We start from the raw sequence: 53088 nt of genomic DNA on the forward strand, positions 1-53088 counted from the left end.
ATGTCCACTGCTGCCTTGGCACTTGAATTCCGAATGAGTAAAGATTGTAAATGTTGAAAGAGATTCTCATAGTTTAAAAGATTATTTCCTACGATTGCGGGTTTAATTACTTGTTGGATGCAATGGTCAATGCTGGATAAACTCTCTCCCGTTATCACCACAGTCGGGGGTGCCTCTCCCCAGCCGACAATCCCGTTATCGCAAGTCAATTTGACAAAGATAGCTTCTGCCACCTCTACCGTTCGTAAAGCGGTCTTAAAAGGGGTATGTAAAGGGACGGATGCCCTGAATGTTTCAAGTTGATGGATTTTCACCTATTCTCAACCTCGCTTATACCGGATTCAATCTTTAATGTATGTTCAAACGTATCCATTATTCCGAGGCTGCCCACCGGGATTGCAATACTCGGGGAAGAATGACCGATTTTAAACCCTTTTATTACAGGCTTACCTGCACTAGCGATATGTGCTGTGAGAACTTCGTCAAGAGTTAAGGAACGTTCGCGTTTTTTAGGTACACAGTTTTTGAAGTCTCCAATGATAATGCCAGATGCTTCATTGAATTTATTGGCCATTTTCAACTGATTCACCATACGATCTACTTTATAAGGCTCTTCATCAATATCTTCTATAAAAAGGAGTTTCCCCTTCGTATCCACTTCATATGGAGTACCTAGTGTGCTGACCAACAAGGTGAGGTTCCCGCCGATTACTTGCCCCCCCGCCACTCCTTCCACCACCGTCTCAAGTTTCGATTTGTCATAGGTATACTCAATGTCCCCAGAATGAAACAATTGTTGAAACGATTCTTTTGTCGCTTCATGAACGTCATCAAGCCCGATATCTGAACTTAACATTGGCCCATGGAAGGTTACGAGACCTGTTTGTTGATGAATAGCAGTATGCAAAAAGGTAATATCACTATATCCCCAAAAGATTTTCGGGTTTTGGCGGATCAGTTCGAAATCCAACCTGGATACAATCCGCCCAGTTCCAAAACCTCCACACGCACAAAAAATAGCTTTCACATTCCTGTCTTTAAACATCTCATGGATATCTTCTATTCGTTCTTTGTCCTCACCTGCCAAGTAGCCATATTTCTTATGTACTGATTTTCCAACTTTAACGTTTAATCCTAATTCCTCAAGAAAACGTATCGCTTTTTGCAATGGTTCAGTCTTTGGAGGGCTTGCAGGAGCTATGACTCCTACAATATCCCCTTTTTTGAGTTTTGAAGGTTTCATCATCACACGGACCATACCCCTTTCGTAGAAAAAGAGGGAGTAGACGCATGGCCAAAAAAGTGCCTCTTTGCGCCTCTCCACTCATCCTGTTTTCAAATCATTATTTTTTATCAGCCCATTTTAATTCCATGTAACCAACCGGATGACGAACGATACCTGTCACATCTTCATTTTGCAGATATACATGATTATAGAAGTGAATTGGAATAATCGGCATCTCCTCCATTAAAATTTTCTCGGCTTGATACATTAAATCAAAACGTTTCGCTTCATCTGCTTCGTTCATTGCTTGTTTGATCAAACTATCATACTCTTCATTACTCCATCCTGTACGGTTCATGGAGTGTCCTGTTTGGAAGTTTTCCAGGAAGTTGATCGGATCTGCATAGTCTGCTAAGAATGAACTACGGGATAATTGGAATTTCAAAGCTTTTTGTTCGTCCTGGAATACATTCCACTCCATATTGGCTAATTTCACGTCGACATCCAGGTTTTCTTTGAACATTTGTTGAAGTGCCTCAGCAATTTTTTGGTGAGTATCACTTGTGCTGTATGTTAAAGTGACTTCAGGAAGTTTGTCGTATCCTTCTTCATCCATCCCCTTCTTCAAGAGTGCTTTTGCTTCCTCAACGTCTGTTTCCACCAAGTCTCCGTTTGCTTCACGGAAGTCTTTGCCAGAAGGATCTTTAAATCCTTTTGAAACGAATCCATAAGCTGCTTTTTCTTTGTTCTTTGTAACAAAGTCAACCATTTGCTGTTGATCAACTGCCATTGCGAATGCTTTACGAATGTTTTGATTTTGGAAAGGCTCTTTTTCTAGATTGAAACGATAGAAGTATGTTCCAGCCTGGTCTTCAACATTCACTTTTCCTTCTTCGAATAACTGTTTACTTAAATCAGCCGGTACATCAGCTGTATCCAGTTCACCTGTTTTGTATAATTGATAATCCGTATTTGTATCATTTACCATTGCCCAGTGAACTTTATCTAATTTCACTGAATCCTTATCCCAATATTGATCATTCTTTTCCATGACGAAATGGCTGTCATGCTCCCACTCCGTTAGTTTGAAAGGACCATTTGCAACAAAACTGTCCGCTTCTGCAAACCATTCAGGGTTTTCAGTAGCGACCTTTTCATTGATCGGGAAGAATGCAGGGTTAGCAATGACGCTCAAGAAGTAGGCCTGGGGACTAGTTAGTGTGACCTCGAATGTTTTCTCATCCTTCGCCTCCACTTTCACATCGTCTGCTGAACCCTTTCCAGTATTGTAGTCCTCTCCACCTTCAATGAAGTATCCCAGAAAAGCAGCCGGTGATCCTGTGTCCGGATTTAAAAGGCGTTTCCATGCGAATACGAAATCTCCGGCTGTGACATCATCCCCATTTGACCATTTGGCATTGTCCCTAATATGGAATGTATATACTTTGCCATCTTCAGAGACGTCCCACTTTTCGGCCATGGCGGCTTCTGGTTCATGATTGGCATTTAAGCGGGTCATCCCTTCCATTAAGTTATTCAATGCAGTCCAGGAGTAAGAATCAAATCCGATAGGTGGATCGAAGGATGTTGGTTCAGCGCCATTGTTCAAATGAAGGACCTTACCTTCATCTTTTTTCTTATCGTCCCCACTGCCTGATTCACTGCCTGCATCCTTCGTGGCCGTGCAAGCTGCGAGCACGAATAGAAGCATTCCCACTAGAAGAACGGATACTATTTTTTTCATGATTTTCCCCCTCTTATACTATTTATCTATCAAACGATCAGCTTATCGAATGGTTAAGCTGACCGGTGAAAGCGTGTCTCTGGCTCTTTTATCCTGAAGCCAGCAGTCGACATGGTGTTCGTTCGATAATTGTGTCTTTACAGGATACACACGGTCGCATACTTCCATTGCTTTTTCACAACGTGGAACAAATGGACATGCAACAGGAGGTGAAAATAGGTCAGGAGGTGAACCTGGAATCGGAATGAGGTCTTCACCATCAAGATCAAGCCTTGGTACCGATTTCAGTAACCCTTGAGTGTAGGGATGTTGTGAGTGATAAAAAATTTCTCGTCTGTTCCCTTCCTCTACGATTTTTCCGGCATACATGACCGCAATTCGATCAGCCACTTGAGCTACGACTCCTAAATCATGTGTGATTAAAATAATGGAGACTCCTGTCTTCTTCTGGATTTCTTTGAACAATTCCAGGATTTGAGCTTGTATAGTAACATCAAGGGCTGTTGTCGGCTCATCAGCAATTAAGACATCCGGTTCGCAAACGAGAGACATAGCTATCACAATTCTTTGCCGCATCCCTCCACTAAATTGATGAGGATACTGCTTCAGCCTCTCTTCCGGATTTGGAATACTTACGAGTTTCAGTATGTCAATCGCTTTTTGTTTCGCTTGCTTTTTGGAAACATCGTTGTGCTGCATTATCCCCTCCATGATTTGATCGCCAATGGTCAGAGTGGGATTGAGTGCCGTCATGGGATCCTGAAAGATCATGGAAATATCGGCTCCACGTACCTTTCTCATTTGGGGTTCGGATATCTTTAATAGATCTTCTCCCTTAAACAAGATCCTCCCGCCAGTTACTTTTCCCGGGGGATGAGGTATGAGTCTCATGATGCTCTGAGAAGTCACACTCTTCCCGCATCCGGACTCTCCTACAATCGCCAGAGTCTCTCCTTTATGTAGATCAAAGCTTACGCCCCTGACAGCCTTGACCTCTCCACCATATGTTGTAAATGAGACGTGGAGATCTTTTACAGATAAAACTTCGCTCATGATGATTACCTCCTTAGTTTCGGATCAAGTGCATCCTGTAATCCGTCTCCCAACACATTGAATGAAAACATCGTCAATGAAATGAATAATGCCGGGAAGAATAAACGCCACCAGTAGCCTGATAAAATTGTAGATAATCCGTCATTTGCCATCACACCCCAGCTCGCATAGGGGGCCTGAATTCCAAGTCCAAGGAAACTTAAGAAAGCTTCGGCAAAAATGGCACTCGGGACAGTCAGTGTCATCTGTACGATTATCGGTCCCATTGTATTGGGAAGGAGATTCTTTCGAATGATCCTTGCCGTTTTCGTTCCGAACGTTTTAGAAGCTAAAATAAATTCGTAGTTCTTAATTTGGAGCACCTGTCCCCGTACTATTCTCGCCATACCGATCCATCCGGTTACCGTTAAGGCAACGATGATGGTGAGCAGTCCTGGTCCCATAACCACCATTAACAAAATGACGACAAGCAGATAAGGCAATCCGTATAAAATTTCCACAATGCGCATCATGACATTATCCGTTTTACCACCTTTATAACCCGCAATGCCACCATATACAATCCCAATCACAAAATCGATAAGCGCTGCCATGAAACCAACGAACAGGGATATCCGTGCGCCATACCAAGTTCGGGTAAACACATCTCTCCCCATATCATCCGTGCCAAACCAGTGTTCACCAGAAGGAGCCAGGTTTTGGTTAGAAAGTGTTTGCTTTGTTACATCGTGAGGAGAAATGATCGGGCCGATGACAGCCATCACAACCAATCCAGTCAAGAATACTAACCCAAGCATAGCGAGCTTATTTTTCAGGAGACGTTTCCACGCATCCTGCCAATAGGATAGACTCGGTCTCACCACCGCTTCAGCATCAGTTTTATTCCTCTTCTTCGGTGCGAACCATTCATCCTGGACGTCTGAAGTCACGAGTGGCTCTTGTTGTTTTGGAACACCCATTATTTCGCCTCCTTCTTATGTAACTTAATCCGTCGATCAAGGAAACCATATGCCAAATCGACTAAAAATAGCATGATAATGAGAAAGGCACTATAAAATACCGTCGTCCCCATGATAACTGGATAATCACGCTGATTGATGCTTTCAACAAAGTATTTCCCCATACCCGGGATGGCAAAGATTTGTTCAATGACGAAGGTTCCCGTCAAAATCCCTGCGGCAAGAGTTCCAAGCACAGTCACAACCGGTAACAATGCATTTCTCAAGGCATGCTTAACGACAATCTTGATGGGTGACAACCCTTTAGCGCGTGCTGTGCGTATATAATCCTGAGTCAGTACTTCAAGCATACTTGAGCGGGTGAGCCGGGCAATGATCGCCATTGGTCCCGTAGCTAATGCCAAAGTAGGGAGAACCATATGTCTCCAGCTTGTCCAGGTTGCAACAGGAAAGATGCCTCTGTTTACCGCCAATTCCTGTATAAGCAAAGTCGCCATAACAAAGTTCGGGATTGAAATTCCCAGTACGGCAAATGTCATCGCCATATAGTCAATGATTCCGTTGTGTCTAAGGGCTGCCAATACCCCCAGGAGGATGCCGGAAAGCACAGCTATTATAAGAGTTGTCATACCCAGTTCAAAGGAAATCGGGAATCCCCTTCCAAGCAAATCGTTCACTGTTTGAGATGGCTGTGTGATAGAAGGGCCAAAATCCAATGAAATAAGCGACTTTAAATAAAGAAAATATTGCACCATCAATGGTTCATCTAAATGGTAATGAGCTTCTAAATTTTGCTGTACCATTTCACTTGTGTTTCGCTCTTCATTAAATGGAGAGCCCGGTATGGCATGCATCAGGAAGAACGTTAACGTTACAATCAGCCAAAGAGTAATCACCATGGCCAATAGTCGTTTCAACAAATATGTACTCATTATTCTCACACTTTCTAACAGAATGTTGTTCTCATCGCAAGTTCAGTCATAACAAGCATGGCTCTATATGCTTCAAGGATATCCTTTGCCTTAAATCTCACGGTCGTTGTTCCTTCTTCATGAATCGTTCCCGGCATGAGACTTGCCCACTCCGCTTGTCCGTAATTTGCAAACTCAATGCGTAACAGTGGTTGTTCAGGGGGGATAAGTGGTTCTACTTTTTTCATATTATGTATTGCTTCTTCTGTTTTTCTCTTTAATAACAGTGCTGATTTCTCCGGTGTGAGGCTTTTCGCAACAGAACGGGATATGGTTTCCTTTACCACAGCTGTCGTCACATTGGGAATCAAAGCTTCTGCCTCTAGTGCGGCCTGGTCGTCCCCGGCAATCATTAAGACAGGAACTCCATAGTACCCTGCTACATATGCATTAAATCCCAGTTCGCCAATTGCTACATCATTGATATACATGTTTCGAACTCCGAAGATCATGCTGTGGGACATCACGCCCTTCATGGAAGCCCTGGCATGATAACCCACAAAAAAAGCCCCATCAAACGTCTCATCCAGTCCTTGAACCATTGAAAATGGTTTTACTCCACCAGATATCAGCTTCGTTTCAGGGTGCAGCTTCTCTATTAACAGATTATTCATTTGTGAATGACTATCATTCACTACCACCTCTTTACACCCTAATTCAAAAGCTGACGTCACCACGGCATTCGCCTCATCGGTCATAATGATTCTTCCCCGTTCATAATTATGCTTATTCGATGATACATGTGTGTGATCCACAAGACCTGTAATACCTTCCATATCAACTGACATATATACGTTCATTAATAGGTCCTCCCTTCTTAGGTAATATTTATTAAATTTTCTTAATATTATAATAATTAATTCGCCTAATTACAACAATTTTTTGAATAAAAAGGAATATATTCCTATTTTCATGAAATAGGGAAAATCGAACTATATTATTTTATTTCATGAAGATTTTTCTCCTTGCGAAAGAATAAATAGTTAAATAGAATCATCAAATCTGATCAAAACTAAAAATGCGTTGGGTTATATAATGTAAATCACACCCCTCTCTTTTGTTAGTGGACAGCAATTTGATTGAATTTGAGGATAGGACATACGACTTATAGATATTATATTGGAATATTCTAATGGGAATTGTCGTTGTAATGATAATGAAAATCTCAAAGTGATTTTTTATTGGGTGACAAAGAGGATTCTGATTAGGGTTCGCTGATATATTCTGAATTCCGCTGATAAAAAAATTTTCCTTCTTCTAAAAATCACCTCTTCACCCGAATTGACCCTTCCATAAGAAAAAGACCTGGAGAAATGATCTCTCCAGGTCTTAAACTCGGTAAATGTATGTTAGCTTATTTTATTCAACAGTTTTTCTGAGTGCTGAGAGCCCATCTCTGCCACCAAATCAAGTAGTTCTGCTTTCGTCGTCTCATCTAGGCCTTTATAAATAAGGAAAGCTTGCGTTGCATCAGAAGTAATTAACTTTCTGTATAACTTTGATATTCTTTTACTCCTGTGGGTGTCCATTAGATCCTCCTCTATAAATCCTTTCTGTTATTATAATAAATATAGGCTTATTTTTTCAATATATTCTTCAAAAATTAATTATGTAACTAAAATGAATCATTCATTTTTCGAAATCGAGTGTCTAAAAAACAATACCTGAGAGAACCCATATAGTGGGCATGTATTTAAACCGGGTAGGCTGTACTCTTACTACATAAGAGAATACAAAATCATGGATGATCTGTGATGAATATTGATTATCAAACGTCACACCGGGTCAGGGGTAACGTTAATTCCTATATACCCGAAGATTTTTTTGAAAACGCGTCTGCGCCATTGCATTTTAAGTTTTTCTTTGTTTCTGATCATCTTTTTAACGTAAATTCGTAATGTTTATATTCGCCATTATTGGAGGAGAAGTTTAAAATATTTTGATCATTAGGAATTCCGTTAAAAAATGCCCCGATTGCACCTGTTGTACATCTGTGCCCTGAAATGAAAATATTTTTATTTTCATTTCCATGAAGTCTATGTAGCTCTTCCATGAAGTGTAGAATTCTTTTCATATACTGCTCAGTGTCCTCCACCCCATTATAGTAAGATGGATCAGGAAGTGGTCCATCCATTTTCACCTCCCCTTTCAACAATCCATCTGCCTCGCCTATATCAAATACATCCAATCTCGAATCGATCATACACGACATCCCCGTAGCAATTTCAGCTGTTTGGACGGCTCTTTCCTGTGGAGAAGAAATGACGTGATCGAATCTGATGTGACTTAGTTGCTGTTTTAAATCTTTGGCTTGTCTGATTCCTTCTTCATTTAATGTAACTCCTTTCCTTCCTTGCATTCTTCCTTGTTTGTTCATATCCGTTTGACCGTGTCTGATAACGTATATCATGGGGTAGTCCTTTCTTTTGTGAATCGATTATTTAGTACTGTCACGAAAAACCACTTAAATAGGGATCTTGGAACTGCGTGGACTCCCTCGTTCCAGTACTCCTGAAGCGAAGCAGCTACGGTCCCCATCCATGTACACACCTTTTTGACATTAGCCCGGGTGGACCGTATGTTTAAAAACATCGTGTATACCCAGCGCCAATGGTTACTGAATTATCTATCCTTCTTCCGCTTCTGCACCTCCAAATGGATGGCCAAATATGTAACACCCAAAAATCCTACTATTCCAAATATGCCGGCGATAATACCTTGAACCGAAGATGTAAAGAGTGTAAATCCCATCATGGTACTCAATCCTACGATAAGAAGAAGCATCCAGTGGGCGTATCGATTGATGAACTCCGTAATCATAATCCCCTCCATAAGCTATTGTTACATTCATTTTAACATAATATTCCAACCGATTATCAATAAAATAAGCCATCCTGAAGGATAGCTTATTTCGTTTCTATATATTTTCAAGAAATAATCTTACAACGTCTGCTCCTCCAATGAACGTTCCCAGTGTACTTCCTAAATTGGCAAGCACAACAATGAGCAGGATGCGGGTTACTTTGTTTCTCCAGAATCCTTTTATGCTTAGAACATCGTCGGGGAGAGAGTCGAAGTCACCTACATTGGGCCTGCGGAAATAGGCTTGGACGAAACCTGCAAACCAACCAGCTGCCAGGAGAGGATTCAATGAAGTGATAGGTGCCGCTACGAATGCTGTTAATATAGCTAACGGATGTCCCAAGCCAATGGCTACACCAAGGGCTGAGAAACCGCCGTTCCATAAGATCCAGCTGATCCCCTGCTGTATGCCTGCATCCGGGTTTGAAATGAATGTATAGGCAATGACTGCCAGGATCATGACAGGAATGGCCCAACCTATGATTTTTGGCCATTTTGATTTAGCCGGTCTTTCATTAAGCTTGTCTAAGTTATGTTCGTTATGGATTTCTTCCGTGATTCCAGGAACATGTGCCGCACCAAGAACAGCAACGATTTTCTTACCTGGTGCGTCTTTTATTTTTTGTGCCAGGTATTGGTCGCGTTCATCGATCAAGGGTGTTTTCAGTTTAGGAAACACCTGGGTGAATTCATTCAGCATTGAATCCAACATATCCTGTGATTTTATTTTTTCGAGTTCTTCCTCTGTAATTGTATCATTGCTGAAAATACTGTATACGATCTGGGTCAGGAGCTTGGCTTTCCCGCTGAAACCGACAGTATTCCAAATTCTTGAAAATGTCACCTGGATGTTTCGGTCAGCCAGAACGAGTTCCGCTTGAATTTCTTTTGCAGATTCAATGCCTTGAATCATTTCCTGTCCTGGTTTGATACCGAATTGTTTGGCCATTCGTCGCTGGAATGATCCAATGGCAAGGTTCATGAGCAGCAATGTGGCCTTCTTATCCTTAATGACTTGGAAGATGTCGGTGTCTCTCCATTTATCTCCTTCGACGATGGATTGATACCTAGGCTCGTCCAGCTCTACACACACCGTGTCGGGTTGTTCGGCTTTTATCACTTCTTTTACTTGCTCTGCACTCTGACGAGACACATGAGCCGTGCCGATGAGAATATATTCCTTCCCATCCATATGTATTCTCGTAATATTCTTTTCATTTTCTGTCATCATAGTTTACCTTCCTTTAATTCCACTGACTTTTGCATAAATTGAAACTACCTCATTATGATAAACTAGTTTTGGCAAAATTTAAATAAATTCTATTCATAATCATGAAAGATCTTGATTCTGAAGTAAGTTAATCTATATTGGCTTGGATATGCTTGGATTTTTGGTTCCCCGAATATTTCTATCTGACCTAACAGATGCCCTCCCAGTTTCACCGAAATATAAAGAAAAAATCCCATCCAATAGATGAGATCCCCGAACATATTAATATCTTTTTCTTTTATCAATCACTGCTTCACTCACCACATCATACATATCTTCAACCCCTTTGGATGAAGCTTCAAATTGATACGAATTCCCGATATCGATGCCAATATTCATTGCTTCTTCAGCAGCATTGATATTCGCCCCCAGAAAAATGAAATCCCAATTGTACCGCTCCTGTTGATGACTGATCAGATCCTTCACCAGGCTTGCTGAATAATCAACGCTCGAGTTTTCCATACCATCTGTAGTGATCACGAAGATGACTTTTTTTGGTCGCTCCACTTTTTCAATACCTGATAAGCGATGACCCACTTTGTGAATCGTTTTGCCGATAGCATCCAATAGAGCAGTGCTACCTCTTACATAATACTCCTCCTGCGTAAGTCTTACCTTATTCGCCTCTATTCCACTCCATAACTGCTCGACTGTATCATCAAAAAGAACCGTAGTAACAAGTGTTCTACCAGGTAATTGACTCTGATTTTCAATAAAAGAGTTATAACCTTCAATTGTTTCATGTTCAAGTCCACCCATTGAACCGCTTCTATCTAACAGGAATATGATTTCGGTTAGATCAGTATTCATTTTTTTCATCCTCTCTTTATCGTTTCTGATATAATCATAACCATGAAGAGTAAGATATGGGTCGCCCCGTAAGCGACATTTTGGAGGTGATGATATGCTTAGTGAAAAGACTTTGCAGGAACTTCATGATTTTGTGAAAACAACTAGAACAATACGGATATATGATATACATAAAGAAGAACCCTTTTTAAGTGATACCATTTACTCCAGTGAACTGTAAGAATTTATTGAGCGGCATCAATCAGCATCTTTTTCAGAGAGGTTGTTTCAGCATATCGATGACAAGGGTGAGACAGATGCTGCCATCTATAAAAAAGCAGGGGTTGACCGAAAGCACTTTTCCAAAATTAGATCGATTTCTGATTACAAGCCTGGCAAACGGACAGTGATAGCCCTGTGTCTTTCTCTGGAACTCTCTGAGGAAGAAACCGGAGATATGTTGAATGTAGCCGGTTTCTCCCTTTCAGACAGTGACCGATTCGATCTCGTGATACGGTTTTGTTTAGAAAAGAAAATTTATGATATCGATGACGTGAATCAAGCACTCTATTCACTTAAGGTAAAACCATTATAAAAAGGAGAGTGCCTGAAACACCACTCTCCTTCTACTAATATTTCTTTTCGATTTTCTCTTGTAAGGTTTCGATTTTCTCTGGAAGTACATACAGGTATTCAATCAAACCTTCCAATAATTCCATCAGTAGCCCGGCTGTTTCATCGTCTATTTCCCGTTCCAGTTCGAGCATTTCGTAAAATGCAGAGTTGGGATGAACAAGATGACTGAGAGCTTGGATTGGCTTGGATAGGTCGACATTCTTAGGCAACTGATCGAATTGTTCCGACAATGATTGCCCGGACGATTTATCCCCATTGAAATTCTTTAGAACACTCTCAAGTACTCGCTTGGACATCACGGCAGTTGCAGAATTATCCTTTGACTGGCTTACATTTAATGCAGAACGGAATGAACGGACAAGGTCCTGTGGGATCCTTTTATTCCCCTGAATCTGATCCAATGGACCGTTCGTAGCTAAAGGGTCGTAAATATAAAGAACGGATTCCTCGCTTCGATTAACAGAATCATTATTTAACATTACAATGAAAACAGCCGGATTCCTACACTCCGAGCAATTAGCCTCAGCGAATAACCCCTTCTTATTCACTTGATAGAAATTGGCTTTTAACAGAAACTCACTGGTCTTAGAGCAGTTTGGACATTGACTTTTAACCTTCTTAGGAACTTTTTGATAACCATACTGCACGTGTGACAGCACGGACCCCGGTAAAATTTCTCTCATGTGTACCTCCTAGAAAATGCACCTTGACGAAATGATTTTAATTATTATGAAAATTTATTTTAAATAAAAAAGCCCTTTCCTCATATCAAAATTATACCTTTGCTAGAAAGTATTACAAGGTCAAAAAATTGGAAAATAAGATTTGTGATAATGGGACTAAAGATGATTATGAAAGGATGAAATCAACGGAAAAATGTCTATCTTGTTAATTTATGTAATCCTTCTTCTACTTCCTTTACTATGGAATCGATCAGCTCATGTGCATAAACATCTTTACTGAGCCGTGGGCTTTGGCCGGCCCATAAAGACATACATTCTTTGTTATTTTGATTACCGGCTACCTTTCTTATTTCTTTAGTCAATTCGTTTTGAATGGGATAAGGAAGTAATTGATTCTCATACTTTTTCATCACGTTTGTGAATGTGTTTGAAAGCCCCCTCGCCGGTTTACCGCTGAAAACAGATGTGAGGGTTGTACTTGTCTCTTCAGCTTGTAAAATGGCTCTCTTGTGCAGGTCTTTTGCTCCACTTTCTTTCATTGTTAGAAATGCGGTACCCATTTGAACCCCTTTTGCACCAAGGGCTAGAGCGGCTATCATGCCCCTTCCATCCATAATTCCGCCTGCTGCAATAACCGGGATTTTCACAGCATCCACTGCCTGTGGAATAAGAGAGAACGTTCCGATCATCGAATCTTCGTAAGTTCCATTAAATGTACCTCGGTGCCCACCGGCTTCGCTTCCCTGTGCGACCACCATATCCACCCCACATTCTTGATTGATTAATGCCTCTTCCACTGTTGTAGCAGTTCCGATCACTTTGATTCCTTCTCTTTTCAACTCTTTCATTATCTCTTTAGGTGGAGATCCAAACGTAAAGCTGCACACCGGCACTTCTTCCTCTATGAGGGTTTCAATCTGTTTTTCAAAATCTATTTCGTTTTTTATGCCTTGACTATCGTTCAATACATTCAATTCTTTCTTGAAGGGTTCAAGTAATTTTCCCATAAGGTTCACTTGTTCTTCATTATACTGCGGTGCTTCGGGTATGAAAATATTCACTCCAAATGGAAGGTCTGTCTGTTTCTTTACTTGTTTGATCGCTTCCTGCAGACCGGTGACAGACATATATCCCGCTCCAAGCGTTCCCAGGCCACCTGAGTTAGATACTGAGGCAACCAGTTGAGGTGTAGTGACTCCTCCGGCCATTCCTGCTTGGATGATGGGATATTGTATCCCCAAACTCTTCGATACTTCGTTTTTATACCACATCTTCTCCCCTCCACCTTTCTAAACAATAACAATTATTCTTAAATAAATTATGTCAAATGAAAGCCTTTTGCACAACTGATTTGTGTTCTTAGATACTCTTCTCTATAAAAAAACGTTCAAAGCAATGAGTACTCTGAACGATTTCTTTCTTATTTAAATGAGGTAAACTTTGATACTTTTTTCATAAATTCCTCGTACGAGCCAAAATGCTTATTCCAAGAGTTATACCATTTTCGAATGGTTTCCAATAACCAAAAAGGTACAGCTCTCCCTTCTATAAGGTCATAATGATCATCATAGGCTTTCTTCAAGTGTTCCCATCTGAAATCATTTCCTGGCAGAACATATTCTGATACATCAATGATTTTCGCTCTCCCATTTTGCAATAAAATGTTTTTTAAATGGATATCACGGGGGTTCATTCCTTGTTCCCGAACATATTGTCTTGCCTTCTCGACGTCTTGTACCACTTGATGAGGAATTGGTATCCCCTGCAGCAAGCAGTCAAAGAGTGTCGGCCCTTCTTCAAAACTTAATACCAGTAATGTATCGTAAGCCGCATAGCAGGTAGAGAAATAAGGAGAATCCCCGATGGAATGATAGACTTTTTTTTCAATCTTTATTTTAGATCTTTTATCATCAGCATACAGTTTGAAAGCAAAGTCAGGTGCATAAATAGATTGAAAGACAGCCGCATCTGTCCCGACACCAATGCATCGCAAAGTTTCATTAGCACCATGGATCGTGACAGGTTCATTATTTGCATTTGAAGACACGGTCATTTGAGATAAAGATGGTAGAGCGACTTCCCATTTATTATCCATAGGCTCTCCCTTCGTCCAATTGAACTCTATTAAAGGTATGACTTGGTTTCGTACCTTATTCAGGATAATATAGCATCCGCTTATTTCAAATTTCAAGCTACAGCCTTCTAATCTTCTTAGCAATTTTAAACAATCTTTACAAAAACACACTTATCAAGAACCAGATCTACTCCTAATCCATCTGCAGATATAAATAAGTTTTTTACTATCCTGCATTGACTGTGCTACTATTTTGCTTCAGCCCGACTCCCTCTTTTCGCATTTCCAGGTCTGGAGAAATCATTTTTAGAATAAATGTACAAGCAAGTCCGATGGCAAGGATGATCACTGCCATCACCCCTGATGGAAGAAGAGCCCCGACTGTCACTGTGATAGAAGCAATCAGCATAGATATGTTGAATTTCAGTCCATTAAATGCCATATATGAACTGCGGGCATTGTCATGGGAGAGGCTCCCATATAGGATTGCTCAACGGGTACACGGAACACTTCACTGATAGTCAGTATCCCCATCATGAGGAGTAGGATAAATAAGTTATTAGAAAAAGCAAGTGCCGCATTGCTGGCTAAAAAGAAAAAACAACTCCAAACTAATACAGTTTGGTCTTTTAATGAATGAGGACTCCTTGTGACAATTAACATGAGGATCACAACCAGAATCGTATATTAGGCGTATACCAATGAAGTTTGTAAGTTGAACTTCCATCGACAGAATGAGTACACCAGCAACGGTAAAAGGACAAACAGCTTGTCCTTTATAACTTTTCCGTAATTTAAAATTAGTTTCCTTACATGTTGAGGTGGTTTCATATCCGTTTTCACCGTTGCGTAGCTCTCATCAATGAAGAATGCCACCAATAATGCTGTTCCCATCCCAATAAAGACATTGATCAAAAGTAATAGCCCTGCCACCCTTGCTCCAAAATGGAAGTCTAGGTAGATGGGCATAAATGGAAAAAATACACTTCCAATAAAACGGCTCATAAATGTTTCAATGATACGTATTTTTATATTTTTGTTATTCCTTCTCTCTATCTATTAGACGAGCCTATTTGGTCACTCGTCTAGAAGCTTTGTCAGTCGAATAATATTTACTCCTAATGCTTCAAATATTACTCGACAAGTGATGTCACTCACCCTTTCCCTGCCACCTTCAAGTCTCTTGATAGTCTGAGTGCAGACATTTGCTTTCACAGCTAACTCTTCTTGAGTCAGTTGAGACTTTACCCTCAGCAAGTATACAATCTCTCCCATATGTAGTTCTTGAGTAGTCGACTTCTCTCTTGTTAGACAAGTATTAATGGAGTTACAAAGTTTCTTCATGTCATTCATAGGTAGCTGCCTCCAACATTTGGTAAAATGGTATTTACTAAATATAAAGAAATTTCTCCAAATTTTCAAGGGAATCCGTAATAGTTTTCTATTTATACATTATGTTTGGCAGCCTATCATCGTATGAATGAGATTTGACAATTGGATGAAGGTCGAAACCGTCGGACTCATTTCCTTTAAAATGAAAAAAAGCATCGCTTAGGATGCTTTTTTAGTGTAATTTAAGTGCTTATAATGCGAGAAACAAATCCCACCTAAGTGAATAATAAACTGTGCCTATTCCTACGAATACGACGATCAGGCCAATAATATTTTCTAAAAACTTTTCTGGTAACTTAATAAATTTTAGGACCGAATATATTAATGTGGTCAACGAGATTGTAACTAAAGAAACAATGGCTATATTAATGGCAACTGTTTTTACTGGTTCTGTAATTAATTTACTGAATTCTAACAAAATAGACCCTCCTGATTTGATTCAAAACAGCGTGTTCCGCTGAATATGTAGTATCAAGAAGACTATTATACTAGAAATTACACAATTTTAATAGTGGTAGCTTAGAGTAATTCACCCTTTTAGAGGTAAGGAGTTTCCCTTAACCGCCAAACGTAATTTGTATTTAATAGAAATTTAGAAAGGTATATACTATACATACAACTACAAAAGATGGTATATGTACGTAGCAATGAAATTCAGCTCCAATAAGGAGGTACATTCACGGATGAAGAAATGGCTGATGATGAAGATAGATCAACAGTATAAAACACCTAAAGGACTGGTCGGGATATACTTTGGAGAAAAAATGGCCCTCCAACATAAAATTGAAACGATGTGGACATTGAAACTGCTCGACCTGAAGGAAAACGATCTTGCTCTGGAACTTGGATGCGGAGCCGGTTATGCCATAAAAAAGGCTATATGTGATTCAGCTGTTCAAAAAGTAGTAGGGCTGGATTTATCGAAGACTGCTCTAATCTCTGCACGCAATCGAAATAGATCAAATATCAAGAGTGGCCGTGCCGAATTTGTTCAGGGAAATGTAGTCAATCTGCCCTTTCAAGACAACATGTTTTCAAAAGTATTCAGCATCCAGTCAATTTATTTTTGGGACACTTTGCAAGAAACGGTTATGGAAATTTATCGTGTCTTAAAGGAGAAGGGCTCAATCGTGATCACTCTAAGCGATGGGAAAGACGGAAACTCATGGACCGGTATACAGGCCATGTTATCTGAAGAACTGATTCCTATAATGAAGTGCATTGGATTTTTAAACATTGAAATGAAACAAGGGCCCTCATCGAGAGGCTATCATACTGTGGTGGTGATGGGAGACAAATAATTGGGAGGACTCTCCGGCTAAAGGGAGCTTCTTATTTTATTGGGACATGTGGATGATAAATCAAACGGTTGGAAATGTGCCGGATCTCAAACATCAGTACCTTTCCCACCATGGGACCGTAAATATTCTTAATCATTATTGTTATTTTTAAAGACTCTTTTCGCAAAGTTTGTGGTTATGATTACATATACAGTATTTTGCACATGCTCTGACATTGGGTATGTGCTGCAGGGTGAGTGGGACCTGCTCCGCTTTCCACGGAAGGACGGTCGGCCGAGCCTCCTCAGCTTCGCTTCCGGGGTAAGCCCGAAAAGCGGAAGCTGCTTGCTCAGCCCCGACAAGCATAAGATGAAGGGGCTAAGAAGGCGTTCTTCGCCTTCTTGGACCATTTAGCTTATGACCTCGAGGGGCTAAGGCGCTGGAGCTGGACAGTCCGAAAAGCGGAAGCGGCTTGCTCAAGCCCCGCCAAACATAAGATGAAGGGGCCTAAGAAGGCTCTCTTTTCCCTTCTTGGAGCATTTGGCTTATAACCTCAAGGGGCCGGGGCACAGGGAAAGCGAGGATCTCTCGCTGTAATCAACCACTACACGCTTCTTCAAAAGCAACAGTATATACGAAAACAGCCATTTTAATAGATTTGTAAAACGCACATTCTCCATTCTTACTCTGGTTGTTTGTGTGTCCTAATAAACCGTGTTAAATCAGCCAAATCATCAATCACAGCATCTGCATGCTTTGCATCTCTCCATTGAGGATCTCTTTTCCAAACCCCCTTCATCCCTATCTTTTGGGCACCGTACACATCATACTCAGGGTGATCCCCAACAAAGATGCACTCTTGAGGTTCTACATCTAATCTTTTTGTCGCACGCCCGAATATTTCAGGGTCAGGCTTTTTCAGTCCTTCCCACTCAGAAATTAGAATTTCATGAAAGTAATGTTCAATTTCAAGTGCCAGGATATTGTCCATTTGAAATCGGCCAAAACCGTTCGTAATCATACCCAATTTTAACCCTGCCACCTTTAATTCACCCAGCATATTATGTAAATGGAGAAAAGGTACACAACTGTGTTTAAATTGACTAACATAATCCTCAAGCAGTTCTTTCCAAGTTAATTCAGAAATCATAAATTCTTCAATCAGTTGCTTGTAAACTCTGTCTTTCCACACGGAACCCCTCTGATCTAATTCAATGAATCTCGAAATGTATAAATCTTTAGGAATATGGTGCAGCGAAGGGTAGAGTCGTTCATATTGGTTGGTAATGAATGCATGGACAGATGCATCCCTGTTTAATAGGGTTCCATCAAGGTCGAATAGCGCAGCTTTGATCATAAAATGCACTCTCCTATTTTACTGAGTTTTTCACTTTCGACATTTCACAATCAGAGTCGTAGGTATATAACTCGCTTTTTCAAAGGAATACCACCTTTTAGAGTGCCTATTGACATCCTCTTCAGTTAATCGCACCTCTTCGACCACCTGTTCAATCAAGAAACCATTTTTGATGAGCGTATTCAAATAGGTGCTGACTTTGAACTGCTGCATGATGGCAGGTTGATTCCACGCCTCATGATGATACGGTCCTTCTTTATGATAGGGTTTGTCGAGAATGAGGGTTTCACCGGTTTGTTGTATCCGATTGTAGAACGGGTGCTCCCAGCTGAATACGAAGATCCCCCCAGGTTTAAGGTATGAAAATATATTGGCAAGCGTTTGATCGAGGTTGGTCGTCCAACCCAGGGCATAAATCGAATAGACGATATCAAAAAAATTCTTTGGTATTCCCGGATTCTCTTCCATAGGTGCTTCAAATAATATGACATCATCGTTAGAAAGTAATTGCCCAGAAGCCTGGATTTGACTGTGGGAAAGATCTAATCCCCATAGCTCGCTTGCCTGATTATTTTTCATATATTTGAGTGAATGACCACTTCCACAGCCGATGTCTAATACTTTTTTACCCCTAACTTCTCCCAGAAGCTGTAATTCGTCTTCGGTAGGGGCAAGCGGCCCATATTCAGGGAGAGGGTTTCTACCGTAGAAACGGGGTGCAGCATCATCCCAGCTTTGTTTATTGGTTGATAGTGACGCATTATTCAATCTGCCTTCCTCCTATTAACATAAATTTGTTAATCAACGAAAATCTGATTTTATCAACGGAAACTATATCACGATTCCCCTTCACCACCAATGTATATAAATCACTTATGTATGCACTGTTCGAGCAACAGAAAGAATCTCCTCGTACACACCATTCCATTCAAGATAATAATCTGCCACATAAACTGGATCGATCCAGCATCGTTCCACGGATTCATAATCTGCTCCGAATGTATATACTTCTTCAACGTTCATTGCATAAAAAAGCTGAAAACCTACTTTCGGATAGGGGCTTTGTTCGTTCCAATGGGGATTACTCTGGTGATCTACGACCAGGTAACCTAAAAGGTGGGAAGAGCCGGAAACATACGCCTCCTCCATTACTTCCCTCTTCAAGCATTCTTGGGGGGACTCACCTTCTTCCAAGTGGCCTCCCGGAAAATCCCAGCCTCTTTTAAGGAGATTCACCAAAAGCAGTTTTCCCTCTTTAAAACAGAAACCATGCACACTGGTGACTCGAGATGTGTCAGGGAGTACAGAATCCGGCCTCCATGTCAATTTCACTTTGGATTTCCCCCATAATACATATGTAGAATTCATCATTTCCCTCCAATAATTTACACTATTCCATATATTCACTATCTTATCGTATCTTAGAATAAAATGGAAAGAGTGAAACTGTTGAGCCCAGTATGTGTGGGAACCTTGTACATTTGAGGATATGAATGGATATTTTGGGACGAGAGAATTGCTAAAAATTATTTAGGATAAAGTCATTGCAGGGGAACGGGTCGAAAGTGAATAATACCTTTTAGCAGAGAGAGATAACCTGGCTAAAGGGAAGTTTGGTCAGTATTCACTCTTTTTTTCTTTTGTCGGTATCTTGTGTAGTAGAATCCCGGTACCGATTGTTATCAGCGTTAAAAGAAAAGCACTAAAAATTGGGTTTAGGCTGTAGTCCTGTTCAAAACCATCTAATATACATGAATAAATACCTGCCATTATTCCAGTTAAGATAAGCGTGTTTATTCGCAACGATCATACCCCTTTCTTTATGTAAAGCTCTTTTCGGATAGATTGTTGTTTTTGAACAATTTGTTGCTTGAGCTCTATCACCCGGTGTTGGGTGGATGAAAAGGGGGACTGCTTTTCTTCAGCTAAAACGAACGGGGTATCGGCACGCCAGATCCCATCCGGTGTATACGCAGTGCCCCTCGCCATTTACAGAACTCACTAGGGACAAGAGGTGATGGAAAGCGCAGAACGTTGATCACTCAACATTTAGAAAGAAGCTAGTGTTAAAAAGCAAGGTATTAATATATGTCTATTTCAGACCCATACGCTTGGAAATCAACTAGCACTCACTAATTAAAAAACAACAAAGTTTGCGAAAACAGCCTTATGTAATGAATAGTACTAGTTGATGTCCCCCAGGTAAACCCTGGAACTCTTATGAACTAAATATGATGCTATTTCTTTAGGGTAGAATCTATACTCCTTCAGCTCATTCAAATCAATCCACTCCACACCGACTTGATGACTATCAGGGTTTGTGGGAGTCTGTTGAACGGTCCATTCATGGAGTAACGTACATGTAAAATAAAACTCCACTTGATGTAAGTCTGAATCAAAAACTGCATGTTCATGGTTCTTCCCAATATACTCCCTTACATGTATTAGTTCTCCTATTGACACTTCACACCCAAGTTCTTCGATGCATTCTCTTTTTAAAGCAGCATGAAGTGTCTCGCCTCGCTCCTGGCCACCCCCGGGAAAAAGGTAGAAAAAACTTTCCTCGTCTTTGTTTTTAGTCAGAAGTATTTTGTTATCTCTTATAATGACGGCTTTTGCAGAGTTACGAATGGTCATCGGCAAATTTCCCTTCTAATTATCTTAAGCTTTCATATGTATAGAACATGCTTTTTGTATTTGGTAGATTAGTATGCACATAATAACATTCAATATTTATCGTGAATAATCCTGCTAAAGTTTCATGAGGAGGAAAAGAAGGTTTGTTTCAGACATCTTAGTAATTTTTTGATATCCCCATTCAACAAGAAAGGATGATTTATTTGATCGATCTTACTATGGTTGAAAAAATAGTAGCAACCCTGCGTGAAAAACACGGGCTCCCCGGCATATCTGTGTGCCTGACTGATTTGAATGGGGAAAACTTTATTACGTCAGCAGGGGTTCAAACATTTAATCAGGATACATTATTAGATCCCTCTGATCATCAACGTGTTGGAAGTATTACAAAAATAGTGACTAGCACGCTGATTTTGAAACTCCAAGAAAAAGGTCTCCTTTCACTTGAACAATCCGTTGAATCCATCTTACCCGGTATCCTGAAAGATGGCAGCCGGATTTCAGTCCGTCAATTGCTTCAGCATAGAAGTGGTTTGAAGGACTATATTTGGATGGATATTGCAGGCACTAAATGTATCGAGCATGCGGTTTCAAGTATACAAGATCTTTTCCCCCCTCAAAGTCTTATAAGACTTATCGCCAACCAAGAGCTGGAATTTGAACCCGGAACTGAATACAAGTACTCTAATACTGGTTATATTCTGCTAGGAATGATCGTGGAAAAATGTTCAGGAGAAAAGTTTGAAGATGCAGTCGATCAATGGATCATCCAACCACTTCATCTGGAGAGGACATACTTTCCCTCTAAGAATCATATAAGGCTCCCATTTGCCACAGGTCATTCACAAGCTACACCGGACTTGTCAGACATTTCAGATGAGAAATCAGAATTAACTGAACTCAACGTTTCGATTATGTGGACTGCGGGGGCTCTCATTTCCAATCCGGCAGAAATCCAAAAAATAATGAAGGCACTCTTCAGCAATCTTCTATTATCCCAGGTATCACTGGAACAAATGCTGGATTTCCATGAAACTGATATTCCGAACCAATTCTACGGTTTGGGTCTATACAAGTATACGTTTGATAACGGAATGCAAGCATATGGTCACCATGGAGGGGTCCATGGATATGAATCCTTGACTCTGTATTACCCAGATCATGAAATATTCACAACGGTTATCGTGAATCAGATGCCTGTTGGAGTTATGTCACTTGCATATCAGCTGTATCAGGAAGTTTTTAAAAAAGAGTTGTAAGTGTTGTTAAGTAGAAAACGCTCATCTGGGAGCGTTTTTCTTCTGCCCAGTTGTTGGTTTGATACGCTCTCTCTTAGACACTTTTTACACATATTACCCCTCTAAGAATCACTTCTTGGTAATTCTATAATCTAATTAACATAATATTATTATGATTTTCTTACTTTGTATTAAGTTTTTGGAGTTCATTCACTGTTACGAAAGAGTATCCCTCTTTTGTTAATGCTGCCAGGATTTCCTCAAGAACTTGTATTTCGTCCACACTTTTGTCATACATAGGATGTAATAAAATAATAGAACCAGGCTTTGCATTTTCTTTTACTACGGCTAGTTTCTTAGATGGGTCATTCGTAACGCTATCAGGTTCTATGCTCCACATAATCGTTTCTCTATCGTTTTTGTGTAAGTAATATGGAAGTCCGATCAGTTTTTTCCCATTTGGCGGGCGAAAATCGATCTCACCGTCGTATCCAGTTTCCTTAATGAGTTCATCCGTATTTTCAATTTCTTTTTTTATGTAGGTGCTGGATTTAAAGATCATTCGATTATGAGTATAAGTATGATTTCCTATCTGGTGCCCTTTCTCTACTATTTTCTTTGCTTCTTCAGGAGATCGTTCGATTTCTTCACCAATCAGAAAAAATGTGGCTTTGACTTTGTACTTGTCTAATAAGGAAAGAATTTTTCCGGTATTCTCTGTCGGTCCGTCGTCAAAGGTCAGGGCTACTACCTTCTTATCCGTATTAACCTCTGAAGTAAGGTTTCCAAATACCTGAAAAGTTCTTGCATTCATCCACTTATATGTACCATATAATAGTAGAAATAAAACCATAATCATAGTCATCATGCGGGTTATATACGTTTTCATCACTGCCTCCTCTAGTCTTTTATTAACAATAGTATAGCAATTTTAGAGAAGGCGTAAATGGTCTGCTGCTAATTAATAACGATAAAAAAAGAATAAATCCATGACTTAGTCCTTCTTTTTCTTAATTTGTTCCCGGATATTCTCTAATTCTTCAAAGGAAAGCATGTTCAATGACGCTTTTATCTCATCTTCAATCTTCTTTTTGTTTTTCTCCTGATAGTTTTTCCACCAATCCCGGAGGTTTTCCGTATTCGCAAGAAGATATTCAATATCGATCTCCTCAATTTCATCATCGGATAAGTAGTGAAGGACAGCAGCTAGCATCTTTTCCAGCTTTTCATTGGTTTCATTTTCTTGTATCAGTTCATCCGAGTTATCTTTTCTCATCGGCATATTTTGCCCCCCTATTTATGGTTGGTCTTATTAGTATTGACGAGAAGTTTGAGATGTTAAACACTTGTAGTACACAAGGTTCGATGTAAATCTAGGTAAATCAATCCCTTCTTTATTAATAAAGGAAAAAATTCCTAAGAAATAGCTCTAAGTTTCTTTCATTAATACAGGTACTACCCTTTTTTGTCCGGATACCATTTTCTTTGTAAGGTTAAGTTACCTGGGAATATAAAGAACGGCGCGCCGGTCAGAAGGAATCTGAATTTGGAGAAATTTGAAGAACTTCAAATGCAATATGACCGTATGATTCATAAAATTATTCATTCGTTGCACATTTACAAAAACAAACACGAATACTATCAGACCGGCCTCATTGCCCTTTGGGAGGCTCATCAAAATTTCGATCCTGAAAAAGGGGCTTTTCCCGCCTATGCTTACTCATTTGTTCGTGGCAGAATATTATCTCAATTAACAACAGAAAGCCGGAATGCAGAAAAAAGTATTTTTAAAGAGACGGAGTTTTTTGATTTGATTGAAGATGAAAAGGTAAGCGATGGATTGGCAGAAGAATTGTTGTTCAGTTATTGTAAAGACTTAACCCCCAACCAGAGAAAATGGGTAATGTATACATGTCTGCACATGCTGACGGTCAGTGAAATCGCAGAGGTGGAGAAGGTTTCTATCTCCGCTGTAAAAAAGTGGAGAAAAGGAGCGAAGGAAAAGGTTCAGGGAATGTTGAACATTAAAGGATAAAGGATGGGACGCTTTCGTTAAATAGAAATCCCAATTCGAAAAGACCAAGTTAAAGAAACTTGGTCTTTTCGTTCATCTAATTAAAATTAACTTCTTTCACTACGGCCATTTCCTTGCCGAATCGGTTCCCATGATCAACAAATCCTAAACTCGCATATAAGTAATGTGCACCATGATTTTCGGGATGATATCCTACTACGATTCTATTTATATCAAGGGTTTTAACCATTTGTGTTATCATTTGTTCTGTGGCGGCTTTTCCGATTCCTTTCCCTTGATAGCGTTTATCCACCATAATCCGGTATACCCAATATCCATCCAGTTCTTCAGGTACAGAGTTGTACATTAAGAATCCTACCACTTTATCTTCAAAATAAATGGCAAATGGTTTTAATGTCGGCTCAAATTTGGATTGAGCAATTGAAATGGCATTTGGCTCAATAAATTCCTGTTGTTCCAGAGAGAGCTCCAGCTGACAGCATTCGTACCAATTTTCTTCATTTAATTCTGCGATTACCACTTTGTTCTCTTTCAATCTTTTTCCCCTTTCAAAAAACCTTAGTAATTCAAGATATCAATTTTCAGACCATTAGATCATACCATCATTTTCAAATAGGGATAATCTTTTTATTATTTCTCAATATATTTGTTGACTCAATATTAACTTTTGGATAAACGAAGAAACCGTGGATATCCAGCCATTGCAATCACTCCTCCAGCTACTCCGGCAAAGACCAGTACAGAAATATTGAACAATACGTCTACAGTGGACCCTTCTTCTAAAATGATTTCCTTATACCCTTCGATTGCCCAGTATTGAGGCAGTAGCTTGCTGATTGTTTGCATAAAATCTGGCATCAGGTCCACTGGTAACCACAATCCTCCAAGCATTGCCCCACCAAGGGCTATGATCTGTGTCATGGCGATTCCCATATTCTCTGTTTTTACCAAAACGGCGAGCGCCATGCCCCAGCCGGTCACAATAAAAGCCAAGGATAATGATAAACTTATCAGTCCAACGGGATCGCCCAAAGGAAGGTCATAGACCACGACACCGAAACTAAATAATACAGCAATCTGAATTAAAACGATCATCATGAATGGAATCCATTTCCCTATAAAATAGTTCTTAATTGGAAGTGGGGTACTGGCTATCCTTGCAACCATTCCTTTGTCCCTATCCTTCACAAATCCGATGACCATGGATATCATAATATAAAAGGCGAACATAATCGTATAGCCGGGAATGATCTGAGTGACGACTTCTTTATAACTTGTATTCTCATCTCCGGAAAAGATGGAAACAAAGGCAATTATGAAGACTATCGGTAAGATAAACGTCCAAAACCACAAGCCTTTATCCTGAATATTTTTCTTTAATTCCATTTTGGCAATGGCCCACATATCATTTTCCCCTTCCTATGAATCTCGAAGTTGTGTTCCTGTCAAAGCGAAAAAGATATCCTCCAACTTCGGCTGATATAGCTCAAGCCTTCTTGGCAAAATATTTTGATTGCGAAACTCGATAATCAGTTTTTCCAAAGTCATCAAAGGATCTTCGCTTTGCAAAAGAAATCCGTTTCCCTTGGCTTTTACCTTCCCGTGCTGGGATAAACTGACTTCACCTAAACCTTCTCCCGAAATAAATAATGAGGGTTTATTATATTTTTGCTGTAATTCATTCATTGTTCCGCATTCGACTACTTTCCCCTTGTCGATTAGTCCGATGTTGTCACATAGCTGCTCAACTTCCTCCATGTAATGACTGGAATAGATGATTGTACTTCCCTTTTCCTTTAGTTCATTGATAATGGTAAAAATCGAATTTCTTGATTGTGGATCGATTCCTACAGTCGGTTCATCCATGATCACAATGGAAGGATTATGCAGTAAGGCACAACCGATATTCAATCGCCGCTTCATTCCCCCTGAAAAGGTGATGACTTTGTCTTTCCCACGATCTTTTAACCCGATTTGTTTTAATACTTTCTCGGAACGATCTTGAAGGTCTTTCCCTTTCAGTCCATAAACGCTTCCGAAATACATTAAATTATCCTTGGCAGAAAGGGTTTCTTCCAGACAGATATCTTGAGGTATGTATCCAATAAGTTTTTTCACCATTACTTTTTCTTTCATGACGGAATGTCCATTGACGATGATATCCCCCTCAAAACTCTGTAATACTCCGGATAAGATCTTCATAAACGTTGATTTTCCTGCACCATTCGGTCCAACCAGGCCAAAACAAGAGCCTTCTGGAATAGTTAAATGAATATCGTCAAGTGCTTGAATTGAATCATATCGCTTACTTACGTTCTCAACCTTGATCATAAAAAAAACCTCCTTCAGCACAGTTACTCATAATAAGATGTACGAATGGAAATTGGTAAAAGTTTCACTTACTGTAAAGAAACGAAAGAAAAAGGAGTGGGTTTGTATTCCACTCCTCTCGTATGCTCGATATCTTCGAATGAAATCATTTATGTTTTGTATCAACTCTAACTGACCAAATAAAATAGTATAAATGAAAGGATTCCTAGCAGGATAATCATAAACGTATCTTTGAAGCCGTCTTTCACGCGAACATGAGCAAGCATTCCACCGATAGCTGTGATGCCAAGAACGAGAGAGCCAGGCCCAATGTATGTTTCATTCCAATAACCAAGCACCAATAGAACTGCACCGGTCAATTCGACTAAACCAGTGACAAACCTAAACCATTGAGGCAAACGTAAATGATCAAATACACCGCGATGCATGCTCGACCCGGTCAATTTTCCGACTGCCGCCATTAAAAACATCGCTGCCAATATCCCTTGTAACACCCAGATGAAGATGGTCATGTAGTTTTCCCCCTTCAAATTAAACAATGGGCCCTGATTACATGAATATGCCAGCTTGAATGAATACATGCATTTGGATTTTGACATGGATGCACCAAATAATGCAAACAGATTGAAAAACCTCTCCTTTACATTACCTCTACTCCTTGACCTTCAATCCCAATAAGCTCGCAAACCCGATTGCCTGCTCAGGTGAAACTTCACAACCAGTTAGGTTTGCAAGAGCTACATTTATGCGTGTAAATCTGCAGGTACTAATATCAATACCTTTGAGGTTAGTCTGTGTGAAGTCTATCTCATTAAGGTCACATCGATCAAAGTTTACTTTCAGAAGTTCACAGTCAGAGTAGTTGGCATTTTGTAAATGTGTCTGGTTAAATGTCACCTGCTTTAATCGTGCTTCAACAAAGTCACTCATATTTGCCAGGCACTCTTCAAAACGTACATTGCCTAAATTTGCCCCTGAAAAATTCACACCCAATATTTTGCATTCTTTGAAGGTCACTCGATGTATAATTCCCTCACTAAAGTTTGCATTCGACAGGTCACAGTTTTCAAATACGACATCTGTCATATCAATCCGAGGAAATGTTGCACCAACGAACGAGACATTTTTAAACATTACTTTAGATATCACGAGCTGACCGATCTCTTCATGGTCCACCCTCGCATTTTCTATCTTACAATTAGATAGGAATGGATCTTCATCATAATAGACATCTTGAAAATTAGCCGTCTCTAAACGTGCAGGAATTTTTGGCTCTTCCATTTTAAATATATACCCCATGAATACACCTCAATTATGTTCATTTTATATTAAAAACTATAACATGAAGAAAATTGATTAGTAGTCTTGGATTTTTAACGGGTGTGTGTCTCGCAATGAGGAAAGTGAGAAACTTATGTACTTCCCAGATTTAATAGCAGATAATAAAACTCGTTTCCCTGATTGAGTTTGTCAACTTATTCCAAAAAATCATTTCACCTATTTCAACTTTCGAGTTAAAATAAGATGGAATGATTAAAGTGAGGTGTTCCATATGAAGGTGACAGAAACATCACGACTCTCCTTAAGGTGGGTAAAGGAAACGGACGCAGCATTTATTATGACTTTATTAAATGAACCTGGATGGCTGCAATACATTGGAGACAAAGGAATACGCACCATGGATGATGCAAAGAATTATATTGTGAATGGTCCCCGAACAATGTATGAACGGGAAGGCTTTGGATTATTCTTAGCAGAGTGTAAGGATAATCAAATTCCAATCGGGTTGTGCGGACTGATTAAGCGAGACGGTCTGGAAGATGTGGATATAGGGTATGCTTTTCTATCTGACTATCAATCACAAGGGTATGCGTTTGAAGCGGCAAGCGCTACTATAGATTTTGCAAAAGACATAGGGATTAAGCGTCTGGTAGCGATTACCACCAAAGATAATGAACCTTCTTCTAAACTCCTTGAAAAATTGGATATGAAATTAGAAGGATATGTGACATTGCCGAATGATAAAGAAGAGCTCAAAAAGTACGGGATGAACTTCTAACTCAAGGCTTGAGCAGGTCATTGAATAAGTGTATACGTCACTCTTGAAAAGATAAGATCAAACCATTATGAGTTATCCGGTTTCTTGTAGAGAAAATGAAAAGAGCTGTATTCCAGGAATTTCAGCTCTTTTCCACTGGAGTATTTAAGAATCGGTAAAGCAAAAAGCACCTATCCTACAGCAGGTAAGTATGTAAATCGTTCTACTTATGTAATTTCTTCAATTCCCCCAGAACAAAGTTTTCCCTTATGATCCATCGATTGTTCTCAAACTTGTCCATCAACATCTCATTTCCATTAATGGCCTCATCCAAAGTAACCCATCGGGGAGTCATCTCCAGTGCCAACTCATACTCTTCTAATTGTTGTGGTATTTTATCATTGTCTGATAGTTCACAATAAAAGTAGTGGGAAGTCATTTCGAATAACGTATCCTCATCATATATGTCCATATACCTTTGTGTCACGATACCAACAGGATCCGTTACTAAACAGTGTATGAATCCGGTTTCTTCAGTCACCTCCCTTATGAGGGCTGCAGACAGGCTTTCACCTTCCTCGACTCCGCCTCCGGGAAATTTATAGTCACCCCTGTTTGAATGCATAAGCAGGATTTTTTGATTTTGAATGATGACGGCTTTCACGGCGGTTCTATATTTCATTTTGTATTCAGTCTTCTCACTTTTGCGCTTCCCTAATACTGTTTCAAACAAAGCTTTCTCTCCTTTCCTTTTAATATTATAGAATAATAGATAATCCTACGACTTGATCTGAAAAAACAATCATTTCATCCATCATGATAATAGAGTCGGGGTTTGCGAATGATTTGAGGCGTACGTTTTTAATATGTATCGGTCCTGTTACATTTGATGCCATCATATCAGGTGCAAGTTCTTTGAGCTCTTCCCCAAATCGCTCGAGTCCAAATTCCAGGAATGTTTTCTCTTCTTCCTCAACATCCAAAAAGTTGATTTCGCCCTCGATCATGTTAGTTTGAGTAAGGACCTGAATCCTGCCCCGCTTATTAGTAATCTCTGGCTCAGCAATCACTCCTTCTTCAAACTGTTGTTTTAGATCAGCAAGATGAGTGATAATTGCTTTTTTGTAGTCCATTGCCTTATTAATATTTTCTAGCTTTAACAAAGCGATTCCCCTTTCTTGGTATGGTAAAGGTCCTTTTTCCTTTCCTCTTTTTTTCAATCAACCCAATTCCCACCCCAGTTGGATCAACCAAATACGCAAGGAAAAAATCATCGAATTCCATCTTATCTCTGACCACCATCGCCCCGTTTTCTTTGGCTGCATGAAGGGTTTTCTTGATGGAGTTTACTTCAATTTGAATACGTGTACCGTGTGGATGATCTTGAGGTCCTTTACTTATTCCACCGTTTATTCCTTCACCATGACCTGTTAAAACTGTCCGGAAGTCCCACTGGGGTTCGGATATTTTCCAGCCGAATACGTTTGAATAAAATGATGCTGCTTTTTCTGGTTCCTGACTGCTTAGTTCAAAACCAACCACTTTCCCATTTGGATTTTTCACGATTATTCCCTCCATATTCCAATTTTCATGAAAAAATGAACACTCGTAGTGATAAGATCTCATAACAATACGCATTAAAATAATTCGACATTTCTTCCCAAAATCCTCCACCAGGAGATTTTCACAAAAGAAAAAAGTTCAGGACTGAAACTCTAAGCGTTTATGGGTTAGACTACATCTTCCAGCAAATATATTGTTGTCATTTTATTAACAGTCTACAATATGCAAAGCTTTATCATTGAGTATGCGTTACAGTGTAACGGAGATAAACGGCACAATAAATCAGCATGGAAAAAGAGCATTTCACTTTTAGTTTAAAATCCGAACGAGTTAGATTTTTATTCAATCACTCGTTCGGATTTTTCTTTATCTGAAACCCTTTTGTCCCAGCCTCTTTCTCACTGGCTGTTTCACTTTCCTATATATTCAGATTCTGGCCGGAATATCGAATTTTTTTCTGCCTGTTCCAATACATGGGCAGTCCATCCAACGATTCGACTGGCCGTAAATGTCGGTGTGAAGATTTCTGATGGTAGATTAATCGATTTCATGATGGCAGCTGCATAAAACTCTACATTTGTGTATAAGGATCTACCCGGCTTCATTTCATCCAAAAGTTCAATCGCCTTCTTCTCCACATATAGTGCAAGATCAAGAGAGTCATCCCCCCCCTTATTTTCTAACAGGGTAGTCCTTAAAGCGATGGCTCTTGGGTCATGCGTCTTGTACACCCGATGTCCAAACCCCATCAGCTTTTCCCCTTTCAACAGTTTCTCTCTTATGACTTCTTCGGCATTTTCAAGAGCACCTATTTCGTTCAGCAAATCAATGACCCCGGATGGTGCACCTCCATGAAGAGGTCCCTTCATTGTCCCAATCGCTGAAGTAATGGCTGAAATCATATCAGATTCTGTTGAAGCCGTGACTCTTGCCGAGAAAGCAGAAGCATTCATTCCATGCTCCAGGGTCAGGACCATATACGTTTCCAGTGCATCCGCAACAGTCAGAGACGGATTTCTTCCGGTTAACATATAGAGATAATTCTCCACATGGTTCAGCCGGGTATCCGGATCGATTAGAGGTTTATCCATCAACATATTGAATCTGTAAGCGATGATGGTAGGAATTACCGCCGTCAATCGCATGGCCTGCTCAATAGTTGGCTTCCAACTGTATTGTGGTCCTCCCAGAGAGGAGACCGCGGTTCTTAATACACTCATCATGTCCATTCCTTTTGGTAAAGTATGAAGAATGTCCTTCATCTCAGACGTTAGGAATCGATAAGTGCTGAGCTTCCTTTTAATCTCCACTGCTTCGTTCATGGTTGGAAGGTGCCCATACCATAATAAGAAGGCTGCTTCTTCAAAGGAAAGATGACTGAGTTCCCCGATTTCATACCCCCTATAGATGAGAACCCCTTCCTTACCATCAATATGACTGATAGTGGTTTGTGCTGCAATAACCCCTTTTAATCCTTTACTAAACATTCGTTTCATCCCCTTTTCCTTTATTACAATTATTGTATAATGGATTTATAATTATGAAAATTAAATATATTTAATTCAATTGATTACATTTATTAATAAGGATAGGTGGATAAAGTGGATTTAAATGTGGTGAAAACATTTATTACGGCAGCTGAATTCAATCACTTCAGAAAAGCGGCTGAGCGATTATATATATCACAGCCGACCGTTACGGTACATGTCAAACAACTTGAAAAGGAACTGGGAGTTATTCTATTCGAGAGGGAGGGGAAGAAACTCAAATTGACAGAAGCGGGAAGATCCTATTTAGAGCATGCAAAGAGATTGATCGACACTTATGAGGAAGGAATCTCTGATCTTCAATCCATTAGTCAGGGATACACGACAACATTTAAAATGGCTATATCCCCCTTGATTGCTGATAATGTGTTACCTTTTGTTTTAAAGCAATATTTAGAAACCCATCCCCATGTCGAAATTACGGTTGAAATTATTGAATCTGCTGAAATAGAGAAGGCTGTTTTAGAGGAAAGGGTCGATATCGGACTTTCCTGCCTTCCTTGCTTTAGTCCTGAACTTGAACAAACGCTATTGTTTTCAGATAAGGTCATTCTGGTTGCTCCCCATGATGGAAGGGACTTTGAATCAGCCCCTCCTCTGGACGAAGAGGAGTTATTGGAATCGAATTACTTATTGACCCACAATCACCCTGCTTATTGGGATGAGCTCTGCTATACTATAAAGCAATTTTATCCGAAAACCAGAATGATGAAAGTTTCTCAAACACATATTACGAAACGCTTCATTGCAGAAGGTCTTGGTGTATCCTATCTCCCTTCTTCCACAGTCAGAAGGGAGCTGCTTGAAGGTAGACTATTGGAAGTTGAGACAAATACATTTCCCACTCCTGAAGCAAAAACCTTCGCCATTACTAAATATCAACATCAGGTACAAAAGGAATTTTTGCACTTCCTGTCTCGATTCAGAGTGTGAAATAGGGATGACATGATCTTCGTTTACTGATCATGTCATCCCTATAATGTATTACCTTTTTTGAAAAAGACCTGTCAGTAAGTCAGAGGCGCCAAAAAGGTTCTCTGAATCTTTTTTATCGGTCATTCTCCTTATTTCAATTGGCCTTAATGATTGAAATATCTTCGTTAACCGTTCTTTTGTATAACCTAACCCCCCCATTAGTGACCTTTTTTTATATACTTCCCAATCGGATATATCAGAACCGCCTAATTTTCCGCCTTGATAAAAACACGTTATGCCAAAGTACCCTCCATCCCTTAATGCTCTTTTGATAAGATTTATGTAACTTATCCTTCTATGAGGAGCAATATGATGAAAACAACCTGAATCATAAATGAAATCGTATTCTCCATCTTTAATATCAACATCAAAAATATTTTGATGCAAAAAGTTTATGGATAGATTTCTTTCCTCCGCGCGTTCCTTTGCCCATTCAAGAGACGTTTTTGATACATCGATTGCGTCTACATCAAAGCCATTTTCTGCTAGAAAAATGGCGTTCCTGCCTGGACCGCAGCCCAGTTCAAGTACCTTGCACGGGATGAGAGTTCCACTTTTCACATAAGAAACTAAATTCTCATCGGGTGCATTAACAAAAATCGGGACTGATTTCTCCCGATCAGAAAAAAACTCATCCCAAAATGTTTCAGGCTCACGTAAAAATGAATCCAGCATTGTTAATAAATCGTCGTAATTATAGATATCTTCTTGCATTTGGCTCCCCCTTTTTCAAGCTGATTTTATTGTACTTTATTACAACGATTGAAAGGTTACCACGATTTTACAATTAAATTATTTTAGTTCTAATTGAAAGCCTGAAGGGATGGATTATTTCCCTTTAAAAATGATTAGAAAGCGTAAATTGAGGATTCTGAATACTTTCAAAGGCAAGGGTATGTAAATTTGTTCACTTACAATCAGGTGGATTCTAAACACCCTGAAGCATGTAGAAATAATCTGTCGTGTTCATGTATCATTACAATTGTTACGAAAATGTAACAGAAAACAATAACTTGATTTTTTCTGTCATTTTATACATGATCATACATCAAAGAAATTTCTCCATGCGTATATCAGAGTGCATTTTTCCATTCCAATAGGTAAAGTCAGGAATCCTGGCTACTTCCTGATAACCCATATTTTTATAGAGTTTATATGCCTGCCTATTAAACTCAAAGACACCAAGTTCAATTCTTGTAAGCCCCTGTTTTTTTATCTCATTCTCCAAATAGCTTATTGCTTTAAAACCTATACCTTTTCCTCTCCCATCGGGCTCACCAATTGTTATCCCCAACCAAGCTGTTCCTTCAACCTTTTTGTAAAGGTGACCGGGGTCGATCATATAATTCATTTCTCCCACAAGTTTGTTTTCCAGGTGAATAAGGTATATATGGTGGGTATTCACTCGATCTTTCAAATCATCTAAACTCCTGTACCATTGCTGTTCAGTTTCTTCTTTGTTTTGATTTGGACGAATAAATGGGATTAGATCCGGATGGTTATCCCACTTATTAAATGCATTAACTATTTCAGTGTTAGGTTCGACTAATTTAGCAAAATGAACATTCACTATTATTCCTTCTTTCTATTAATCTCTTTTCGTAAAGAGTGTGGTTATGATTATAAATAGACTATTTACACATGGTTTGACATTGAGTGTGTGCTTCAAGGATGAGGGAAACAGTTCCGCTTTCCACGGACATTCAGCCGGGTCTCTGCAATTTCGCTTCCGGGGTCTCGGCACCCCACTTTTCCGTAGAAGTCTACGCAGTTCCCCACCCTCTAAAGGAGCATTTGATGTCAGAGCTAAATGCTCCATATTTACTATTAGCCAAGAATCCAGATTCTTAATGACGGAGAGATCCTTATTTTAACATAAAAACTGAATTTTCTTTTTGAAAACATTTCTCCTATTTCTGATTTTCTTCTTAGTTCCATTGTTTTTAACTGCTAGTTCTATCAATGCTTTACCTCCAATAGGTATAACTATGAAGCTTACGCGCCATATACCGAGGAGGGAACCTTGTGGAAAGAACCATTAATCCAATTAAGTTGAATCAAGTCATAGAATATGAGGATCTTTTTCATGAAACGTTTAACGGAACTTCCCTAAGGGCAGGACGAATAGTGCAAATTGTGTACTTGGTTTATCCGGGAAAATCTATTATTACCTATAACATCCTTGATGGAAGGAAGAAATACGTGAATATTGAAGACTCATCTTCCCCACCTTCGATTCAAAGGTGTGAGATTCACTTTCGAACAATATTTGAGTTGAATGAATCTGTTGAAATTGAGATAGCCGGTGTGAAGAGAACTTCTGTTATCGTATCTATCAAAGGTGTTTGGAATGAGGATGGCTTTGTTGTTTCATATGGAGTGACGGATCGGACGGATACAACTTATTTTGGGGTTCGGGAAATCTTGTTGGTTAAATGGAATCGGGAAACAGAACGGTAGAATTCAAATCGGACAGGAATGATTGCCCTTGATAATAGATGAAACTGTATAAACCACTTTTTAGCCCAAAAAAGGTACCGGGATCCGAGATTGGAACCTGATACCTTTTTGAATTTTCTATTTATAGAATACTTTGTCTACATTATATTTTGCTTGTAGTTTATTGATAATATATGTTTCGTAAATGTCACGATCCATTGCGTCTTCTACTATGGATACGTCGATTCGGTAAACCTCGCCTCTGTGGTTACGTAGTGGTGATACAGAATCCTCCAGGTGCTTTTTGACTCTTTGTCGCAGCTTTCTAGCTTTCCCAACGAATAGAAGTTCATCATTGATATTGTAAAATAAAATGATACCGCCCTTATCTCTTGGAATTTCATGAAGGTCAATAAAGCCTTGGATGCTTTTGATTTTTGGTTCTTCCGAATCATTTGGTTGTCTTCGTTCCGTTATGGAAATATCCGCTTGCGGGATTTGAATGTTAATCATGAATAGTCACGTCCTTTGTTTGCTGTAAGAAATAATGGTAACACAAAAAGGATGGAATTACTATACAACGAAACACTTACCATAAAATAAGAGGGTGAATTCTCCTCTAATGTTAATGTGATTGCCCCTATTCCTTTTGTGGAACGAGTATGTCCAGATGCTGTTTCAAATTTTTTATTGTAATTGGCAATTCGTCCCCTTCGTCCCCATCTACATTGGCAATCATCTTATATTTAGATTTGGCCAGGAGCTTAGTGACTTTCATATAGTGGACATGTTCACTTTCGGCTAACTCCCCCAATAGTATTCTTGGAAGTAGAAGGAGGAATCGAGGCAAAGCCATGGCTTTAATGATAAAGACATGGAGCTGACCATCATTTACCTTGGCATCAGGAGCGATGGTTTCCATTCCCCCTACAGAATTCGTGAGGGCCACAAGCATAAGTAGGGCATCCCCTTCCCATTTATGGTCGGATAGAACAGAGAGTGTAAATGGCTGCTTCTCTTTCATTTTTTTCATTCCTTCAATTATATAGGCAAGTGGACCAAGCTTTGATTTCTGTTCGGCAGATGTAGAAAACGAAGCTTCCGCCAATGCTCCCACTGCCACAATATTAATGAAGTATCGATCATTTATCTTACCGACGTCGGTTTTCTGTACATGGTTTTGTTTGAAAATGTCGATTGCTTCTTCGGGATTCATAGGAATATTGAGCGCTCGAGCAAAATCATTGACCGTTCCGAGGGGGATGAGACCAAATAATGGGCGGTGCTCCTGCTCGGCCATTCCGTTAATCGCTTCATTAATCGTACCGTCCCCCCCCATCGCTACGAGGAAATCAAATTTATTGTTACACGATTCCCTCGCAAATTCCATTGCATCCCCTTCTCCTTTTGTCAGGCACACGTCCGTCTCATACCCCATTTTCTTCATCGTATCAAGTGCATGAGCAGTAAATTCTCTCCCCATTTCCTTTCCTGAAGATGGATTTACGATTAACATGGCTTTCTTCACACTGCTCCCTCCCTTTCCCTTGATATCGTTAATTAGGTTATACCCTATTTTCAAATTCAGGAATCCTTCTCACCTTAAGGAGAAGAGAGAAATATGAGAAAAAAATGAAACACGCTGAAAGACTAATGAAACAGCCCCGACTCTTTTGATTTTCGCATAAACGATTTGGTCTTTTTACTTAGTGGATCTTTTAAAAATGCACCGAATAGCAATGCGATAACACCAAAGAGACAAAGAAAAAGTATATCCCGATATACTCTCTCCCAAACGATTCCTCCAACTGCTTCCCTCATAAGATCAATTGCATATGAAAATGGGAGAAAGGGGTGAATCGTTTGGAAAAATGTTGGTAAAAGTGCCACTGGGTACGTTCCTCCTGCTCCTGCAATTTGTAGAACCAGAAGTATGATGGCCATTGCCTTCCCGATATTTCCAAACACAGACACCAACGTATAAACCACAATCATAAAAATGAAGCTGATGAATAATCCGAATCCAACAAACCAACCAGGTTCAGCAATTTGCACCCCTAGAATAAAAATATCCCCCATCGTTACAATCAAAGCTTGAATCAATCCAATGCTAAGAAACGTCAACAGTTTCCCAAAATAAATTTGTCTCTCGGAAAACTCATGCTGACCAATTACTTCTGTTGATAAAAGAGAAATAAGGAGAAGGGCACCGACCCATATGGCCAACACCGAATAAAATGGAGTCATGGCCGCCCCGTAATTTTGAATCGGAAATAAACTGTTTTTATTAAGGACAACCGGCTCTTCGAAGAAACTCTTCTCTAAATCGGGATTATTGCGGAGAAGATCTATTATTTCATTAATATCGGTTTTCCCTTGGATATTCCTGATACGGTCTGCAAGCTGGTTGATTTTATTGTTGATATTTGGATATTCCCCTAATACAGTTCGGATCGTACCGGTTCCTTTCGAAAGGTTTTTTTCTGTATTTGAGAGGATACGTTCTGCTTCTGGTATGGTATTTTCGACCTCTTGAAGATTAGATTTTGCTTCGTTCAGTGTTTCTTTGGCTGCCGTAACTTCTTCCAATACAGCCGGTTCAATTGATTCATTATATTTTTTTAAAAAGGCAGCGATTTCAGTTTCAGTTTTGACTGAACGATCTTTGAGACCGTTTATGATGCTGTCCAATTCCTGTTGATTTGTAGTAAGGAGATCATTTATTTTCAGTACGTCTTGCTGATTGGTCTCCATGTCCATTTTAACCGCCTCGAGCTGACTAATAGTTTGCTGAATCCTTTCCTGGTTTTGATTATCTTCATTGGTCTGCAATGTTTTCAATGAAGTTACAATTGTGTCAATTGTTTTGATGGAAGTAGACAGTCTATCAGAAATTCCATTATTTATGGATGATGCTCCATTAAGGTCTATATTGGAGGTCTGAATTTCCTGCAGGAACTCGTTGATTTTGGCCGCCATTTCCTGTGCCTTTTCCAACTCTTTTTGAAGGTTGGGTGCGATAGCGTTTAGTCGATTCTCTGCTTTTTTCAGGAAAGCAGTTGTCCGATCTATTGTCTCAAGACCCTGATCGGTCAGGCGTTTTGCATCAGGAATTCCGGTTTTTGCTTTTTTTATAATTTCTTGAGCACTTTCTGCATCTGATAAGGATTCATTTAAGATCTCACCTATCTCTGGCAATTGATCCTCGACTCTAAACACATATTCTTCAAATTTCTTAATGTCGGGGAGGTCCTTTTCAATTTCAATTCCAAGTTCGTTGAACAGTTGAAAAATGAGACCATTTACGGTTGATATAAAGGAATCAGTAATTTTATCTACTATTCCGCCTGCTCCGGATTCGGTGATTTTAGGTGCAATAGCATTTATTTTTTCGTTGACGTAGTATTCCAAAGTTGCCTTTTCAGGTTCATCCTCTATGACAGTAGCCAAATTCTTTGAAAAATCCTCTGGAATGATGATGACAGCAAAATAATCCCCGGATTCAACCCGGTCCATTGCCTTTTTCCTGTTCACAAATTGCCAATTCATATCATCATTCTGTTTTAGTTCTTTTACAAGATCATTTCCGATATTCATTTTCTGATCCCTGATTGTCGCCCCGTTATCTTCATTTACGATTCCAACAGGAAGCTGACCTGTCTTTGAGTATGGATCCCATGATGCTTCGATGTTGAACCATGCATAAAGAGAGGGTAATAGCATTAAACCACCTATCAAAAATGCCGCCACCCAGTTCCCCGTTACATTTTTCAAATCCCTATTAAATATTTCCCAGACACTTTTCATATAAATTCCTGCCTTTACCCTGAACACTAAGTTTGGAACTTAGTATACCCAACTTCAATTTCCTCATTATCAATTTGTCTGGTAAAAAAAAATAGTGGTATTAAATCACTATGAGTAGTCACAACCTGGATTCCCTTAAATTACTATCTTGTACTATGGCTTTTTCGTAAACTTTTGAAATTGTATGTAGTAAATCTTACATATTTTTATATTTCTCAACGTTTCATATGATCCTGCCGTTAACCTTCCGAACTCTTCTATTTTTTTCACTATAAGAATCATTCTTCAAATTATTACAAACACAAATTAAATATTTTAAGAATTCTAATGTGTGTTTTACTCTTTCTTCAACTGAGTAAGAACTTTTCACATCGACTCCATGACGGATTTTCATTGCTTCTTTAATAAGACCGTGCCATTCTTCAGGAAGTTGCTGTAATCCATACGTACCTGCGTCCTGCTTCGAGATTATGGAAGATTCTTTTAATGTGTAGTATTGACGAAGGACGCCCAGTATGGACCACTCTACTTCATTATCGATCACGCTGGTTGGATAATTTTTCACTTCATCAATGGAGTTCTCTAAGGAAAGGACCCTGCCAGCCCAGTACGTATTCATATTACTTAAAACATACTCCCTCATCTGCTCTGAAGAAAGTTCAATTTCATAAGAGGATATTTCAGGTCCTAAGACTCTAATTCCCTTATACTTAAACAAATACCATGTGATAGGATTGAAGTTGAAATAAGCTCCACAGTTTAATTCACCATTGTTATAGTAAATGTACATCTCATTTTCATCTTTACTGGATGGATCCATCTTCCCTATATCTTCCTTTAGAATATATACTCCGTCCAATTCCGGTTTCTGATAGGTATGTTGGATTGATTTATGTATAAGTGTAAGTACGTCCGAGTCTTCTTTAGATAGCCTATGTTTTGTGATGGTGATAAAGTCAATATCGCTAAACTCGTCAACAAATGAGTTCAGGGCAATGGACCCATGTAAATACAATCCTTCAAGGGTTTCCGGCAGATGTTTATGGAAAAGTCTAATATAATCATTTAATACGGTTTCAACCATTTTCGGTAATTTTGTCAAAGTGATCCCCTCCCTAATACCAATTATTTCAAATACAGGAAAGAGGTTCAATATGGATTTGACTAAAAAAACACAGATTAAGATCACTGTGTGTTCTTAATCTGTGTTTTTTCGAAATATACAAATAAATTGGTTATCCATTTCGCAATCACCCCTACTGCAACATAAATCACGAAAAGATGGATGTAATTTGTCCCTTTGTTCATAGAGAATAGGCCGGCACTAAGTAGGATGGGCTTAAAAACAAATGCAAAGATGGCGCTGATTATGAGCAAGAAGAGATAATAATTTTTCTTATGTTGGTAGGTCCATTGGTATACGAACATATAGGATACCGGGACGAGGGAAACGTCAAGTGAAATAGAACTTGCCAATAAAGGATAAAGTTTATATGGATAAAACCATTTCAGCATATTTGCACCGATGGCATCAGCATACGTGAAGAATACATGAACATTATATCCATAAAACCCAAATAACAGGGCTTTCTTTTTATCCAGGAAAAAAAATAAAATGACCAACGGTAAAATAAAGAATGCTGCCATTATCCAGAACTGCCAGGTGCCCAGATCCGAATATCGCTGCCAATAGTTGAGCCACGTATCGGTTTGATCCATCTGTATTTCTTTCAGCCTTGTTAGGAAATTGTTTTGAGTTTCGCTCATGGATTTACACTCCTAAGGTACGTTTATCTTAGTATGAGCATGTGCAAGATGGGTTATTATTATGCTTATTTTGTAAATTTTGATGTTCATTCGAAAGAACGAAGTGTACCAATTGATGAGAAGGTTTTCGGTTCAATCCATTTAGCCCCTGCAACTCGACTTCCAGTCATGAAAGAAGCTTGATCCCCCCTATGGGATCAAGCTTCTTTCATGACATCTTCCATAATGGATTCTGCCGTTCTCTTTCCGTTTTGAATACATGCTCCGATCCCCACGCCGTAGTAGGATGCACCAGCTAATTTCACTTGCGGCATGTCCATTAACAGAGTCCGGTTCAATGCCTGTACAGACTGACTGTGTGCCAAATGATAATTTGGCATTAGATTTTCCCAATTGGTCACTTCCATTGAAATAGGGTCTGCATCGATCCCTACGCTCTTTTTTATATCTTCCAGTGCCACACTCATCAACTCGTCCTCTTTCAAATGCTTTAACTGATGGTAATGTGCATTCGTACTTTTATAAAAGAGTCTTACCAATAGCTTCTGCTTGCGGGAGGTGTGCTTCCATTTCCGACTGGTCCAAGTACATGCATCACACTTCACTTCACTGCCTTTGGATACAATAAATCCTGTTCCATCAGCCGGAAGCTTATCATCAGGAACATCGAATCCAAGATAGATGGATATCAAGGATGAGTTTTTTAGTGTATTAAAATCCTTATCTAATGTTTCATGATTAAGAATTCGTTGAGTAACATTATGAGGTGTTGCAAATATGACATAGTCAGCCAGAATGCTTCCATGCCCACTTAAAGTCAACTCGTACTTGTCCCCGATCATCTGAAGTTTCGTTGTCCCTGTGCCTTTTAGAATTGTGGCATCACTGCATTCTTCTTCCAATCGGTCAATGATGGTGGATAGCCCATGTTTAAACGAAATGAATTTTTTATTAGAAGCTCCTTTGAATTTCATTTTGTTTGCAGATAACCCTTTAATAATACTTCCATGTTCGTTTTTATATTCAAGAAGATAGGGAAGAGTCGAGGCCGTGGTCAGTCTATACAAGTTCCCGGAATAGACTCCTGATAAAACAGGTGCAATCTGGTTTTCTACAAGTTCTTTACCTAGAAATGCTTCCAAAAACTCTCCGATAGAGCTTTCTTTCGTGAATTCAGTGTTTTTTGTCTCCAGGTCCTTAAGCGCTGCTTTCTTACCATCTTCAGAAATAAGGGTACTTTCTTTAAGTGCTTCCACGCTCATAGGAATTCCGAACACTGTGTCGAGGGGAATTTTGTGTAATTCACCATTTGTGTATATGTAGGAAGTTCCTGTTTCGTTGTAGACGAGCTCATCTTGAAGGCGGAGTTCATTGACTAACGGAAGGACTCCCTCATTTCTGGAAACGATTGAATCTGCTCCTGCTTCCATAATAAAATCGCCTTCTGTTATAGTTTTGATCTTCCCACCTAAAATGTGATCACGTTCGATTAAAAGTAACTCTATATCCGTATTATGCTCCCTGGACAATTTTTGAATATAATACAGGGCAGTTAAACCTGTAATCCCCCCACCTACGACAACCACTTTCTTCATACCATTCACTCCATTAATTACATTTGTGTATACAGATTATCATGTTTTCCGCTGATATGAAAAAGAATCTGTGTCGGAAATAGGAAAAATAGAGTGTAAACTTTAATCGAGGGAGGTACACCGTTGTAGCAGGCAAACCATTGCTTCGTTGTCCTTGCATTTAATTCCGAGTTGACAACTAAGAATAGTCATCTATAATATATATATAACATTTGATAACTATACCCACTTATCCAGAGAGGCAGAGGGACTGGCCCGATGAAGCCTCAGCAACAGATTCTACACAGTGGAATACTGTGCTAATTCCACAAGCATTGCCTTGGAAGATAAGTTGAAGATTTGTTATACAAAGCCTTCTTCTTATACATTAGGAAGTGGGCTTTTTCAAGTAGAAAGCCTCTTCCACTATTTATAAACGATATTAGAGGAGTGATTATGATGGGGAAAATTCATCAGGAAACCCTTCAGAAACGAAGAAATGAGTTAGTGAACAAATTAATCGTCCACAATATTTTCAAAAAAGGTGACAAACAGTTATTTGAATTGACCCTGCAGGAACTAGAGAACGAATATAAATATATACAAAAAGAATGCCACCCCCACAGTGATGTCGGTTCCATCCATTGGAAAAATCACGTAAAGAAGAGTAGCTGAAAAGCACCAATCCTGGAATTGGATTGGTGCCCCCTTTTCTTTGTTGAAGTTAGGTCCAAAAATGGGAAAGTTTATCTCTTCAGCTATTGTGCATTTACTTCAACCGCATCTTTTTTATAATATCCCGCAAATATCTCTGCAAACGCTTCGGTAGAATTATATAATTCTATTAAGTTATTTTCAACTCCACCAAATTCAAGAAGCATGGCACGTTCTGTTAAGTCCTGATTGTAGACCCCGTTTCCTTCTGCCTTCGTTTTAACGAATACTCCACGGCTGATTCCTGGATATTTCTCTTCTAATTTAGCATTTAATTCTTTGGCAATTTTGAGATTCTTTTCGAAGTTTTTGTTTTCTTTTCCAACAATGAAGAATAATCGCGCATAGCTCTTGCCGGCTATTGTTTTAGTTGTAATATCTCTCGGCATAGAGTCCCGGTGGATGTCGATCAGATAGTTCAAGTTGTCATCCTGTGCGATAGCCTCCTGCACCAACCCCCTTGATAACTTATAGGACTCAAAATATGTCCATGATTTGGATTTTAATGCTTTGTTTACATCTGTTTTATCATGAACCACTCCAATGCCCCTCGCTTCAAGTTCTTGCTTAAGTTTTGTTCCCACTGCTATCACATTTACCTTTTCATTTGTACTCGCCGGATCTTTTGAATCATTGTTTTTTATCAGAGGGCTAAAGGCTTCCCAACTATGAGAGTGATAGATGAATACAGACTTTTCATCTATTTCCTGCACTCCGTCACCAGAGTTATTGTTTGCTTCATCGATTTGGTTCTGATCAATTTCCTGATCCTTCAGCTGGTCTTCTGTGGGTGCGGGTGATTCATTAGGTAGATTTGTAATGTCCGTCCCTTTCCCGGCAACGGCTATGTGGGTATGATAATTTTCAATACCCGGAATTTCCCGACCAAACAGACTTCTTGGGTCAAGAAGTGATACATTCGTTACGCTTTCCAACCAATCAAAGTCATCATTCATCGCCTCTTTATTCTCGATGCGCAATCCGGTCATTTCCTGTGACAGCAGCATGAGAAAGGTTTCCTTCGGTACAAGCTCAGACACGGATGTATAAAACAGGCTGTCCACTCTCAACTTAATGGCAGTCGATGAAATCAGCCAAACCATTACATACATGAGAATGATCCCTATCAATATTACCCGGATAACGGCTTTCATAGAAACAAATACTAGTGGGACTAGGCTATTATTATTTCGAGACTTATACGACATCATCAGTACCCCTATATAAAGTATTTAATAGTTCACTTTATGCAGAAAGTGGATAGAGTAGAAGAATTTTTCCGGGATTCCGTCGGATTTCCTATAGAAATGAATATTAGATTCCCTTACGTCATCAAACTTGCGGCAATTCCTTAAATCGTTAAATCATTTTCCGATGTAAGCTAAGCATGAACGTATGGTGGCGCAGTGCCTGAAGTGCTGCAGGGTAGATTGAGATAAAGTTCATTTCCAATTGTTTTCAGAACGCACGTTTCTATTAAGGTAGATCTATGTTATACTTGAAGTTCATTGGGTCTACGAGACTGTATTTAGTCAATCCCTCGAGCAAGCAGAAGGGAGACATGTTAAATGTCACTAGAAAATATCGTAACCATGCTCAAGACTCTTATGGAATTCAAGGAAAGTGAGATTGTTCATACGATTTCTGATCAAGAACACTCACCTGTTATGACCGTTACTTACCATCTGGATACGGAAAGTTTTCGCATAACCTATTTGGATACTATGAAAGTAGAAGAATTTACTGACATCAGCCTATTGGCGACCACCATAGAAAATATTGTACTTCTTGAACCTGTAAGATAACGTATAAAGAAATGCCATTACTTTTCATGTAATGGCATTTTTTAGTACCTACCATTTGATTCATTATGTTAATCTAATGTAAAAAGGAGGGAAAAAATGACGTTTTACACTCAGCCATACATACGAACAGTATCCCTAAAAAGGGAAAATATCCCTTCTTTTCACTCTTATCCCTTTCACATTCCAAGTATACGTAACTTAACGGACCTAGCCCTTCATCCGAATGTTACGTTCATTGTTGGAGAAAATGGAATGGGGAAATCTACATTATTAGAAGCGATTGCTATGGCAGTAGGATTCAATCCTGAGGGAGGAACCTTGAACTTTTCTTTTTCAACGTATGATTCGTTCTCCAGTCTGGACGAATATTTGAAGATCATAAGAGGAGTGGATCGACCCCAGGATGGCTTTTTCCTGAGAGCGGAAAGTTTCTATAATGTAGCTACGAATATTGAAGAAATGGATCAGGAACCCTTCTCAGGTCCAAAGGTGATCGACTCATTCGGAGGTAAATCCCTGCACGAGCAATCACACGGGGAAGCGTTTTTTTCCATCTTTATGAATAGGTTCCGGGGAAAGGGTATCTACATCCTGGATGAGCCGGAAGCTGCACTTTCACCCTTAAGGCAATTATCCATGCTCTCACGCATACATGAACTTGTTAATGAGCATTCTCAATTCATCATTGCCACCCACTCCCCCATCCTAATGGCTTATCCTTCAGCAAAGCTCATCCAATTAACCGATATGGGATTGAATGAAACGGTTCTTGAAGATACAAGTCATTATCAGATTACGAAACAATTCTTAGATGATAGGGAAAGAATGTTGCATCATTTATTTAATGATGCAGACTGAAACGGGTGTTTAAAAGGTCCGTCCCACACAAAAGAACGAGCATAAACCTGGAGTGGTTATGCTCGTTTTTTCTTTCTTGCCTAGAAGTCTGGAAGTTCACCAAGATTGTTCTCTTTTACCCCATCCGGCTCACTCCGCAGTACATCCCTGCCATATCGATGAATCACATCGACGTGTGCAATTTTTCCGGCTTTTGCTTCTTCGAGAGCCGTTATATAGTCCAGTTCCCTGCCACTGCCGGTCTTAAAAGCAATAAGATCATTGTCACTATTTCGCCGAACAGCAACAATCTGTTCAACCCCGGAGGAAAGTTCTTCAGCCACCTCCATCTTAGCCTGAACACTTCCCTGTTGTTTATATTCAGCGTAAATTTGTTCAAAATTCTTTTCTTCCATTTGATTCACCTCCCGAACATACGTTTAGTATTCGCGACATGTGGGTGATTTATGAGGGAAGGTTCTTCTGTATCCAATCCAAATGTAGGTTTTATTAATAGGGGCAGAAAATCTTAATGGACCTGTCTTACTCACTATTTCAGCCAAATAAAAAGTGTGCCAACCACTTCCTACTATAATTTACCTAGGGCATCAATTAGCAAGGCTTTCTGATTTTCAATAGCTTTTAGAGCATAATCAAGATTCCTTTTATAAACGGACAGAATGCTTTGACCATAGGTCGTTCCAGGTACAGCCCACTTTCCATTTAAATCGGTCCAGTTCTTGGCAGTTCCTCTGGTGACCAATGAAAATCGGGGATCAACCAGTGGAGCTCCTTCGGGAAGTGGTTTGATGGATGCATATGCGTAGAGGTGTTGAATGTGTGCAAGTACACCCTCTTCAGGAGTAGCGAATGACGCGCCATTGTTTCCAGGTCCGGTTGTACCGATTCCAGCATAATTATTTTGAGAAGGTTTAACTTGTCCAGTAAATCTAAAATAATTGGTTTCGTGTATGGCTTGTGCAAAAGCTATATCTCCACGGATACCGTAAAGATTCCCGTAAAAAATGTAGAATTTCCCTACCGCAGGTGCTGAAGGGTTAATAGTTTTGACAAAATCATCTAATTGATGGGCTTGGACAAGAGATGGTCCAATGATGGAATAGTCGATACCAGGCAGCTGGGTAGGCTGTGGCGGTTCGGTTGTTGGAGGTTGCGTCGGATCGGGAGATGGTGGTTTCCCCTCTGTTAGAATGAATGCTTCAATTCCAATGCGACTTAAAGCTTTCAGTTGATCTTCTGCGTTATCTCTTTCAGAAAAAGCACCGGTTTGAACCCTGAAATACGTTTTTCCTGAAATAACTACTGTATCGATATACGATTCAAATGCAGCCGATGTTAACACATTAGCACGGTCTTCGGCATTCTTTCGTTCTGCAAATGACCCCGCAATGACCTTAAAGAGTTGTTTGTTGCCTGCCTCTTTTTCTGGAAGCGATAAAGCTTTGGCCACTCCTTTTGCAATGGAAATTCCTGCGGACTGTCTGAATTTCGTATCATTCAAAAGCGCAACGTCCTTTGGATTGTCGACAAATAAAACTTCAACTAATACAGATGGCATTTTCGTTTCACGGAGCACATGGAAGTTTGCCCTCTTCTTCCCTCTATCTGTGACTTCGAGAGACTTAATGGCTTCTATCACTTCATCGTGGATAATTCCCTGATATGACAGAGTTTCTGAAGGCACATTTCCATTATATACATAGCTTTCAAACCCTGTCCCTCCCCCTGCATTATGGTGAACGGATAAATAAAAATCCAGACTCGATCCATTGGCGAAGTTGGATCTTTCTTCCAAGGATAAGGTTTGGTCTCCTGTTCTCGTCATTAACACATTCACATTATATTTTGACAGCAAATAATCTCTGACAATAATGGCAGTCAAAAGATTAAAGTTCTTTTCTTCATTTCCTTTATAGGTGGCACCCGGATCAGATCCTCCATGTCCCGGATCAATCATGATTGTTTTCAATTAACATCCTCCTTAGAGTTTGATATAAAGTATTATATTCACAAGCGGGCAAGCATGCTTGGACATGATCTATCGCCATCTCTTTTCAATCATAAAAAAGGTTCCCTGCTTATGAACAGGAAACACTTTTTTCACTCTATATTTATGGAGGGAACTTTCTTATAGGGTTTATTTTTTCTTTATCTCTATTGTATTTCGAAAAACACGTTCTTATTCACTTTCTTCATCATCATTGTATCGATTGACCGGCGGAGTTCCATACTGTGTTCGCTTCAAATTTTTCAATATGAACTGTTGACCTTATAATCATTGTTTCTTTACCACTATGTGGGGTATAAGAGTTGCCCCAAACTGTGCAACGTACGGATTCGAGAGGGAAGGAGATCCCATTTCAAAGTTGGCATGAGTTACTGATGGACTAAGAAAAAGATATTCAAGTATTTTCCTTGCCAATGCATCACCTCCATAGAACACTTTATGTCGCCAGTGTCTGGTTGGTGAGGACAAGCAACTTAATTTCAAAGAAAATGGACAACTTTTTTCATATTAATTTATTTTTCTAATAAGAATTCAATGAATGTTTGACATAAAAAAGCAGATGATAAAGTAGAACATTTTGAATGGAGGAATTCAATTGAAAAAACTTGGAATTCTTTTGTTAGTTGTCATACTGTCCCTCTTTTCTTTACCTATCATAGCTGAAGCAAAACAGGATTTATGTTTAAGTGAAGCAGGCATGAAGACCCGAGAAGACATGAGGACACAATGGACCGATCATGTCTTCTACACAAGGAATTATATTATCAGTGCAGTGGATGGTTTGGAGGATGCAGACGTAGTGCTGGCAAGATTACTTCAGAATAAAAAAGACATTGGAAATGCGATCAAACCTTACTACGGGGAAAAAGCCGGTAATACATTGGCTGATTTATTGACGGAACACATTGTTCTGGCAGGAAAGATTGTTGATGCTGCAAAAGACGGCAACTAGAGCAAAAGTAGAACAACTAAATAAAGAATGGTATCAAAATGCCGATTACATTGCCCGGTTCTTAGCAGATGCCAACCCCTATTGGTCTGAGAAAGATTTAAAAGATTTGTTATACATGCATCTACAGTTCGTTACGGATGAAGCAGTGGCGCGAATTAAAGAAGATTGGAAAGCTAATATCAAAAGTTTCGATGATGGGAGGGCTCATATTCTGCATTTGTCTGATGCTCTTTCTGATGGAATAATGAAGCAGTTTCCTGAAAAATTTTAATAAAGGCTCCGGGAATATTATATTCCCGGAGCCTTTTTCCATTTCATTCCTCACACTTTCTCTGGTAAGTCCAAGTCAATTTCCTTGATGACTCGGGCTGGGTTTCCACCAACCACTACATTGGAGGATACATCCTTTGTAACAACAGCACCTGAAGCTATCACCACATTATCCCCAATTGTCACACCTGGATTAATAATCGCCCCCCCACCTATCCAGCAATTGTCTCCGATGGTAACAGGTTTCCCATATTCGGGTCCCCTGTTTCGCTCTATAGGGTTGACGGGATGCGTTGCTGTGTAGATATGTACTCCGGGAGCAAGCATGCAATTTTTACCGAAACGGACTTCGCACACATCTAATATCACGCAGTCAAAATTAGCAAAGAAGTTATTCCCCACGTGAATATTATATCCATAATCACATCTAAAGTTTGGCTCTAAAAAAACGGTTTCTTCTGTAGATCCGAACAATCGTTTTATAGCTGAAACTCTTTCTTCCTCTTCTTCTTCAGTTGTAAGATTCAGCATTCGAGTTAAATACCGGGCTTTTTTTCTCTCATCCATTAATTGCGGATCCCATGGTTCATAAAGTTCACCGTCGAGCATTTTTTGTTTTTCAGTTTTCATGAGGGTACCTCCATTTTTAATGGCAGTTTGCGTTTTATTTTATCTATTTATGACCAATATGTCCTTCTACAACCTGGGGACGGGAAGCCTGTTCCCCCATCCCGATTGATTCTTTGAAAATTCATACCGTTTATTTGCTGTCAAAAGCAGAAGAATCTTTTAAGGCAGGGATAAAGTTCATGTTATCTAGTCCCTGACAAATGCGGAGAGCGGTGGCGTAAAGAAGTTTCACACCTTTTTCGATATCATCCAATTCAGCAAACTCTAATGGATTATGACTGATTCCTTTTTCACACCGAACGAAGATCATGCCATAATCACTGATATAGGACATGATCAAGGCATCATGGAACGGTCCGCTCATCAGGGTTGGGGAATTAAATCCGAGCTTTTCGTCTTCTTCTCTCATAATTTCTTTGATCCAATCCGCACAATACCTTGGTTCACTCCGTGTATCTTCTTTCATTTCGTAATTAAGATGATAAGCTGAAGTTGTTTCTTCGATAATTTGATATAGCTTTCGTTCCAATTTTGTCCGAGCTTGAAGGTCGATGTCGCGCAGGTCGATGGTGAACTCTACCTTTTCGGCAATGATATTCCTGGAGTTTGGAAATACTTGCATACTTCCAACAGTTCCTACTGTAGTATCTGTTCCTTCTCTTTTAACCAGGTCATTGAATTTTCGAATGATTTCTGCAGCACCGACAAGGGCATCCTGTCTCATCGTCATCGGAACAGAACCTGCATGCCCGGCAAAACCTTCTAGTGTAACCGTCAACCATATAGGTCCGGAAATGCCTGATACAATTCCTACCGGCTTATCTTTCTCTTCGAGCACCGGACCTTGTTCGATATGGAGCTCCAGGAAGGCAGCGATATCCCCTTTCATGTAAACAGGGCTATCCGTCAGGTCTGTATCGACACCAAATTCCTTTAACGCTTTCCGTCTCGTCACTCCGTTCTTGTCTTTTCGCTCAAGTTCTCCTTCTTCAAGCATTCCTGCCAACGCCCTGACACCAAAAATCCCTTTATTAAAACGGCTCCCTTCTTCGTCGGAAAAACATATCACTTCAATGGAGCGTTCAGGAACGATTCCATTGTCCTTCATTGTATGAATGACTTCAATTGCTCCGAGTGCTCCTACTGAACCATCGAATCTCCCCCCGTAAGGCTGAGAATCAATGTGAGATCCGAGTATGAGGATCGGTTTGTTTTGATCCAGTCCTTCCAACCTGCCAATCAAATTACCAAATCCATCAATCCCGGCCGTTAATCCTGCATCTTCCATCCATCCCTTTACCTTATCTACCCCCTGACGATCTTCTTTCGAGTGAGCCAAGCGGCAAACCCCTGTTTCTCCTATCTTTCCGATTTCAGCTAACTCTTCCAGATGACGTTTTAATCTTCCGCGATTGATTTTCATAGAATCACCCTTTGTTAACAAATTTAAGACTTAGCATAATTGTATCGTCTACTGTCTTGCTAATCATTAGACATACTGTCTAAAAAAAAGACTGATAATCGGTAAGGTAAGACATTAGACTTGAAATTTCCTGTTAAGAATAAGTTCGATGCCTTTAGGGATTTATCCTTCTCCTATCTAATAAGTGCCCCTCGAATTATTGAAATGAAAAAGGAGAGGGAATCCCCTCTCCAGAAATTGTTTCTTCAATAATTTGCCGTCCTCTTTGATTGCTGCACTGAATAGATCAACATCCCGAAAAAAACGAGAACCGCCACCAGAATCAAGCCGAGTGAGACTGATGCAATAGAAAGCATCTTGAATATGACACTTACAGCTACGACCATATAAAGGACTGCAAGCATCCGTTTCACGATAACTCCAGAAAACCTTTTCAGCTGTATGGAGCCGATAGGTGTGCCGATAAGCGCACCAATAATCAGCAATATTCCATGACGATAGTCGAGTGATTCTCCTGTGTACATGTATGAGGTGATTCCGGATAATACAATGATGGATGCAGCAGAAATACTTGTTCCGATCGCCTTGTTTAAATCAAGTCTGAGCCACTTTGTGAGCAATGGAGTCATGACAAATCCCCCGCTTACCCCCATGAGGGACGAAATGATACCGGTGAATAACCCAATGACAGGTGCAGCAATTGAACCCTTTGCTTTGGTGCCCTGGTGTCGTTTACTCAAGAACTGATAAGAAAACCAACTTAAAATTCCAATGTAGACAATGGATATAAATGTGGATGCCCCATTGATGGAATCAAGCCATTTTACAAATGGCACTGTCATTACAGAGCCTATCACTCCGAACACCCCAAGGAGCAATGCTAATTTCTTATTCACATTTTTTAATCGCAGGTGTGACAGGGTTCCTGTCACGGTAGATCCTAATGTAAGCATCAAGGATAAAATGATTGCCTGACTAGGCTCATATCCAAGGACAAGTAAGGTAGGTGTAAGAACAATTCCGCCCCCTATCCCAAAAAAACCTGAAATGATGCCGATGACGGCACCACCAATCATAAATAAAATCCATTCCATATCGTGCGTCACTTCCTTCATATAACATTATACCTCTATATAAGTTATAATAGAAATGAATAATGTTAATATAATTGATTACGTTTATTAATGGAGGTGTATGATGCAACTGGACTGGATCCGTACTTTCGTTACCCTTGCACAACTTCAGCATTTCACTAAGACAAGTGATTATCTGAATTTATCTCAACCTACCGTCAGCGTCCACATCAAAAAGCTGGAACAAACCATCGGAGCAGCACTCATTTATCGTTCCTCTACCAATCAGCATTTCGAATTAACACCAGCAGGAGAGCGGGTGTTTGAGCAAGGAAAGAAGATGATGGAATTGTGGAGGACAATGGAACAAGTGAATCAGAACAACCAGGAAATCCAATTACGGATTGGGTCCACTCACACAGTCAGCGATGTTCTGCTACCCGACTTTGTTAAAAAAATTAAGGTACTGTACCCTCAAGTCCGTTTACAATTGATGATCCATAATCATGAGACCATTGTGGAAGCTTTGAACTCTAAGGAGATCGACCTTGCCCTTGTTGAAGGAACGAAGGGATTGGAGCCATTTCATGTAGAAGTGATCAGCCGGGATGAACTTCGTTTCTTTGCGAGCGCCAGGATGAAGTTACACTCTTCTCCTTTCATTTTTAGAGAAAAAGGGTCAGGAACGAGGGAGTATGCTGATGACTTCTTAAGGTCTGAGCGCATCGTTCCAGTTGAAATCCTTGAAGCAAGCAGTCATTTCTTAATTAAACAACTGGCCGTTAGGGGGCTCGGCATCGCATTTCTTTCAAGCTCCATGGTCAAAGACGAAGTTCTGCAGGGCAAACTCGTCCCAATTGAACCATACGTCATCCACCGCCCCTTTTATGCTGTTCATCCTGAAAATGCGAATTCAATATCCGTCATAAAGGAACTAATATCCTTAATTGAACCTACAAATTAAATAATAGGGACGGACCTCTAAATATAGGTCCGTCCCTATTAAAGTACTACTTGATATGAAAAACGTTTATCAAGATATACACTTACATTATTCTTTGAATCGAGATGATTTTATTACGGAAAGACTAGGAGGGACGGACCTTAAT

General features: G+C 39.7%; 60 protein-coding genes, 1 pseudogene and 1 riboswitch (1 of these 62 only partly in view). Of the genes and pseudogenes, 14 read left to right on the plus strand and 47 right to left on the minus strand.

The features are described 5' to 3' along the window. From BAA9072_RS16580 to BAA9072_RS16630, 11 genes are all read right to left on the minus strand, one after another. On the minus strand, positions 1 to 314 hold the 5' end (the start) of the coding sequence (locus tag BAA9072_RS16580; protein WP_201715797.1) for a mandelate racemase/muconate lactonizing enzyme family protein. Its footprint begins 766 nt before the window's first position; the window shows 314 of its 1080 coding nt (coding positions 1-314); the start codon lies at positions 312 to 314; its stop codon lies beyond the left edge, outside the window. Beyond that, positions 311 to 1258, minus strand: a complete 948-nt coding sequence (locus tag BAA9072_RS16585) for a S66 peptidase family protein (protein ID WP_230980909.1) — start codon at positions 1256 to 1258, stop codon at positions 311 to 313. Before BAA9072_RS16585 ends, BAA9072_RS16580 begins: the two co-directional genes overlap by 4 nt. 85 nt (positions 1259 to 1343) lie before the next feature. Further along, a complete protein-coding gene (locus tag BAA9072_RS16590) occupies positions 1344 to 2969 on the minus strand; it encodes a peptide ABC transporter substrate-binding protein (protein WP_201715799.1) in 1626 nt (541 codons plus the stop codon). Between the two features lie 42 nt (positions 2970 to 3011). Next, the gene (locus BAA9072_RS16595) at positions 3012 to 4022 is read right to left on the minus strand and encodes an ABC transporter ATP-binding protein (protein ID WP_201715800.1); all 1011 of its coding nucleotides are present in this window, start codon (positions 4020 to 4022) and stop codon (positions 3012 to 3014) included. Between the two features lie 5 nt (positions 4023 to 4027). After that, positions 4028 to 4981, minus strand: a complete 954-nt coding sequence (locus BAA9072_RS16600) for an ABC transporter permease (protein ID WP_201715801.1) — start codon at positions 4979 to 4981, stop codon at positions 4028 to 4030. Beyond that, entirely contained in the window at positions 4981 to 5913 is a 933-nt protein-coding gene (locus BAA9072_RS16605; protein WP_201715802.1) for an ABC transporter permease, read from the minus strand. The genes BAA9072_RS16600 and BAA9072_RS16605 overlap by 1 nt, the downstream gene beginning before the upstream one ends. A 14-nt stretch (positions 5914 to 5927) precedes the next feature. Continuing rightward, a complete protein-coding gene (locus tag BAA9072_RS16610) occupies positions 5928 to 6752 on the minus strand; it encodes a M55 family metallopeptidase (RefSeq protein ID WP_201715803.1) in 825 nt (274 codons plus the stop codon). A 1073-nt stretch (positions 6753 to 7825) separates the two neighbouring features. After that, positions 7826 to 8362, minus strand: a complete 537-nt coding sequence (locus BAA9072_RS16615; RefSeq protein ID WP_201715804.1) for a histidine phosphatase family protein — start codon at positions 8360 to 8362, stop codon at positions 7826 to 7828. Positions 8363 to 8574: 212 nt separating this feature from the next. Further along, positions 8575 to 8772: a hypothetical protein gene (locus BAA9072_RS16620; protein WP_201715805.1), complete on the minus strand. Its 198-nt coding sequence runs from the start codon at positions 8770 to 8772 to the stop codon at positions 8575 to 8577. 97 nt (positions 8773 to 8869) lie between these two features. Further along, the gene (locus BAA9072_RS16625) at positions 8870 to 10042 is read right to left on the minus strand and encodes a TraB/GumN family protein (protein ID WP_201715856.1); all 1173 of its coding nucleotides are present in this window, start codon (positions 10040 to 10042) and stop codon (positions 8870 to 8872) included. Positions 10043 to 10306: 264 nt separating this feature from the next. Further along, a complete protein-coding gene (locus BAA9072_RS16630) occupies positions 10307 to 10894 on the minus strand; it encodes a vWA domain-containing protein (RefSeq protein ID WP_201715806.1) in 588 nt (195 codons plus the stop codon). Positions 10895 to 10988: 94 nt separating this feature from the next. On the opposite strand from BAA9072_RS16630, the gene BAA9072_RS24550 reads away from it, so the two are divergent. Together BAA9072_RS24550 and BAA9072_RS16635 are read left to right on the plus strand one after the other, a co-directional pair. Further along, entirely contained in the window at positions 10989 to 11114 is a 126-nt protein-coding gene (locus tag BAA9072_RS24550) for a hypothetical protein (RefSeq protein WP_269139968.1), read from the plus strand. Positions 11115 to 11156: 42 nt separating this feature from the next. Then, complete coding sequence (locus BAA9072_RS16635) at positions 11157 to 11468, plus strand: hypothetical protein (RefSeq protein WP_201715807.1); 312 nt, start codon at positions 11157 to 11159, stop codon at positions 11466 to 11468. A 34-nt stretch (positions 11469 to 11502) separates the two neighbouring features. On the opposite strand, the gene BAA9072_RS16640 is transcribed toward BAA9072_RS16635, so the two are convergent. The 6 genes from BAA9072_RS16640 to BAA9072_RS16660 form a co-directional block, all read right to left on the minus strand. Further along, positions 11503 to 12192 carry a hypothetical protein gene (locus tag BAA9072_RS16640; RefSeq protein ID WP_201715808.1) on the minus strand — a complete coding sequence of 230 codons (690 nt, stop codon included), beginning with the start codon at positions 12190 to 12192 and terminating at the stop codon, positions 11503 to 11505. Positions 12193 to 12389: 197 nt separating this feature from the next. Further along, complete coding sequence (locus BAA9072_RS16645) at positions 12390 to 13463, minus strand: NAD(P)H-dependent flavin oxidoreductase (RefSeq protein WP_201715809.1); 1074 nt, start codon at positions 13461 to 13463, stop codon at positions 12390 to 12392. Between the two features lie 149 nt (positions 13464 to 13612). Further along, the gene (locus tag BAA9072_RS16650) at positions 13613 to 14287 is read right to left on the minus strand and encodes a serine/threonine protein kinase (RefSeq protein WP_201715857.1); all 675 of its coding nucleotides are present in this window, start codon (positions 14285 to 14287) and stop codon (positions 13613 to 13615) included. A gap of 205 nt (positions 14288 to 14492) precedes the next feature. Next, positions 14493 to 14708, minus strand: coding sequence for a hypothetical protein (locus tag BAA9072_RS24335; protein WP_230980910.1), 216 nt, complete (start codon positions 14706 to 14708; stop codon positions 14493 to 14495). A gap of 245 nt (positions 14709 to 14953) precedes the next feature. Next, positions 14954 to 15199: a hypothetical protein gene (locus BAA9072_RS24340; protein WP_230980911.1), complete on the minus strand. Its 246-nt coding sequence runs from the start codon at positions 15197 to 15199 to the stop codon at positions 14954 to 14956. 144 nt (positions 15200 to 15343) lie between these two features. Then, positions 15344 to 15619 (minus strand): helix-turn-helix domain-containing protein, encoded by a 276-nt coding sequence (locus BAA9072_RS16660; RefSeq protein ID WP_201715810.1) that lies wholly within the window; start codon positions 15617 to 15619, stop codon positions 15344 to 15346. 722 nt (positions 15620 to 16341) lie between these two features. On the opposite strand from BAA9072_RS16660, the gene BAA9072_RS16665 reads away from it, so the two are divergent. Continuing rightward, on the plus strand, positions 16342 to 16959 hold the full coding sequence (locus tag BAA9072_RS16665) for a class I SAM-dependent methyltransferase (RefSeq protein WP_201715811.1): 618 nt from the start codon (positions 16342 to 16344) through the stop codon (positions 16957 to 16959). Positions 16960 to 17620: 661 nt separating this feature from the next. Here the strand turns inward: BAA9072_RS16665 and BAA9072_RS16670 are convergent. The 5 genes from BAA9072_RS16670 to BAA9072_RS16690 all read right to left on the minus strand — a co-directional run bounded on the left by BAA9072_RS16670 (position 17621) and on the right by BAA9072_RS16690 (position 20932). Beyond that, positions 17621 to 18295 (minus strand): HAD family hydrolase, encoded by a 675-nt coding sequence (locus tag BAA9072_RS16670; protein WP_201715812.1) that lies wholly within the window; start codon positions 18293 to 18295, stop codon positions 17621 to 17623. Positions 18296 to 18325: 30 nt separating this feature from the next. Further along, complete coding sequence (locus BAA9072_RS16675) at positions 18326 to 19063, minus strand: class I SAM-dependent methyltransferase (protein WP_201715813.1); 738 nt, start codon at positions 19061 to 19063, stop codon at positions 18326 to 18328. A gap of 105 nt (positions 19064 to 19168) precedes the next feature. Beyond that, positions 19169 to 19663, minus strand: coding sequence for an NUDIX hydrolase (locus BAA9072_RS16680; protein ID WP_201715858.1), 495 nt, complete (start codon positions 19661 to 19663; stop codon positions 19169 to 19171). A 438-nt stretch (positions 19664 to 20101) separates the two neighbouring features. Next, positions 20102 to 20284: a hypothetical protein gene (locus BAA9072_RS16685; RefSeq protein WP_201715814.1), complete on the minus strand. Its 183-nt coding sequence runs from the start codon at positions 20282 to 20284 to the stop codon at positions 20102 to 20104. 195 nt (positions 20285 to 20479) lie between these two features. Further along, positions 20480 to 20932, minus strand: coding sequence for an NUDIX domain-containing protein (locus BAA9072_RS16690; protein ID WP_201715815.1), 453 nt, complete (start codon positions 20930 to 20932; stop codon positions 20480 to 20482). 203 nt (positions 20933 to 21135) lie between these two features. Here BAA9072_RS16690 and BAA9072_RS16695 point away from each other — a divergent pair, with 203 nt between their 5' ends. After that, positions 21136 to 22191 carry a serine hydrolase domain-containing protein gene (locus BAA9072_RS16695; protein WP_201715816.1) on the plus strand — a complete coding sequence of 352 codons (1056 nt, stop codon included), beginning with the start codon at positions 21136 to 21138 and terminating at the stop codon, positions 22189 to 22191. Between the two features lie 160 nt (positions 22192 to 22351). Here the strand turns inward: BAA9072_RS16695 and BAA9072_RS16700 are convergent, their stop codons facing one another. Continuing rightward, entirely contained in the window at positions 22352 to 23059 is a 708-nt protein-coding gene (locus BAA9072_RS16700) for a polysaccharide deacetylase family protein (RefSeq protein WP_201715817.1), read from the minus strand. A gap of 105 nt (positions 23060 to 23164) precedes the next feature. Beyond that, positions 23165 to 23452, minus strand: coding sequence for a hypothetical protein (locus tag BAA9072_RS16705; RefSeq protein ID WP_201715818.1), 288 nt, complete (start codon positions 23450 to 23452; stop codon positions 23165 to 23167). A gap of 264 nt (positions 23453 to 23716) precedes the next feature. On the opposite strand from BAA9072_RS16705, the gene BAA9072_RS16710 reads away from it, so the two are divergent. After that, positions 23717 to 24205 (plus strand): sigma-70 family RNA polymerase sigma factor, encoded by a 489-nt coding sequence (locus BAA9072_RS16710; protein WP_201715819.1) that lies wholly within the window; start codon positions 23717 to 23719, stop codon positions 24203 to 24205. A 76-nt stretch (positions 24206 to 24281) separates the two neighbouring features. On the opposite strand, the gene BAA9072_RS16715 is transcribed toward BAA9072_RS16710, so the two are convergent. From BAA9072_RS16715 to BAA9072_RS16735, 5 genes are all read right to left on the minus strand, one after another. Continuing rightward, complete coding sequence (locus BAA9072_RS16715; RefSeq protein WP_201715820.1) at positions 24282 to 24740, minus strand: GNAT family N-acetyltransferase; 459 nt, start codon at positions 24738 to 24740, stop codon at positions 24282 to 24284. A 125-nt stretch (positions 24741 to 24865) separates the two neighbouring features. Further along, positions 24866 to 25609 carry an ABC transporter permease gene (locus BAA9072_RS16720; protein ID WP_201715821.1) on the minus strand — a complete coding sequence of 248 codons (744 nt, stop codon included), beginning with the start codon at positions 25607 to 25609 and terminating at the stop codon, positions 24866 to 24868. Positions 25610 to 25624: 15 nt separating this feature from the next. Then, positions 25625 to 26536, minus strand: coding sequence for an ABC transporter ATP-binding protein (locus BAA9072_RS16725; RefSeq protein WP_201715822.1), 912 nt, complete (start codon positions 26534 to 26536; stop codon positions 25625 to 25627). Positions 26537 to 26703: 167 nt separating this feature from the next. Beyond that, positions 26704 to 27048, minus strand: coding sequence for a DoxX family protein (locus BAA9072_RS16730; protein WP_201715823.1), 345 nt, complete (start codon positions 27046 to 27048; stop codon positions 26704 to 26706). 139 nt (positions 27049 to 27187) lie between these two features. Continuing rightward, positions 27188 to 27817, minus strand: a complete 630-nt coding sequence (locus BAA9072_RS16735) for a pentapeptide repeat-containing protein (RefSeq protein WP_230980912.1) — start codon at positions 27815 to 27817, stop codon at positions 27188 to 27190. Positions 27818 to 28088: 271 nt separating this feature from the next. Here BAA9072_RS16735 and BAA9072_RS16740 point away from each other — a divergent pair, with 271 nt between their 5' ends. Continuing rightward, on the plus strand, positions 28089 to 28595 hold the full coding sequence (locus BAA9072_RS16740; RefSeq protein ID WP_201715825.1) for a GNAT family N-acetyltransferase: 507 nt from the start codon (positions 28089 to 28091) through the stop codon (positions 28593 to 28595). Between the two features lie 202 nt (positions 28596 to 28797). Here the strand turns inward: BAA9072_RS16740 and BAA9072_RS16745 are convergent, their stop codons facing one another. From BAA9072_RS16745 to BAA9072_RS16760, 4 genes and pseudogenes are all read right to left on the minus strand, one after another. After that, positions 28798 to 29307 (minus strand): NUDIX hydrolase, encoded by a 510-nt coding sequence (locus BAA9072_RS16745; RefSeq protein WP_230980913.1) that lies wholly within the window; start codon positions 29305 to 29307, stop codon positions 28798 to 28800. A gap of 25 nt (positions 29308 to 29332) precedes the next feature. Next, a complete protein-coding gene (locus tag BAA9072_RS16750) occupies positions 29333 to 29737 on the minus strand; it encodes a hypothetical protein (protein ID WP_201715826.1) in 405 nt (134 codons plus the stop codon). A 46-nt stretch (positions 29738 to 29783) separates the two neighbouring features. After that, positions 29784 to 30152: pseudogene (locus BAA9072_RS16755) on the minus strand (VOC family protein); the annotation flags it as partial. 395 nt (positions 30153 to 30547) lie between these two features. After that, a complete protein-coding gene (locus tag BAA9072_RS16760; protein ID WP_201715828.1) occupies positions 30548 to 31624 on the minus strand; it encodes a citrate synthase/methylcitrate synthase in 1077 nt (358 codons plus the stop codon). 114 nt (positions 31625 to 31738) lie between these two features. On the opposite strand from BAA9072_RS16760, the gene BAA9072_RS16765 reads away from it, so the two are divergent. Beyond that, positions 31739 to 32617, plus strand: coding sequence for a LysR family transcriptional regulator (locus BAA9072_RS16765; protein WP_201715829.1), 879 nt, complete (start codon positions 31739 to 31741; stop codon positions 32615 to 32617). A 51-nt stretch (positions 32618 to 32668) separates the two neighbouring features. On the opposite strand, the gene BAA9072_RS16770 is transcribed toward BAA9072_RS16765, so the two are convergent. Beyond that, positions 32669 to 33373 (minus strand): class I SAM-dependent methyltransferase, encoded by a 705-nt coding sequence (locus BAA9072_RS16770; protein ID WP_201715830.1) that lies wholly within the window; start codon positions 33371 to 33373, stop codon positions 32669 to 32671. A 334-nt stretch (positions 33374 to 33707) separates the two neighbouring features. Beyond that, positions 33708 to 34229 carry a GNAT family N-acetyltransferase gene (locus tag BAA9072_RS16775; RefSeq protein WP_201715831.1) on the minus strand — a complete coding sequence of 174 codons (522 nt, stop codon included), beginning with the start codon at positions 34227 to 34229 and terminating at the stop codon, positions 33708 to 33710. A 455-nt stretch (positions 34230 to 34684) separates the two neighbouring features. Between BAA9072_RS16775 and BAA9072_RS16780 the strand changes: the two genes are divergently transcribed. Next, the gene (locus BAA9072_RS16780) at positions 34685 to 35119 is read left to right on the plus strand and encodes a hypothetical protein (protein WP_201715832.1); all 435 of its coding nucleotides are present in this window, start codon (positions 34685 to 34687) and stop codon (positions 35117 to 35119) included. A 117-nt stretch (positions 35120 to 35236) separates the two neighbouring features. Here BAA9072_RS16780 and BAA9072_RS16785 read toward each other — a convergent pair whose 3' ends face one another. The 6 genes from BAA9072_RS16785 to BAA9072_RS16810 form a co-directional block, all read right to left on the minus strand. Next, a complete protein-coding gene (locus tag BAA9072_RS16785; RefSeq protein WP_201715833.1) occupies positions 35237 to 35611 on the minus strand; it encodes a nucleotide excision repair endonuclease in 375 nt (124 codons plus the stop codon). A gap of 127 nt (positions 35612 to 35738) precedes the next feature. Beyond that, a complete protein-coding gene (locus tag BAA9072_RS16790; protein ID WP_201715834.1) occupies positions 35739 to 36626 on the minus strand; it encodes a diacylglycerol/lipid kinase family protein in 888 nt (295 codons plus the stop codon). Positions 36627 to 36748: 122 nt separating this feature from the next. Next, positions 36749 to 38905, minus strand: coding sequence for a YhgE/Pip domain-containing protein (locus BAA9072_RS16795; RefSeq protein WP_201715835.1), 2157 nt, complete (start codon positions 38903 to 38905; stop codon positions 36749 to 36751). A gap of 223 nt (positions 38906 to 39128) precedes the next feature. Then, a complete protein-coding gene (locus BAA9072_RS16800) occupies positions 39129 to 40007 on the minus strand; it encodes an aminoglycoside adenylyltransferase domain-containing protein (RefSeq protein ID WP_201715836.1) in 879 nt (292 codons plus the stop codon). 83 nt (positions 40008 to 40090) lie between these two features. Beyond that, the gene (locus tag BAA9072_RS16805; protein ID WP_201715837.1) at positions 40091 to 40672 is read right to left on the minus strand and encodes a CBO0543 family protein; all 582 of its coding nucleotides are present in this window, start codon (positions 40670 to 40672) and stop codon (positions 40091 to 40093) included. Positions 40673 to 40869: 197 nt separating this feature from the next. Then, complete coding sequence (locus BAA9072_RS16810) at positions 40870 to 42267, minus strand: protoporphyrinogen oxidase (protein ID WP_201715838.1); 1398 nt, start codon at positions 42265 to 42267, stop codon at positions 40870 to 40872. A 226-nt stretch (positions 42268 to 42493) separates the two neighbouring features. Next, a riboswitch (SAM riboswitch) is annotated at positions 42494 to 42600 on the plus strand. Positions 42601 to 42702: 102 nt separating this feature from the next. Between BAA9072_RS16810 and BAA9072_RS16815 the strand changes: the two genes are divergently transcribed. After that, entirely contained in the window at positions 42703 to 42921 is a 219-nt protein-coding gene (locus BAA9072_RS16815) for a Fur-regulated basic protein FbpA (RefSeq protein WP_230980914.1), read from the plus strand. Between the two features lie 83 nt (positions 42922 to 43004). On the opposite strand, the gene spoIIP is transcribed toward BAA9072_RS16815, so the two are convergent. Further along, the gene (gene spoIIP, locus BAA9072_RS16820) at positions 43005 to 44171 is read right to left on the minus strand and encodes a stage II sporulation protein P (RefSeq protein ID WP_201715839.1); all 1167 of its coding nucleotides are present in this window, start codon (positions 44169 to 44171) and stop codon (positions 43005 to 43007) included. 357 nt (positions 44172 to 44528) lie between these two features. Here spoIIP and BAA9072_RS16825 point away from each other — a divergent pair, with 357 nt between their 5' ends. Further along, entirely contained in the window at positions 44529 to 44765 is a 237-nt protein-coding gene (locus BAA9072_RS16825; protein WP_201715840.1) for a hypothetical protein, read from the plus strand. A gap of 96 nt (positions 44766 to 44861) precedes the next feature. Further along, entirely contained in the window at positions 44862 to 45623 is a 762-nt protein-coding gene (locus tag BAA9072_RS16830; RefSeq protein WP_201715841.1) for an AAA family ATPase, read from the plus strand. A gap of 80 nt (positions 45624 to 45703) precedes the next feature. On the opposite strand, the gene BAA9072_RS16835 is transcribed toward BAA9072_RS16830, so the two are convergent. Next, positions 45704 to 46018 (minus strand): DUF3892 domain-containing protein, encoded by a 315-nt coding sequence (locus BAA9072_RS16835; protein WP_201715842.1) that lies wholly within the window; start codon positions 46016 to 46018, stop codon positions 45704 to 45706. Positions 46019 to 46191: 173 nt separating this feature from the next. Further along, the gene (locus tag BAA9072_RS16840) at positions 46192 to 47592 is read right to left on the minus strand and encodes an N-acetylmuramoyl-L-alanine amidase (protein ID WP_230980915.1); all 1401 of its coding nucleotides are present in this window, start codon (positions 47590 to 47592) and stop codon (positions 46192 to 46194) included. A 634-nt stretch (positions 47593 to 48226) separates the two neighbouring features. Here BAA9072_RS16840 and BAA9072_RS24620 point away from each other — a divergent pair. Continuing rightward, positions 48227 to 48583, plus strand: coding sequence for a hypothetical protein (locus BAA9072_RS24620; RefSeq protein WP_330999305.1), 357 nt, complete (start codon positions 48227 to 48229; stop codon positions 48581 to 48583). After that, positions 48561 to 48854: a hypothetical protein gene (locus BAA9072_RS24625; protein WP_330999306.1), complete on the plus strand. Its 294-nt coding sequence runs from the start codon at positions 48561 to 48563 to the stop codon at positions 48852 to 48854. The genes BAA9072_RS24620 and BAA9072_RS24625 overlap by 23 nt, the downstream gene beginning before the upstream one ends. A gap of 50 nt (positions 48855 to 48904) precedes the next feature. Here BAA9072_RS24625 and BAA9072_RS16850 read toward each other — a convergent pair whose 3' ends face one another. The 3 genes from BAA9072_RS16850 to BAA9072_RS16860 all read right to left on the minus strand — a co-directional run bounded on the left by BAA9072_RS16850 (position 48905) and on the right by BAA9072_RS16860 (position 52021). Further along, positions 48905 to 49483: a sugar O-acetyltransferase gene (locus BAA9072_RS16850; RefSeq protein WP_201715843.1), complete on the minus strand. Its 579-nt coding sequence runs from the start codon at positions 49481 to 49483 to the stop codon at positions 48905 to 48907. A 130-nt stretch (positions 49484 to 49613) separates the two neighbouring features. Then, entirely contained in the window at positions 49614 to 50906 is a 1293-nt protein-coding gene (locus tag BAA9072_RS16855; protein WP_201715844.1) for a M20 family metallo-hydrolase, read from the minus strand. Between the two features lie 245 nt (positions 50907 to 51151). Further along, the gene (locus BAA9072_RS16860; RefSeq protein ID WP_230980916.1) at positions 51152 to 52021 is read right to left on the minus strand and encodes a sulfite exporter TauE/SafE family protein; all 870 of its coding nucleotides are present in this window, start codon (positions 52019 to 52021) and stop codon (positions 51152 to 51154) included. Between the two features lie 79 nt (positions 52022 to 52100). Here BAA9072_RS16860 and BAA9072_RS16865 point away from each other — a divergent pair, with 79 nt between their 5' ends. Then, the gene (locus BAA9072_RS16865; protein ID WP_201715845.1) at positions 52101 to 52943 is read left to right on the plus strand and encodes a LysR family transcriptional regulator; all 843 of its coding nucleotides are present in this window, start codon (positions 52101 to 52103) and stop codon (positions 52941 to 52943) included. Positions 52944 to 53088: the final 145 nt, after the last annotated feature.

It is taken from the genome of Rossellomorea arthrocnemi, assembly GCF_904424705.1.
Taxonomy (GTDB): domain Bacteria; phylum Bacillota; class Bacilli; order Bacillales; family Bacillaceae_B; genus Rossellomorea; species Rossellomorea arthrocnemi.

Coding starts and splice junctions, on each gene's coding strand:
- BAA9072_RS16585 (WP_230980909.1), bottom strand. CDS start 1,258: ATGGTCCGTGTGATGATGAAACCTTCAAAACTCAAAAAAGGGGATATT.
- BAA9072_RS16590 (WP_201715799.1), bottom strand. CDS start 2,969: ATGAAAAAAATAGTATCCGTTCTTCTAGTGGGAATGCTTCTATTCGTG.
- BAA9072_RS16595 (WP_201715800.1), bottom strand. CDS start 4,022: ATGAGCGAAGTTTTATCTGTAAAAGATCTCCACGTCTCATTTACAACA.
- BAA9072_RS16600 (WP_201715801.1), bottom strand. CDS start 4,981: ATGGGTGTTCCAAAACAACAAGAGCCACTCGTGACTTCAGACGTCCAG.
- BAA9072_RS16605 (WP_201715802.1), bottom strand. CDS start 5,913: ATGAGTACATATTTGTTGAAACGACTATTGGCCATGGTGATTACTCTT.
- BAA9072_RS16610 (WP_201715803.1), bottom strand. CDS start 6,752: ATGAACGTATATATGTCAGTTGATATGGAAGGTATTACAGGTCTTGTG.
- BAA9072_RS16615 (WP_201715804.1), bottom strand. CDS start 8,362: ATGATATACGTTATCAGACACGGTCAAACGGATATGAACAAACAAGGA.
- BAA9072_RS16620 (WP_201715805.1), bottom strand. CDS start 8,772: ATGATTACGGAGTTCATCAATCGATACGCCCACTGGATGCTTCTTCTT.
- BAA9072_RS16625 (WP_201715856.1), bottom strand. CDS start 10,042: ATGACAGAAAATGAAAAGAATATTACGAGAATACATATGGATGGGAAG.
- BAA9072_RS16630 (WP_201715806.1), bottom strand. CDS start 10,894: ATGAATACTGATCTAACCGAAATCATATTCCTGTTAGATAGAAGCGGT.
- BAA9072_RS24550 (WP_269139968.1), top strand. CDS start 10,989: ATGCTTAGTGAAAAGACTTTGCAGGAACTTCATGATTTTGTGAAAACA.
- BAA9072_RS16640 (WP_201715808.1), bottom strand. CDS start 12,192: ATGAGAGAAATTTTACCGGGGTCCGTGCTGTCACACGTGCAGTATGGT.
- BAA9072_RS16645 (WP_201715809.1), bottom strand. CDS start 13,463: ATGTGGTATAAAAACGAAGTATCGAAGAGTTTGGGGATACAATATCCC.
- BAA9072_RS16650 (WP_201715857.1), bottom strand. CDS start 14,287: ATGGATAATAAATGGGAAGTCGCTCTACCATCTTTATCTCAAATGACC.
- BAA9072_RS24335 (WP_230980910.1), bottom strand. CDS start 14,708: ATGGCATTTAATGGACTGAAATTCAACATATCTATGCTGATTGCTTCT.
- BAA9072_RS16660 (WP_201715810.1), bottom strand. CDS start 15,619: ATGAATGACATGAAGAAACTTTGTAACTCCATTAATACTTGTCTAACA.
- BAA9072_RS16665 (WP_201715811.1), top strand. CDS start 16,342: ATGAAGAAATGGCTGATGATGAAGATAGATCAACAGTATAAAACACCT.
- BAA9072_RS16670 (WP_201715812.1), bottom strand. CDS start 18,295: ATGATCAAAGCTGCGCTATTCGACCTTGATGGAACCCTATTAAACAGG.
- BAA9072_RS16680 (WP_201715858.1), bottom strand. CDS start 19,663: ATGAATTCTACATATGTATTATGGGGGAAATCCAAAGTGAAATTGACA.
- BAA9072_RS16685 (WP_201715814.1), bottom strand. CDS start 20,284: ATGGCGAGGGGCACTGCGTATACACCGGATGGGATCTGGCGTGCCGAT.
- BAA9072_RS16690 (WP_201715815.1), bottom strand. CDS start 20,932: ATGACCATTCGTAACTCTGCAAAAGCCGTCATTATAAGAGATAACAAA.
- BAA9072_RS16700 (WP_201715817.1), bottom strand. CDS start 23,059: ATGAAAACGTATATAACCCGCATGATGACTATGATTATGGTTTTATTT.
- BAA9072_RS16705 (WP_201715818.1), bottom strand. CDS start 23,452: ATGCCGATGAGAAAAGATAACTCGGATGAACTGATACAAGAAAATGAA.
- BAA9072_RS16720 (WP_201715821.1), bottom strand. CDS start 25,609: ATGTGGGCCATTGCCAAAATGGAATTAAAGAAAAATATTCAGGATAAA.
- BAA9072_RS16725 (WP_201715822.1), bottom strand. CDS start 26,536: ATGATCAAGGTTGAGAACGTAAGTAAGCGATATGATTCAATTCAAGCA.
- BAA9072_RS16730 (WP_201715823.1), bottom strand. CDS start 27,048: ATGACCATCTTCATCTGGGTGTTACAAGGGATATTGGCAGCGATGTTT.
- BAA9072_RS16735 (WP_230980912.1), bottom strand. CDS start 27,817: ATGGAAGAGCCAAAAATTCCTGCACGTTTAGAGACGGCTAATTTTCAA.
- BAA9072_RS16740 (WP_201715825.1), top strand. CDS start 28,089: ATGAAGGTGACAGAAACATCACGACTCTCCTTAAGGTGGGTAAAGGAA.
- BAA9072_RS16760 (WP_201715828.1), bottom strand. CDS start 31,624: ATGTTTAGTAAAGGATTAAAAGGGGTTATTGCAGCACAAACCACTATC.
- BAA9072_RS16770 (WP_201715830.1), bottom strand. CDS start 33,373: ATGCAAGAAGATATCTATAATTACGACGATTTATTAACAATGCTGGAT.
- BAA9072_RS16785 (WP_201715833.1), bottom strand. CDS start 35,611: ATGATTAACATTCAAATCCCGCAAGCGGATATTTCCATAACGGAACGA.
- BAA9072_RS16795 (WP_201715835.1), bottom strand. CDS start 38,905: ATGAAAAGTGTCTGGGAAATATTTAATAGGGATTTGAAAAATGTAACG.
- BAA9072_RS16805 (WP_201715837.1), bottom strand. CDS start 40,672: ATGAGCGAAACTCAAAACAATTTCCTAACAAGGCTGAAAGAAATACAG.
- BAA9072_RS16810 (WP_201715838.1), bottom strand. CDS start 42,267: ATGAAGAAAGTGGTTGTCGTAGGTGGGGGGATTACAGGTTTAACTGCC.
- BAA9072_RS16815 (WP_230980914.1), top strand. CDS start 42,703: ATGATGGGGAAAATTCATCAGGAAACCCTTCAGAAACGAAGAAATGAG.
- spoIIP (WP_201715839.1), bottom strand. CDS start 44,171: ATGATGTCGTATAAGTCTCGAAATAATAATAGCCTAGTCCCACTAGTA.
- BAA9072_RS16825 (WP_201715840.1), top strand. CDS start 44,529: ATGTCACTAGAAAATATCGTAACCATGCTCAAGACTCTTATGGAATTC.
- BAA9072_RS16830 (WP_201715841.1), top strand. CDS start 44,862: ATGACGTTTTACACTCAGCCATACATACGAACAGTATCCCTAAAAAGG.
- BAA9072_RS16835 (WP_201715842.1), bottom strand. CDS start 46,018: ATGGAAGAAAAGAATTTTGAACAAATTTACGCTGAATATAAACAACAG.
- BAA9072_RS24625 (WP_330999306.1), top strand. CDS start 48,561: ATGCTGCAAAAGACGGCAACTAGAGCAAAAGTAGAACAACTAAATAAA.
- BAA9072_RS16850 (WP_201715843.1), bottom strand. CDS start 49,483: ATGAAAACTGAAAAACAAAAAATGCTCGACGGTGAACTTTATGAACCA.
- BAA9072_RS16855 (WP_201715844.1), bottom strand. CDS start 50,906: ATGAAAATCAATCGCGGAAGATTAAAACGTCATCTGGAAGAGTTAGCT.
- BAA9072_RS16860 (WP_230980916.1), bottom strand. CDS start 52,021: ATGAAGGAAGTGACGCACGATATGGAATGGATTTTATTTATGATTGGT.
- BAA9072_RS16865 (WP_201715845.1), top strand. CDS start 52,101: ATGATGCAACTGGACTGGATCCGTACTTTCGTTACCCTTGCACAACTT.